76 protein-coding genes and 2 pseudogenes (1 of these 78 running past the window's edge) are annotated in these 51353 nt (G+C 68.5%); 17 read left to right on the top strand and 61 right to left on the bottom strand.

Translation table 11 applies throughout. The features are described 5' to 3' along the window. The 3 genes from AB0435_RS05635 to AB0435_RS05645 all read right to left on the bottom strand — a co-directional run. On the bottom strand, nt 1–197 hold a 197-nt coding region (locus AB0435_RS05635), incomplete at its 3' end, for a DNA-binding protein (RefSeq protein WP_366426248.1). 111 nt (nt 198–308) lie between these two features. Continuing rightward, nucleotides 309–1013 (bottom strand): hypothetical protein, encoded by a 705-nt coding sequence (locus tag AB0435_RS05640; RefSeq protein WP_366426249.1) that lies wholly within the window; start codon nt 1011–1013, stop codon nt 309–311. 167 nt (nt 1014–1180) lie between these two features. Next, complete coding sequence (locus AB0435_RS05645) at nt 1181–1801, bottom strand: restriction endonuclease (protein ID WP_366426250.1); 621 nt, start codon at nt 1799–1801, stop codon at nt 1181–1183. Between the two features lie 302 nt (nt 1802–2103). Here AB0435_RS05645 and AB0435_RS05650 point away from each other — a divergent pair, with 302 nt between their 5' ends. After that, complete coding sequence (locus AB0435_RS05650) at nt 2104–2778, top strand: hypothetical protein (protein ID WP_366426251.1); 675 nt, start codon at nt 2104–2106, stop codon at nt 2776–2778. A gap of 113 nt (nt 2779–2891) precedes the next feature. On the opposite strand, the gene AB0435_RS05655 is transcribed toward AB0435_RS05650, so the two are convergent. From AB0435_RS05655 to AB0435_RS05705, 11 genes are all read right to left on the bottom strand, one after another. Further along, the gene (locus tag AB0435_RS05655; RefSeq protein ID WP_366426252.1) at nt 2892–3359 is read right to left on the bottom strand and encodes a hypothetical protein; all 468 of its coding nucleotides are present in this window, start codon (nt 3357–3359) and stop codon (nt 2892–2894) included. 344 nt (nt 3360–3703) lie between these two features. Next, a complete protein-coding gene (locus tag AB0435_RS05660; RefSeq protein WP_366426253.1) occupies nt 3704–5686 on the bottom strand; it encodes a hypothetical protein in 1983 nt (660 codons plus the stop codon). A 4-nt stretch (nt 5687–5690) separates the two neighbouring features. After that, nucleotides 5691–6293 carry a plasmid transfer protein TraA gene (gene traA / locus AB0435_RS05665; protein ID WP_366426254.1) on the bottom strand — a complete coding sequence of 201 codons (603 nt, stop codon included), beginning with the start codon at nt 6291–6293 and terminating at the stop codon, nt 5691–5693. A 12-nt stretch (nt 6294–6305) separates the two neighbouring features. Continuing rightward, nucleotides 6306–7838: a hypothetical protein gene (locus tag AB0435_RS05670; RefSeq protein ID WP_366426255.1), complete on the bottom strand. Its 1533-nt coding sequence runs from the start codon at nt 7836–7838 to the stop codon at nt 6306–6308. A gap of 49 nt (nt 7839–7887) precedes the next feature. Further along, nucleotides 7888–8664, bottom strand: a complete 777-nt coding sequence (locus tag AB0435_RS05675; protein ID WP_366426256.1) for a DUF4097 family beta strand repeat-containing protein — start codon at nt 8662–8664, stop codon at nt 7888–7890. 176 nt (nt 8665–8840) lie between these two features. Next, nucleotides 8841–9008, bottom strand: coding sequence for a hypothetical protein (locus AB0435_RS05680; RefSeq protein ID WP_366426257.1), 168 nt, complete (start codon nt 9006–9008; stop codon nt 8841–8843). 22 nt (nt 9009–9030) lie between these two features. Beyond that, nucleotides 9031–9339 carry a hypothetical protein gene (locus AB0435_RS05685; protein ID WP_366426258.1) on the bottom strand — a complete coding sequence of 103 codons (309 nt, stop codon included), beginning with the start codon at nt 9337–9339 and terminating at the stop codon, nt 9031–9033. A gap of 227 nt (nt 9340–9566) precedes the next feature. Continuing rightward, nucleotides 9567–9860 (bottom strand): hypothetical protein, encoded by a 294-nt coding sequence (locus AB0435_RS05690; protein ID WP_366426259.1) that lies wholly within the window; start codon nt 9858–9860, stop codon nt 9567–9569. A gap of 75 nt (nt 9861–9935) precedes the next feature. Then, nucleotides 9936–10130: a hypothetical protein gene (locus tag AB0435_RS05695; protein ID WP_366426260.1), complete on the bottom strand. Its 195-nt coding sequence runs from the start codon at nt 10128–10130 to the stop codon at nt 9936–9938. A 133-nt stretch (nt 10131–10263) separates the two neighbouring features. Beyond that, the gene (locus tag AB0435_RS05700; protein ID WP_366426261.1) at nt 10264–10500 is read right to left on the bottom strand and encodes a hypothetical protein; all 237 of its coding nucleotides are present in this window, start codon (nt 10498–10500) and stop codon (nt 10264–10266) included. A 369-nt stretch (nt 10501–10869) separates the two neighbouring features. Further along, nucleotides 10870–11073, bottom strand: a complete 204-nt coding sequence (locus AB0435_RS05705) for a helix-turn-helix domain-containing protein (protein ID WP_366426262.1) — start codon at nt 11071–11073, stop codon at nt 10870–10872. 267 nt (nt 11074–11340) lie between these two features. On the opposite strand from AB0435_RS05705, the gene AB0435_RS05710 reads away from it, so the two are divergent. From AB0435_RS05710 to AB0435_RS05720, 3 genes are all read left to right on the top strand, one after another. Then, a complete protein-coding gene (locus AB0435_RS05710; protein WP_366426263.1) occupies nt 11341–12075 on the top strand; it encodes a GntR family transcriptional regulator in 735 nt (244 codons plus the stop codon). A 131-nt stretch (nt 12076–12206) separates the two neighbouring features. Then, nucleotides 12207–12896, top strand: coding sequence for a GntR family transcriptional regulator (locus AB0435_RS05715; RefSeq protein ID WP_366426264.1), 690 nt, complete (start codon nt 12207–12209; stop codon nt 12894–12896). 359 nt (nt 12897–13255) lie between these two features. Next, nucleotides 13256–13528: a hypothetical protein gene (locus tag AB0435_RS05720; RefSeq protein WP_366426265.1), complete on the top strand. Its 273-nt coding sequence runs from the start codon at nt 13256–13258 to the stop codon at nt 13526–13528. Nucleotides 13529–13571: 43 nt separating this feature from the next. On the opposite strand, the gene AB0435_RS05725 is transcribed toward AB0435_RS05720, so the two are convergent. Next, entirely contained in the window at nt 13572–13913 is a 342-nt protein-coding gene (locus tag AB0435_RS05725) for a DUF6083 domain-containing protein (protein ID WP_366426266.1), read from the bottom strand. A gap of 243 nt (nt 13914–14156) precedes the next feature. Between AB0435_RS05725 and AB0435_RS05730 the strand changes: the two genes are divergently transcribed. Next, on the top strand, nt 14157–15257 hold the full coding sequence (locus AB0435_RS05730) for an NAD-dependent epimerase/dehydratase family protein (RefSeq protein ID WP_366426267.1): 1101 nt from the start codon (nt 14157–14159) through the stop codon (nt 15255–15257). Here the strand turns inward: AB0435_RS05730 and AB0435_RS05735 are convergent. Beyond that, a complete protein-coding gene (locus AB0435_RS05735) occupies nt 15254–16129 on the bottom strand; it encodes a glycosyltransferase (protein ID WP_366426268.1) in 876 nt (291 codons plus the stop codon). The two genes, AB0435_RS05730 and AB0435_RS05735, sit on opposite strands and share 4 nt — an antisense overlap. Nucleotides 16130–16224: 95 nt before the next feature. On the opposite strand from AB0435_RS05735, the gene AB0435_RS05740 reads away from it, so the two are divergent. After that, a complete protein-coding gene (locus AB0435_RS05740) occupies nt 16225–16911 on the top strand; it encodes a transferase (protein WP_366426269.1) in 687 nt (228 codons plus the stop codon). Nucleotides 16912–16947: 36 nt separating this feature from the next. Here AB0435_RS05740 and AB0435_RS05745 read toward each other — a convergent pair whose 3' ends face one another. After that, nucleotides 16948–17544, bottom strand: a complete 597-nt coding sequence (locus AB0435_RS05745; protein ID WP_366426270.1) for an HD domain-containing protein — start codon at nt 17542–17544, stop codon at nt 16948–16950. Between the two features lie 248 nt (nt 17545–17792). Here AB0435_RS05745 and AB0435_RS05750 point away from each other — a divergent pair, with 248 nt between their 5' ends. Both AB0435_RS05750 and AB0435_RS05755 read left to right on the top strand, forming a co-directional pair. Next, the gene (locus tag AB0435_RS05750) at nt 17793–18590 is read left to right on the top strand and encodes a phosphotransferase (RefSeq protein ID WP_366426271.1); all 798 of its coding nucleotides are present in this window, start codon (nt 17793–17795) and stop codon (nt 18588–18590) included. Between the two features lie 255 nt (nt 18591–18845). Then, nucleotides 18846–19250, top strand: a complete 405-nt coding sequence (locus AB0435_RS05755; protein WP_366426272.1) for a hypothetical protein — start codon at nt 18846–18848, stop codon at nt 19248–19250. A gap of 186 nt (nt 19251–19436) precedes the next feature. Here the strand turns inward: AB0435_RS05755 and AB0435_RS05760 are convergent, their stop codons facing one another. The 5 genes from AB0435_RS05760 to AB0435_RS05780 form a co-directional block, all read right to left on the bottom strand. Continuing rightward, nucleotides 19437–19832 carry a hypothetical protein gene (locus AB0435_RS05760; protein WP_366426273.1) on the bottom strand — a complete coding sequence of 132 codons (396 nt, stop codon included), beginning with the start codon at nt 19830–19832 and terminating at the stop codon, nt 19437–19439. Then, entirely contained in the window at nt 19832–19972 is a 141-nt protein-coding gene (locus AB0435_RS05765) for a hypothetical protein (RefSeq protein WP_366426274.1), read from the bottom strand. Before AB0435_RS05765 ends, AB0435_RS05760 begins: the two co-directional genes overlap by 1 nt. Nucleotides 19973–20123: 151 nt before the next feature. Beyond that, on the bottom strand, nt 20124–20705 hold the full coding sequence (locus AB0435_RS05770; protein ID WP_366426275.1) for a hypothetical protein: 582 nt from the start codon (nt 20703–20705) through the stop codon (nt 20124–20126). Nucleotides 20706–20775: 70 nt separating this feature from the next. Further along, nucleotides 20776–21039 carry a hypothetical protein gene (locus AB0435_RS05775; RefSeq protein WP_366426276.1) on the bottom strand — a complete coding sequence of 88 codons (264 nt, stop codon included), beginning with the start codon at nt 21037–21039 and terminating at the stop codon, nt 20776–20778. Nucleotides 21040–21087: 48 nt separating this feature from the next. Next, nucleotides 21088–21465, bottom strand: coding sequence for a hypothetical protein (locus tag AB0435_RS05780; protein WP_366426277.1), 378 nt, complete (start codon nt 21463–21465; stop codon nt 21088–21090). A gap of 140 nt (nt 21466–21605) precedes the next feature. On the opposite strand from AB0435_RS05780, the gene AB0435_RS05785 reads away from it, so the two are divergent. After that, complete coding sequence (locus AB0435_RS05785) at nt 21606–21827, top strand: hypothetical protein (RefSeq protein WP_366426278.1); 222 nt, start codon at nt 21606–21608, stop codon at nt 21825–21827. 124 nt (nt 21828–21951) lie between these two features. Here the strand turns inward: AB0435_RS05785 and AB0435_RS05790 are convergent, their stop codons facing one another. From AB0435_RS05790 to AB0435_RS05950, 33 genes are all read right to left on the bottom strand, one after another. Continuing rightward, on the bottom strand, nt 21952–22104 hold the full coding sequence (locus AB0435_RS05790; protein WP_366426279.1) for a hypothetical protein: 153 nt from the start codon (nt 22102–22104) through the stop codon (nt 21952–21954). Continuing rightward, entirely contained in the window at nt 22097–22534 is a 438-nt protein-coding gene (locus AB0435_RS05795; RefSeq protein WP_366426280.1) for a hypothetical protein, read from the bottom strand. Before AB0435_RS05795 ends, AB0435_RS05790 begins: the two co-directional genes overlap by 8 nt. Further along, nucleotides 22531–22869 carry a hypothetical protein gene (locus AB0435_RS05800; protein ID WP_366426281.1) on the bottom strand — a complete coding sequence of 113 codons (339 nt, stop codon included), beginning with the start codon at nt 22867–22869 and terminating at the stop codon, nt 22531–22533. Before AB0435_RS05800 ends, AB0435_RS05795 begins: the two co-directional genes overlap by 4 nt. Further along, entirely contained in the window at nt 22866–23189 is a 324-nt protein-coding gene (locus AB0435_RS05805; protein ID WP_366426282.1) for a hypothetical protein, read from the bottom strand. Before AB0435_RS05805 ends, AB0435_RS05800 begins: the two co-directional genes overlap by 4 nt. Then, a complete protein-coding gene (locus AB0435_RS05810) occupies nt 23186–23419 on the bottom strand; it encodes a hypothetical protein (protein WP_366426283.1) in 234 nt (77 codons plus the stop codon). The genes AB0435_RS05805 and AB0435_RS05810 overlap by 4 nt, the downstream gene beginning before the upstream one ends. 253 nt (nt 23420–23672) lie before the next feature. Beyond that, complete coding sequence (locus AB0435_RS05815; protein WP_366426284.1) at nt 23673–24113, bottom strand: helix-turn-helix transcriptional regulator; 441 nt, start codon at nt 24111–24113, stop codon at nt 23673–23675. Between the two features lie 50 nt (nt 24114–24163). Continuing rightward, the gene (locus tag AB0435_RS05820; RefSeq protein WP_366426285.1) at nt 24164–24370 is read right to left on the bottom strand and encodes a DUF6011 domain-containing protein; all 207 of its coding nucleotides are present in this window, start codon (nt 24368–24370) and stop codon (nt 24164–24166) included. A gap of 168 nt (nt 24371–24538) precedes the next feature. Continuing rightward, nucleotides 24539–25909 (bottom strand): DnaB-like helicase C-terminal domain-containing protein, encoded by a 1371-nt coding sequence (locus tag AB0435_RS05825; RefSeq protein ID WP_366426286.1) that lies wholly within the window; start codon nt 25907–25909, stop codon nt 24539–24541. Continuing rightward, complete coding sequence (locus AB0435_RS05830) at nt 25906–26616, bottom strand: ATP-binding protein (protein ID WP_366426287.1); 711 nt, start codon at nt 26614–26616, stop codon at nt 25906–25908. Before AB0435_RS05830 ends, AB0435_RS05825 begins: the two co-directional genes overlap by 4 nt. Continuing rightward, nucleotides 26616–27530 carry a hypothetical protein gene (locus tag AB0435_RS05835; RefSeq protein ID WP_366426288.1) on the bottom strand — a complete coding sequence of 305 codons (915 nt, stop codon included), beginning with the start codon at nt 27528–27530 and terminating at the stop codon, nt 26616–26618. Before AB0435_RS05835 ends, AB0435_RS05830 begins: the two co-directional genes overlap by 1 nt. Nucleotides 27531–27587: 57 nt before the next feature. Continuing rightward, on the bottom strand, nt 27588–30281 hold the full coding sequence (locus tag AB0435_RS05840; protein ID WP_366426360.1) for a DNA cytosine methyltransferase: 2694 nt from the start codon (nt 30279–30281) through the stop codon (nt 27588–27590). Beyond that, nucleotides 30281–30544 (bottom strand): WhiB family transcriptional regulator, encoded by a 264-nt coding sequence (locus AB0435_RS05845; protein ID WP_366426289.1) that lies wholly within the window; start codon nt 30542–30544, stop codon nt 30281–30283. Before AB0435_RS05845 ends, AB0435_RS05840 begins: the two co-directional genes overlap by 1 nt. Then, on the bottom strand, nt 30541–31248 hold the full coding sequence (locus tag AB0435_RS05850; protein ID WP_366426290.1) for a hypothetical protein: 708 nt from the start codon (nt 31246–31248) through the stop codon (nt 30541–30543). Before AB0435_RS05850 ends, AB0435_RS05845 begins: the two co-directional genes overlap by 4 nt. 119 nt (nt 31249–31367) lie before the next feature. Then, nucleotides 31368–31637 carry a hypothetical protein gene (locus AB0435_RS05855; protein ID WP_366426291.1) on the bottom strand — a complete coding sequence of 90 codons (270 nt, stop codon included), beginning with the start codon at nt 31635–31637 and terminating at the stop codon, nt 31368–31370. A 55-nt stretch (nt 31638–31692) separates the two neighbouring features. Next, nucleotides 31693–32061 (bottom strand): hypothetical protein, encoded by a 369-nt coding sequence (locus AB0435_RS05860; protein WP_366426292.1) that lies wholly within the window; start codon nt 32059–32061, stop codon nt 31693–31695. Further along, nucleotides 32058–32321, bottom strand: a complete 264-nt coding sequence (locus tag AB0435_RS05865) for a hypothetical protein (RefSeq protein WP_366426293.1) — start codon at nt 32319–32321, stop codon at nt 32058–32060. Before AB0435_RS05865 ends, AB0435_RS05860 begins: the two co-directional genes overlap by 4 nt. Then, a complete protein-coding gene (locus AB0435_RS05870) occupies nt 32318–32563 on the bottom strand; it encodes a hypothetical protein (protein WP_366426294.1) in 246 nt (81 codons plus the stop codon). Before AB0435_RS05870 ends, AB0435_RS05865 begins: the two co-directional genes overlap by 4 nt. 71 nt (nt 32564–32634) lie before the next feature. Continuing rightward, on the bottom strand, nt 32635–33615 hold the full coding sequence (locus AB0435_RS05875) for an ATP-binding protein (protein ID WP_366426295.1): 981 nt from the start codon (nt 33613–33615) through the stop codon (nt 32635–32637). Then, nucleotides 33612–34436, bottom strand: a complete 825-nt coding sequence (locus tag AB0435_RS05880; protein WP_366426296.1) for a PD-(D/E)XK nuclease-like domain-containing protein — start codon at nt 34434–34436, stop codon at nt 33612–33614. Before AB0435_RS05880 ends, AB0435_RS05875 begins: the two co-directional genes overlap by 4 nt. Nucleotides 34437–34465: 29 nt before the next feature. Further along, a complete protein-coding gene (locus AB0435_RS05885; RefSeq protein ID WP_366426297.1) occupies nt 34466–34798 on the bottom strand; it encodes a hypothetical protein in 333 nt (110 codons plus the stop codon). A 122-nt stretch (nt 34799–34920) separates the two neighbouring features. Continuing rightward, complete coding sequence (locus tag AB0435_RS05890) at nt 34921–35415, bottom strand: hypothetical protein (protein ID WP_366426298.1); 495 nt, start codon at nt 35413–35415, stop codon at nt 34921–34923. Then, nucleotides 35412–35555, bottom strand: coding sequence for a hypothetical protein (locus AB0435_RS05895; RefSeq protein WP_366426299.1), 144 nt, complete (start codon nt 35553–35555; stop codon nt 35412–35414). The genes AB0435_RS05890 and AB0435_RS05895 overlap by 4 nt, the downstream gene beginning before the upstream one ends. Next, nucleotides 35552–35818 carry a hypothetical protein gene (locus AB0435_RS05900; protein ID WP_366426300.1) on the bottom strand — a complete coding sequence of 89 codons (267 nt, stop codon included), beginning with the start codon at nt 35816–35818 and terminating at the stop codon, nt 35552–35554. The genes AB0435_RS05895 and AB0435_RS05900 overlap by 4 nt, the downstream gene beginning before the upstream one ends. Next, on the bottom strand, nt 35815–36438 hold the full coding sequence (locus AB0435_RS05905) for a hypothetical protein (protein WP_366426301.1): 624 nt from the start codon (nt 36436–36438) through the stop codon (nt 35815–35817). The genes AB0435_RS05900 and AB0435_RS05905 overlap by 4 nt, the downstream gene beginning before the upstream one ends. Beyond that, entirely contained in the window at nt 36435–36785 is a 351-nt protein-coding gene (locus tag AB0435_RS05910) for a hypothetical protein (RefSeq protein ID WP_366426302.1), read from the bottom strand. Before AB0435_RS05910 ends, AB0435_RS05905 begins: the two co-directional genes overlap by 4 nt. Next, nucleotides 36782–36943: a hypothetical protein gene (locus tag AB0435_RS05915; protein WP_366426303.1), complete on the bottom strand. Its 162-nt coding sequence runs from the start codon at nt 36941–36943 to the stop codon at nt 36782–36784. The genes AB0435_RS05910 and AB0435_RS05915 overlap by 4 nt, the downstream gene beginning before the upstream one ends. Next, nucleotides 36940–37167: a hypothetical protein gene (locus AB0435_RS05920; protein WP_366426304.1), complete on the bottom strand. Its 228-nt coding sequence runs from the start codon at nt 37165–37167 to the stop codon at nt 36940–36942. Before AB0435_RS05920 ends, AB0435_RS05915 begins: the two co-directional genes overlap by 4 nt. Further along, complete coding sequence (locus AB0435_RS05925; protein WP_366426305.1) at nt 37164–37550, bottom strand: phiSA1p31-related protein; 387 nt, start codon at nt 37548–37550, stop codon at nt 37164–37166. The genes AB0435_RS05920 and AB0435_RS05925 overlap by 4 nt, the downstream gene beginning before the upstream one ends. Further along, complete coding sequence (locus AB0435_RS05930; RefSeq protein ID WP_366426306.1) at nt 37547–37897, bottom strand: hypothetical protein; 351 nt, start codon at nt 37895–37897, stop codon at nt 37547–37549. Before AB0435_RS05930 ends, AB0435_RS05925 begins: the two co-directional genes overlap by 4 nt. Further along, nucleotides 37894–38112: a hypothetical protein gene (locus AB0435_RS05935; RefSeq protein ID WP_366426307.1), complete on the bottom strand. Its 219-nt coding sequence runs from the start codon at nt 38110–38112 to the stop codon at nt 37894–37896. The genes AB0435_RS05930 and AB0435_RS05935 overlap by 4 nt, the downstream gene beginning before the upstream one ends. After that, the gene (locus AB0435_RS05940; protein WP_366426308.1) at nt 38112–38630 is read right to left on the bottom strand and encodes a hypothetical protein; all 519 of its coding nucleotides are present in this window, start codon (nt 38628–38630) and stop codon (nt 38112–38114) included. The genes AB0435_RS05935 and AB0435_RS05940 overlap by 1 nt, the downstream gene beginning before the upstream one ends. Nucleotides 38631–38721: 91 nt before the next feature. After that, on the bottom strand, nt 38722–39021 hold the full coding sequence (locus AB0435_RS05945; RefSeq protein WP_366426309.1) for a hypothetical protein: 300 nt from the start codon (nt 39019–39021) through the stop codon (nt 38722–38724). Between the two features lies 1 nt (nt 39022). Next, nucleotides 39023–39262 (bottom strand): helix-turn-helix transcriptional regulator, encoded by a 240-nt coding sequence (locus AB0435_RS05950; RefSeq protein WP_366426310.1) that lies wholly within the window; start codon nt 39260–39262, stop codon nt 39023–39025. A 175-nt stretch (nt 39263–39437) separates the two neighbouring features. Here AB0435_RS05950 and AB0435_RS05955 point away from each other — a divergent pair, with 175 nt between their 5' ends. From AB0435_RS05955 to AB0435_RS05975, 5 genes and pseudogenes are all read left to right on the top strand, one after another. Then, nucleotides 39438–39893 carry a hypothetical protein gene (locus AB0435_RS05955; protein ID WP_366426311.1) on the top strand — a complete coding sequence of 152 codons (456 nt, stop codon included), beginning with the start codon at nt 39438–39440 and terminating at the stop codon, nt 39891–39893. A gap of 605 nt (nt 39894–40498) precedes the next feature. Further along, nucleotides 40499–40642 (top strand): annotated as a pseudogene (locus tag AB0435_RS05960) (hypothetical protein); the annotation flags it as partial. Nucleotides 40643–41523: 881 nt separating this feature from the next. Further along, nucleotides 41524–41763 (top strand): annotated as a pseudogene (locus tag AB0435_RS05965) (alpha/beta hydrolase); the annotation flags it as partial. A gap of 117 nt (nt 41764–41880) precedes the next feature. Beyond that, nucleotides 41881–42543 (top strand): peptidylprolyl isomerase, encoded by a 663-nt coding sequence (locus tag AB0435_RS05970; protein ID WP_366002587.1) that lies wholly within the window; start codon nt 41881–41883, stop codon nt 42541–42543. 179 nt (nt 42544–42722) lie between these two features. Further along, entirely contained in the window at nt 42723–43112 is a 390-nt protein-coding gene (locus tag AB0435_RS05975; protein ID WP_366002586.1) for an SSI family serine proteinase inhibitor, read from the top strand. Between the two features lie 16 nt (nt 43113–43128). On the opposite strand, the gene AB0435_RS05980 is transcribed toward AB0435_RS05975, so the two are convergent. The 5 genes from AB0435_RS05980 to AB0435_RS06000 all read right to left on the bottom strand — a co-directional run bounded on the left by AB0435_RS05980 (nt 43129) and on the right by AB0435_RS06000 (nt 47710). Next, on the bottom strand, nt 43129–43287 hold the full coding sequence (locus tag AB0435_RS05980) for a hypothetical protein (protein ID WP_366002585.1): 159 nt from the start codon (nt 43285–43287) through the stop codon (nt 43129–43131). Nucleotides 43288–43389: 102 nt separating this feature from the next. Continuing rightward, nucleotides 43390–44340, bottom strand: coding sequence for a cytochrome c oxidase assembly protein (locus AB0435_RS05985; protein WP_366426312.1), 951 nt, complete (start codon nt 44338–44340; stop codon nt 43390–43392). A 218-nt stretch (nt 44341–44558) separates the two neighbouring features. After that, nucleotides 44559–45584 carry a 6-phosphofructokinase gene (locus tag AB0435_RS05990; RefSeq protein ID WP_366002583.1) on the bottom strand — a complete coding sequence of 342 codons (1026 nt, stop codon included), beginning with the start codon at nt 45582–45584 and terminating at the stop codon, nt 44559–44561. A gap of 129 nt (nt 45585–45713) precedes the next feature. Further along, a complete protein-coding gene (locus AB0435_RS05995) occupies nt 45714–46442 on the bottom strand; it encodes a glutamine amidotransferase (protein WP_366002582.1) in 729 nt (242 codons plus the stop codon). Between the two features lie 29 nt (nt 46443–46471). Continuing rightward, complete coding sequence (locus AB0435_RS06000) at nt 46472–47710, bottom strand: MurT ligase domain-containing protein (protein WP_301889506.1); 1239 nt, start codon at nt 47708–47710, stop codon at nt 46472–46474. Nucleotides 47711–47875: 165 nt separating this feature from the next. Here AB0435_RS06000 and def point away from each other — a divergent pair, with 165 nt between their 5' ends. After that, a complete protein-coding gene (gene def, locus AB0435_RS06005) occupies nt 47876–48415 on the top strand; it encodes a peptide deformylase (protein ID WP_366002581.1) in 540 nt (179 codons plus the stop codon). Between the two features lie 57 nt (nt 48416–48472). On the opposite strand, the gene AB0435_RS06010 is transcribed toward def, so the two are convergent. Further along, entirely contained in the window at nt 48473–49129 is a 657-nt protein-coding gene (locus AB0435_RS06010) for a TetR family transcriptional regulator (protein ID WP_366002580.1), read from the bottom strand. A gap of 150 nt (nt 49130–49279) precedes the next feature. Here AB0435_RS06010 and AB0435_RS06015 point away from each other — a divergent pair, with 150 nt between their 5' ends. Both AB0435_RS06015 and AB0435_RS06020 read left to right on the top strand, forming a co-directional pair. Beyond that, a complete protein-coding gene (locus AB0435_RS06015) occupies nt 49280–50509 on the top strand; it encodes an acyl-CoA dehydrogenase family protein (RefSeq protein ID WP_366002579.1) in 1230 nt (409 codons plus the stop codon). A 379-nt stretch (nt 50510–50888) separates the two neighbouring features. Next, a protein-coding gene (locus AB0435_RS06020) for an AAA family ATPase (protein ID WP_366426313.1) crosses the window boundary here: on the top strand, nt 50889–51353 show its 5' end (the start). Its footprint extends 2373 nt past the window's final position; the window shows 465 of its 2838 coding nt (coding positions 1–465); it begins with the start codon at nt 50889–50891; its stop codon lies off the right edge, out of view.

Here is a 51353-nt window from a genome sequence, read left to right on the forward strand (position 1 = left end):
GGGGCGGGAGTCGGCGTGACGACGTTGCCGTCCTCGTCGCGAACAGCGGGGTTGATGTCCATGACGTTGTAGCGGGCGTTCTTGCCCTGGCCATATACGGTGATGCGGCCCTCGGACGCCCAGCGCCAGATGGTGCCGACCGGGCGGCCGGTCCAGTAGGCGACGTCGGCTGCTGTGGCGAGCGCCGTGGAGGGCATAGTCACCTCCGGAACGACGAAAGGCCGCCCATAGGGTGGCCTTTGCGCGACATGACGGCTATCGCATCAGATCATCACTTCGGTCCGTTGAATTGTCAAGCAGGCGCTGCTTCAAGCTGCCTCGCCAGCCTGCGCTGCCTCCTGCTGCCGCCGGAGAACACGCCACGCGGCCATGTCGGCCCACTCCGTGCCGCAGTTCCCGCACCGGATCCGGTGACTGGCGGCCGACGCTAACAGCGGCGCTGCGCACAGCCTGTTGTCCAGGACGACCGGGCAGAGACCGACACCGACCCGGCCGGGTCTCCGGTCATCGGACAGGGCGGCGGTGCACTCGGCGTGGAGATGGCGGACATCCTCGACGTCCTGGCCGATCGACTCGTAACAGCCAGCAGCCCAGGGCAGATTGTTGACCAGGAACCGGACGTGCTCGGGTACGGCCTCGGCGGGGCTGCCGCGCCAAGGGGCCACGGTCCAGGACGGGGCTGTCCGGCGGAGCTCAGCGCGCCAGGCGTCCTCGATGTCCCGCAGTCGGGTCGCGATCCCGCCGGAAGCGGTGAGCGAGAGGACGTCGAGCCGTGGCGGGATCGGCGGGACTCTCGATCCGGACGTCGCCGCGTCCGGTGGGCGGGCTCCGCGTATCAGGGCTGCGGTGGTGTTGAGCTGGGCAAAGAGGGCCAGCAGTTCGGTAAGCCGGGCTGCGGTTTTCTCCTCGCAGATCCGGCAGGTTTGCCGGCCGAGTTCGGTGTGCCACAAGTCGCGATTACAGGCAGTGCATGCTGGCCAGTCGTACTCGGCTTCGGCGGCGGGGTCGTGCACGGTGGGCTCCTCGGCAGCGCGTGGGACCGTGGGGCTGTACTGCTCCCATTGTGCCTACGCACCGTGACAACTCAGGGGAAGACTCCGCAAGCGTCAGCGTTCGCGGCAATCCGTCTGCAACCCGGCGGGGAGTCGACCGGCACACGCCACAGGGGAGGGAGCAACTGCTACGCCCATGGCGCAGGGCCGGTCCGGGATGCCCATGCGGCCAGCGTGTTCTGGTCGTAGCAGCGGATGCCGCTCTGACGGGCGTAAGTTGCGGCTGGCTTGGTGAACTGGGTCGTGGTGACGAGAGCTGCTACCTGGGCCTGGTGGACGACGAAGCATGTGCCGCCGAAACGTTGAAGATCTTGCGAGCCGACCTTATGTGTAAGGCTGTAGCGCTTGCACTGGATGACGATGCGACGGCCGTCGGGAGTGGTAGCGATGACGTCGGCTCCGAGATCGCCAGCCCCGCCGGTGACCCGGACGTCGTAGCAGCCGTCGCGTTCACAGAGATAGGCGATGGCCTGTTCGAACTCGCGGGAGTTCATCGCGTGATAGCGGCTGATCTCCATGGACTGCGCGAGGTGGATCTCGCGGAGCTGAGCTTCCTGCGCAGCGGTACGTCGGGCCTGTGAGATCCAGGCCGTCACGAGTCCTGCTATGAGGAGTACGAGTAGCACCACGGCCCCGGCATCGTTGCCGTCGCCGCTCATGCGCAGACAGGTCGCAAGGATGAAGAAGGTGACGGCAGCGGCGCCACAGCTCCTTACCGACGTGCAACTTCTCTGAGCCGAAGTGGACATGATTCCCCCTTGTCGGTTCGCGCCGTCCAGCCGTCGGCCGCGGCCTTCACGGCGGCGCCGCCTCAACGGAGCAGCCTCACCGGACGTCGTCCACTACGTCGCAGACCTGACCAGTCCAGTTCCCGGACACTCGGAAGAAAAGATGATCGGGTGACTTGTGTCGTGTTGTAGTGACGTTCAGAGCCCCCAAGCCGTTGCCAAGGCTCGATCAAGTCCAGGTACAGCACCGGGGTCCCAGCAGGCGGAAGCCGTACTGCGCGGGTAGTTTCGCCACGCCACTACCGCACCATCACGGGGGTCACGTGAACGTCCGCCATGCCCAGATCGCTGCCGCCGCGCTCCTGGTTCTGTCCCTGGCCGGCTGCTCCGGCTCGTCGTCGACCGACGCGAGGAGCCCGTCCGCGGCGTCGCCGGAGGAGCTGAACGCGCAGCCCGCCGCCCAGAAGGCAGCCAGCTCCCTCCCCACCGGGCCCGGCCCGCAGGCGAAGTACAGGGTCCAGGATCAGCCCGCCGCAGGTTCCTGCCACTACCGCTACACGGCGGTCAAGGAGCCGCTCACGGATGCGAAGTGCACCCCCGGAGCTCTCAATCCGAAGGTCACGCAGGCGACGCTCAAGCAGACGATCTGCAGCCCGTCCGGGTACACCAAGGGCATCCGACCGCCCGTATCCGTCACCGGCCCGGAGAAGGCAGCGAACGCCAAGTCCTACAGCTACACAGGCCCGTTGCACGACGCCGAGTACGACCACCTGATCAGCCTCGAGCTCGGCGGCGACCCCAACGACCCGCGCAACCTCTGGGTCGAACCCCCGTCCCCCGGCCACAAGCCCGGCGCCGGACCCAACAACCCCAAGGACGTGGTGGAGTCGAAGCTCCACACCGCGATCTGTTCCGGCAAGACTCAGCTCGCCCCGGCGCAGCAGGCCATCGCCACCGACTGGACCACCGCACTCACCAAACTCCGAATCAGCAAGTAGGGCGTCGGCCCGAAGACCGGTCGATCAGCCAGAGCGTCCTGCTCCTCAGTCCGGGATCTTTGCGCGGCCAGCGAATGAGCATCCGGCGCGGGCAAGTTCCACGCAGCGGTTGATCATTGGTTCATGCTCGACTTGCCCCACCAGCTGGTGTGGTTGGTGATGTTCTTGGTGACGTTGTGCGTAACCGTCGTACCGCCGCGGAACTGTGCGGCGAGCAGCAGCAGGGCAAGGAACGCGAGCCCCGCGCCGCCGGCCGCAGCCGCGTTGATGACCTCCGACAGGCCCCAACCCACCCCTGCCGCGCAGGCACCCGCCCCGACGAGGCGCTGCGCGAGCGGGTCGATCACCGGACGCGGAGTGAGATCACGAGACCGGTACACCACAGGCTCAGCATGGGCTTCGAACACGGGGATCATCAGCCCCCCGTGCTGGGTGTAGCCGACGACCCGCCGGTCCTCCATGGGTACGGGCAGCGGTGCCGGCTGGTACGGGGCGAGTTGCCGCCTGACCGCGGGAAGGGCGGCCTGCTGGTAGTCGACGCTGGTCGGCCAGCCGGGCAGCGGCTCAGGCAGGGAGTTCACGAGGGGTGGTCCTTTCAGGCGGGCTGGGCGGTCAGAGGCGGAAGCGTCCGGGGCGGCGGGTTTCTCCGAGCTGGCCGGTGTCGATCAGTTCGTAGTGTCCATTGCTCGGCTCCTTCTGATCTTGAGGCTGCTGACTGTTCGGTGGGCTGTTCCGTCGCTGTTCGGTGGGGTGTTCCTCGCGCGCGCGTTAGGGAAATCGGCGGGGGCTGTTCGGTGGGGCCGAACAGCCTGTTCCGTTGTTCGTGCTGGTCAGTGCGCTGTGCAGAGCTGTTCGGTGGCTGTTCCGTCGCCGCACGACCTGTTCGGCCTGCTGTGCGGCGCCTGTTCGGTGCTGTTCGTGCAGGTCAGACGGTTGTGAGGGTCTTGATGCGGTACACGCCGGGCTCGTCGGTGTCGTCGAGGACGCCGTCCTCGACGAGGCGCCGTAGCTCCCTGCGGACCCATGACGAGGTCTTCCCGATGCGCCCGAGTTCGGGGGTGATGTGCTTCGGCCCGAAGTCGAGCTGCCCGCGGTCGGCGAACTCCTGGAGCACCGTCTCTAGGGCTGCCAGGGACTGCTCGCGGGTCATCTTCGACTCGGCGGGCGGGCGGGCGATCTGCCAGTCCATGCCGGGCGGCAGAGGCGGCAGCTCCCGATCCACGTCGACAGTGATGTCCGCGTACTCCGGATCGGTCTCGTACAGGGCCGCGGTATCCGAGTCGATGTCCGGGTCGCCGGCCGCCACCGTCTCGGGCTGTGCGTCGGCGGCCTGCTGGACCGAGCTGTACCGCTTGCGGTTGGCGTAGGCATCGCCGGCGGCGCGTTCGGTGACCGGCCCCAGGCCCTGGTAGCGGACACTGCTGAACGCGGCGATCGTCTGGGCTGCCTGCTGTTTGTCGAGCAGGTAGGTGCGGATGGGGGTGGCGAAGCGGTCCTCGTCGATGCCGGGGCCTTCGATGTAGCAGTAGCCGGGCTTGAGGTTCTTCCACTGCTCCGGCCGGGCACCGGCGTCGATGGTGTCGTCGGAGAGGACGAACCCGGCGTCCTCACTGCGGTTGACGCCAAACGACGCGCCACCGGCGATGTTGGCCCGGACGTCCGTGGGCATGATCGTGTGAGAGCTGCGCTGGAGCGAGAACACGACCGTGATACCAGCCGACCTGGCCTCCTGGACGATCGGCAGAATGTCCTCGCCCTCGCGGAACAGCTTGGCGACCTCCTCGAACCAAGCCAGGATGTAGGGCATGTTGAGCTTCGCGCCGGCCTCGGGGGTCCACTGGTCGTAGCCGTGCTTGCCCAGCTCGTTGGCCCGCGCGGTAATCATCTCGGGCAGTGCGGAGATCACCGCCCGGCACTCGGCCATCGTGAACGCCGGCCACTCGATGCCCTGGAGGATCGGCCCGAACGTCTGAACGCCCTTCGACGGGTCACAAGCGACGATGACGACATCCCGCCGGGTCATCAGGTCGGTAAGCACGACCCGCCCGCCCTGGCTCTTTCCAGCGCCGGTCATGCCCATGAACTGCCAGTGCGCAGCGTTACGGCCAGCAGCTTCGTCGCCGGAAAACCACAGTTCGGCGGCCGGGCCGTCCTCGTAGATGCCGGGCAGCACCGGCTCGTCGCCGATGCTGGCGCCGGGCGCGGACGGCCCGGGCCACGGGGTGGGCTCCTTGAGCATGTCCTCGGGGACGACAACGTACTGGCCACGGGAGGCGTTCTCCGGGTCATCCTTCCAGCGGACCGCGTTGGTCGGTACACCGATGGCGCTGGCCAGGTTCTTCGATGCCTTGGCCGCGTCGTCGTGGGTCTGGACACCTGGATCGAGCTGCACCGGAATGGTGACCTTGTTGGGCCCGACCTTGATCTCCTTGGCGCGCGCCCGTGCCAGGCCGATCTTCTCCCAGATTGTCTTCTCTGTCCCATCCGCGCTGCTCACAGCCTTGTCAGGGTTGACGCGCATGGTCATACGGATCGACCAGAGACCAGCGAGCGTCGGGCCGCCCATCAGCCAGGCGTTCAGCAGCCCGGTACTGGCGGGGCCCGCGATCGTCGCGGCGGCCAGCCAGCCGGTCGCGGCTCCGGCTGTGATGGTCGCCTGGACCTGCCGCTGCTTGGTCGCATTCATGCCCGACCACCACGTCACCCCGGTCAAGGCGACGGACGAGAGCGTGATGAACGCGGACGCCGTCGGCGAACCGCCCCACTGGAAGTGGGCTGCCCAGGCCGCAGGCCATTCGGCCAGCCACACCGCGAACGGCGGGCTGTGCGGAATCGCCTTACGAGCAAGGAAAGACCCGAGGTTGCCGCTGCTGTGCGACGCCTCGATGGCGTGCTGGTCCCTGGTCACGGTGTCACATCCCGAAGTTCATGTTCCGGCGGGCCTGCGGCCGGGGGCCGCCATAGGTGTTGAGCTCCGGCGCGTACTCACGCATGAACGCCGGCCACGTCCGGGCGCAGTGCGCCGACGCAGCCTGAGCAGCGGACGCGGCCCGCTTCAGCTGCCGCGCCACCCGGTTCGCCCGCATATACGCCGTCGACCGGCCCTGGCCCTGCGGCGGGGGAACCTCCCGCAGTACCTGCTTCAGGGCCTCCGCCGCATAGGCCAGGTCCATGGACGCCTCCCGCATCGACCTGCGGCCCTTCTCCGAGAACTCCCGGATGTGCCCAGCCGACAGGAAATCCGCATCCCCGATCGGAGACTTCCGCCCCCACTCTCCCGACGCACCACCCGACCCGCCGCCGTTCGTACCGCCTTTGTTGATGTGGATGTGGTACTCGCGCTTGCTCTCCTTGTTCCGGAAAGTCGTCTGCTGACGGACCTTCTGCTGACGGGCCTGCTGCCGCTGCCGCAGCGTCGACTGCTTCACCGTCGGCCGAGGACCCGTCTGCTTCTCAAAACTCGGGCGCGCCCCGTTGTACGGGCTCCCGTTTCGTGCGGCGCCGTTGACGGCCATGGGTAGGTCTCCTCAGCTTCCGGTGATGGCGCGGACGTTGGGCTGGCCGAGTGCGGCGAGCGCCGGTTCGTCGGCTTCGATGGCGTCCCGGACGCGCTGGCACGACGACCGCGAGATGGCCTTGGGGGCGAGCTTGTCGGCGACGAGCTCGCCCCGGATGTCGGTCCATTCGGGGCGCTTACCGAGCTCGTCGTACAGGCGGCGGACACGCTCACGGCGGCGTTCGGTGAGCGTCTTGGCGGCGCTCGCTTTCGGCTTCTTCTGAGCGCGCTCACGGCGCTCACGGCGACGCCCCACCGGGCGCCCGCTGTGAGCGTCCTGACGCTCACTTCCGGCGCTCACTGCGCGCTCACCGTGAGCGCGGTCGGGGCGCTCACTCACGCGCTCATCCGGGCGCTCACTCACGCGCTCATCCGGGCGCTCACTCACGCGCTCATCCGGGCGCTCACTCACGCGCTCATCCGGGCGCGCGGTGAGCGCCTTCTGCTCCTGGTCGGGACGCTCATCGACGCGTTCAAAGTCAACGTTCGTGAGCGCCTCAGCGGGCGCCTCCGGACGCTCGCCTTGGGTCTTCGTCCGGCGCTCGCGGCGGGGCCGGACGATCTGGTGGAGCCGCCACATGACGAACGGTGCGATGGCCGCGACGCCGACGATGAGCCACCACTCCGGGCGGCCGCCTCGGACTCCGAACAGACCGGCCGCGGCGAGGTGGTAGATGGCGTTCGCGGCGACCATGAGGATCAGGGCGGCGCTCACATCACGGTGCCGCCGGAGCGCCTGGACGACGTACACGTCGATGCCGAGCGGCAGCAGCCACGCGATCACCGGAGGCCATCCGGCAAGCTGCGCGAGCTCGAACTCCCCGGACGCAGTCAATCCGACGACGGCGGTGAGGGCGACCCGCGGCGACCATTCGTCGATCCGCTTGTCCCGTCGGGCCTTCTTGTCCTCCTGCTCCCGCAGTTCTTCGCGGTACTGCTCGGCCTTGCGGCGGAACCGCGCTGCTTCATCACGGGCGCCGTCGACGACGACCTCGGCGTTGGTGTTGGCCCGCGCGATGATGTTGTCGGCTTCCTTGCGCGCCGCCACCAGTTGCCGGTCGGCTGCGGCCTGGCCGCGGGTCTCTGCAGCGGCCAGCAGCACCGCTGCGTCATCAGCTTCCTTCTGGGCCTTGACCAGGAGCCGGTTGGCTTCCTGGCGGGCGTTGGCCAGTACCTGGTCGACCTCTTCGGTGAGCTGGGCGGCGCGTTCCCGGCTCAGCCGCACCGCCTGGCGGCCGGCCTCGACCTCCTCGTCGAGCATGGCCGCGACACGGCTGTGCTCGTCGACCGTCTGCTGCTTGCGCCGCTCTGCCTCGTTGACCGCCGTCTCCACCTCGGCCCGCAGACTGGCGGACTCGGTACGCAGCTTGGCGGCCTCGGCCTCCGCCGCGGCCAGGATCTCCTCAGCGGCGGTGCGGGCCCGCTTGAGTACGAGGGCGGGTGACGGCGGCGGCCACTCGACCGGCCGGGGCTCTGGCAAAGTGACGGCGGGGAGCTCGTTCACGATTCCTCTCCGAACAACGTGGTCAGCGGGGAACAGAGGCCGGGGACGACTACTTGCTCACGCGGCCGTTGCGGGTACTGGTGGCGACATCGAGGTGACGGGTGCCGACCAGGCGGATGTTGCCGTTGTAGGCGCTGGCCTCCAGGCGGCCGCTGGCCGTAGGTGTTGCCGAGAGCCGGATGTTGCCGTTGCGGGTGCGCATCCGGGCAGCACCACCGCTGTAACTGCCGATCTCGGTGTCACCGTTGTGGGTCTCGATATCGACCCATTCCTGTACGGCCTCGACGTCGTTGGTGCCGTTGTGGCCGCGCACCTTCACCCGGCCGACAACACCAGCGCGCAGGCTGCCGTTATGCGTCTTGAAGTCGAGCGCGGCCAGGACACCGGTGACCGTCAGATCAGCATTGTGGGACTCCATCTGCACGCCAGACCCAGCAGGGAGCCCGACCACGACCTCGACCGGGCTGGAGAGCGAGCCGCCCATGATGACCTGCCCGTTGCGGATGGTCATTCCGGTGACCGACTGATCCGCGCCGATGGTGCCGAAGTTCTGGATGATCGTCGCGCCGCCGTTACGAATCGTCGTGCTGCCGATGACTGTGGTGCCCTCGACTTCAGGGACCGTGATCGACAGCCGGTCTCCGTTCTGGATGATGCGGGTACGGCGGACCGCGTCGGCAGTCGGCCCGGAGCCGTCCTTCGTCCGGACGGTGACCTGCGCAACAGTGAGGGACGAGATGACAGCAACGCGGACAGCGCCTTGCGGGCAGCGAATGCTGGCCAGGAGGGCTCCGGGGATGCTGGCGTTGAAAGTCTGCTCAGTCATGAGGCGGGTCCTTCCAGGATCAGAGTGCGAGGGCGAGGACGGCGGCCGTGTTGAGGAGGACGATCGCTGTCTTGAGGAGACGGCCGGCCCGGCCGAGGGCCCGGGTCGACCCACTCCTGCGGGCCGCGCATAGTGCTGTTCAAGGGGATCTCCTTTCAAGCGAATGGAGCGACAGATCAGCGGGTGAGGTGCTCGATAACATCGACATCTGTCGACGACCAACCGGAAGGGTCTGGGTGAGCGGCCAGGAACTCGGCGGCAGACGGTGCGGGCTGGTGCCAGGTGTCGCCGAGGCCCGTGTCGGTGAGCCACTGCTCAACGTCAGACTGCTGCTGCGGATTCACGACAGGCACGTCCTCTCTGTCACTAGTTGGGATTGCACTTCTGAATGTCGACTGGTACAGCCCGCATGAAGGCTGCCGCCGGGTCTTTCTTTGCCTGGCACTCATCGATGAATTCGACGAGCCATTCGGTGAACATGGCCGTCAGGCGCCGGGCTGCCGCCTCCGAGAGGTAGACCCACGCATTCGACCCCCGCGTGTCCATCGAGAACCTGAAGGTCTCGGCTGCACCGTCGGCCTTCTCCGCTTCTCCGGTCTCCACCGCGTCCATCAGCTGCCGCAATCTGATCAGCAAGCCGATCGTCGGGCTCATGTCGGGCCACGGGTCTGTCATGACACTCCTTCCTCTTCGCGATGATCAATGTGGTCAGTGGCAGATACGGCGGTCCGGCTTGCCGCAGCGCATCGCGTGTGACCGGGCGGCGAGTGCTGCCTCCTGGCTATCGGCGTAGTCCTCACCGTTGGCACCGCACTCACAGGCCCAGCCGTACCGGCCACCCGGCCGCAGGCCAGACGACAGCCGGTACCCGCGGCGGGAGCGACCCGCGTAGTCCCGCGACATCACGCCGCCTCGGCGGAGTGCTCATGGATCGCGATCAGCTCGTTGAGGACCGGCGGGTGGCCGGGATTCGCCAGGTCGTAAGTGCGGGCCTCCGCCAGCGCCCCGTCGACCGCGACCTGATCGAAAGCAGCCGACGCGGCAAGGAAGCTGGCGATCAGCCGGGCACGCACCCCAGCCTCCGCATCGACGACTTCCGCTTCCGACGGCCACAGTGCGTTCCGGGCGTCGACGATCCGGGACCGGCGCAGAGCCTCCTCCAGCGGCGTCGGGAACGAACGATTGTGCTCGAACATGACGTACTCCTTCGTGAGGTGGAGCAGAGCAGAACGAGGCCTGGCCAGCGGCCAGGAACGGGTGAGTGAGGTGGATCAGCGGGTGGCGTCGTGCATCGTCTGCTCGTGGGCTTCATGGATCTGCGCCATGGCAGCCCCGTCGAATTCGGGGTGCTGCTGATCCCACTCGCAGCAGGCTTCGAGAACGCCCTGGATGACGGACTTGTCGTCGTCCATCAGTCCACAGATGTAGAGGTCGACAACCGCCTGGTCGACGGGCTTGGAAGGCATGACCGTTCTCCTCGGATAGTCGTACCGAGATGGAGCGGAGAGGTGCGGCTACAGGGATCCGCCGGGCATGCGCTGCGGCAGCGGTTCCAGCACGTCGGTACGGGACCCGGCACGACCGTGCTGCGGCTCGGGCTCAGTCGGCATGACCATCACCCCGGACCGACGCCCGCTGCGCCGCAGAAACAGCACAGTCGACTGCCAGCATGTGGCCCAGCTTCTTCACCTGCGCCTCGGAGACCTTGGCGAACAACGCCGCCCCCGAAACGGTCTCCACACTCAGCCGCGCCACCACCGGCACCCCGGGCGAAGCCGTCGACGACAGCCACCCGTTCAACGAATCCAGCAGATGACCAACCGGATCAGCCGGCACCCTCACCACCCCCGCCGACGCGGCTGCACCGCGAACCGGGCGGCGTTCGCCAGAGCGTCACGCAGAGACTCCTGGAACAGCGGCAGCGACGGACGATTCGGATGCCCCGGGTGCTCAGCGATCAGGTTGATACGGGCCAGAAGAGCATCCGCGCGACGCTGCTCCGCATCCGCCACACGCGGCCTCGGAACCAACGACACCGTCACCACCCCCGGCTGGCGAGCACGCGACGGCGAGCAGCAGACTCGGACGGCAGCGGAGCGGGACACCAGTCCGACGCGGTAGTGACAATGCGGGTCGTGCCGCGACCATCGCGGCGAATACTCCCCGTCACCACAAGACGACGAGACGGAACAGACTGAACGACCATCACGCCACCTGCTCAACATCACCCTGGAACGCGGTCAGAGCGGTTTCGGTTACCCGAATGGCACCGCCAGCCCCTTCTGCTTCGACACCGACGACCTGCGGCTTCCCGTAACGAACGGACCGCAGGCGACCCTCTTTGATCCATCGATAGACGGTCGCCGGGTGAACGTCGAGACGACTGGCGACCTCCTTCACGCGCAGCATTTGGGCTCCCATCGGTTGGCTTGACACCTGTCGCAACCTTAAAACTAGGATGCTTATTGTTGCAAGCTTTCTCGGCGCGAAAGTCCCTCGGTCACCCTGATCGAAAGAGCTTTAAGGGAATAAGCTGGAGGTCAGGGCGCTGCGACGAGAGGAAAGATCTTGTGACGAGGGTGCACCTCTGCAGGCACCTCACCCCGGGGCGCGGTGCCGAAGCTACGGAAGAGATGGGAGGTGGCCTGTGTGGCTAGACATGAGGATGGGCGCCCCTTGGCCGTTCGGATCGCGGCCGACATCCGCTCGCTGATCATGTCAGGTGAGTGGGAGCCCAATCGGAGGCTACCGAGCACCGGCGAACTCGAGGGGCGCTACAAGACGTCAAACGTCACAATCCAGAGGGCGCTCAAGATCCTCAAGGAGGAGAAGCTACTGGAAGGCAAAGCCGGTTCGGGTGTCTTCGTGCGCAACCGCTCACCGCACACGATCTTCCCGGCCGCCTTCACGGCGCCGTCCGAAGAGGGGCAGCCGTACCGGTGGCTAACCGAGGCAACGAAGCGAAACCAGCGAGCGAGCAATAGGATCATCAAGGTCGCCGAGGAGGTACCGCCCAAGCGGGTCCGCGAGGCTCTTCACCTGCAGGAGGGGCAACCCGCCGTCCTTCGTGTTCGAGTGGGACTGCTCGACGAGGAGCCGGCAGAGGTGACCTACTCGTACTACCCGGCCGACCTGGCGCGTGGAACGCGGCTGGCTGATCGTCGCAAGATCCCCGGGGGCACCCCAACCCTGCTCGCCAGCCTCGGATGCCCCCCACGGAGGCAGTTGGAGCTGATCAGATCCCGGGCTGCCACCCAGGAGGAATATGAGCTACTCGAGGTCCCTGGCGACACCTCACTGCTTGAGGTCTTTCGGACGGTGCTCAGCAACGACGATCGACCTGTCGAGGCCACCGTCTTTCTCGCGCCTGCCCATCTCTATCAGCTGGGGTATGAACTGAACATCCCCTGACGGACCCCCGCGGACCTCGGCGCGCCCCGAGGTCCGCACCTCGGCACGCGAGAGCTTGATACAATTTCATTTAAGGTCTATCGTCGAACCGGCAAGGTGGCGCACGCCACAACTCCCGGACGGAGGTGCCTATGGGTGCATCTGCGCCCAAACCCAAGTGCACTGCGCTCTACCGCCTCTACGACGTTGACGATCGCCTGCTGTACGTCGGCATCACGAACGACGTGACGAAGCGCTGGCTCGACCATCAGTGCACCAAGCAGTGGTGGGCCTTGGTTGTCCGCAAGACCGTCGAGTGGTTCGACGCGCGCGTCGACGCCGAATGCGCAGAGATTGAAGCAATCAAGGGCGAGCGTCCACGCTACAACCGAGCGCACAATCTGCGCGGCGAGGTCGCACAAGAGTTCCTGGAGGAGCTCCGTCAGAAGAAAGCGCTCTTCCCCCGCGGCCACTCGGACCACACGGCGTTGGCAGGCTTCATGCGACGCAAGATCGACGAAGGCGAATGGCTTCCTGGGCAAACGCTTCCGAGACACTCCTCAATGCAGGAGCAGTTCATGGTCAGCCAAGGGACTCTTCAGCGGGCGCTGGCAACTCTGCTGCATCGAGGTTGCATCACCAACCGGAACGGCTCTGGTCAGTATGTAGTCAACCTCCCACAAGACTGCACTGTCCGAGTCCCCATCGGCCGACCGGAAATGGCTGCGACGATCCTCCGAGATCACATGACACCCGAGGACCTGAACTCCCTGAGGGTCTTCCTGGGAGATCAGCTGGAGATCCCGCACAAGCAGTCGAATGACCACCTCCGATCAGACTAAGTGCCGATAGGAGCCAGCCAAGTCGTCACGCTTCCAACTGCGTTCGGGTTGGCAGAACGGCCGGACGGTCATCACCCGCCCGGCCGTGAGTACCAGCGAGCTACCAACTCGCTGATCAAGAAGTCCCATCCGCGAAGAAGGGATTCACCATGCCGATTGTACCGCTGCGTCCCGCCCGGGTCGCCGTGACCGCAGCCACGTCGTCAGTACCGTTCCAGTCATCTGCTCCTCGTAGCTGGGTGCGTCCGATCTGGAGTGGCGGTCAGGTGGTGGAGACCTGTCCATCGTGGTGCACGGACAGTCATGTAAGTGATGTGGAGGTCGGCGGGTTTCTGGGTGATCTGGCGCATGGGGCTTGGATGCCGGGTCTGAAGTTGTCGGTGTTCGATGCGGAGTATGGCCAGGTGGCGATGCCGGTACTGGCGGCGCGGATCAGCGTGGACCCGTACTCGGATGACCCGAGGCTGAATGTGCCGCATGCGGTGGTGGAGCCGTGGATGGACGCGGTGATGGATGGCCTGTCGCCGGAGGAGTTCGCTGCGGTGATCGGCCAGGTCGAGGCTCATCTGGTTCAGTTGCGGCGGGTGCACGCCGAGCTGGAAGCGGCGCTGGCAGAGTGCGGCCGGGGCTGACGCCGGGATGGCCGGGCGGTAGGCGCGCTGCCCGGTTGTCGGGTCAGCTGGTTTCGGACACCTGCGGGTCGAAGTGGGTGATCAGCCCGGAGTTGTGTTGCCAGAGGGCTTTGAGTACGGGTGGGCCTGAGGGTTCTTCGTTGCATGGGCAGACGAGGTTGTGCGGGATCCGGCAGAGGGTTCCTGCTGGGAGCTGAGTGTCTCCGGTGTTGGTGGCTGTGCGGTCTGGGTGTGTGACCCAGCGGTAGCCAGCGGGGACGGTGTGGGCCGGTGGCTCGTATCGGGGTTCTAGGAGGACATGCTGGCCGGGTCCGGTCTCGTACCGGTCTTGGATGAATGTGCATTCAGGGCATGCGGCGTCGGGTGTGCTCTGATTGACCCCCATTTGAGGGAGCTTGCCTGTTCGCGGCGGCGGAGGTCAGAGGTTCGCTGGCCGTTTTTGCTGGTGGTCAGGGGTATGGGTGGGCTGCGGGTCGGCCCGCGGGGTGTCGCTGGGCGCGGTCGTGTGCAGGGCTGCTGGCTGGTGGCGTGGTCTTGTCAAAGGTTTCTCGGCTCGTCGGGGGTCGGGGAAGTTCGGGCCGGCATGGCACTGGGTTGTGCCGGTGTTCTCCGCTCGTTTGGAGGCGTGGTGGAGTACGACCTGTTCGAGGAGTTGCAGGGCAAGAATGTTCTGGTGACCGGCGGTGGCGGCTTGATCGGCAGCCGGGTCGTGGCGCAGTTGCGCGGCCTGGGTGCTCGTCCGGTTGTGTTGTGCACCATGGACTCGTATCCGGAGCGCGTGTACCGGGACTTGTTCGGCATGGGGGCCGGCGGCGAGGACGTGGTGGTCGGCGACGTCGCGGACGAGGTGCTGGTGCGTGAGCTGGTCCGCGGGTGTGACTTCGTGGTTCATGCTGCTGCGGTGGCGGATGTGGCGGCCTGTACGCGGGACGCACGGTCGGCGATCCGGACGAACGTGACGGGTACACAGGTGGTGTTGGACGCGGTGGCAGGAGCGGATCGGGTCCGGCGGTTGTGTTTTGTGTCGTCGGCGAGTGTGTACGGCAACGGGAATCCGGAGGACTGGGCGTCGCCGGATCCGGGGAAGCGGGCGCTGCGCGGGGCGCTGGAGTTCGTGTACGGGCGGACGCCTCCGCGGTTCGTGGAAGATGCACCGTTGCGTCCGTTGTCGGTGTACGCGAACACGAAGGTGTTCGGGGAAACGCAGACTGCACTGGTTCTGAGGGCGGTCGGGACGTCGTACTCGGTGGTGCGGTACTTCTCGGTGTATGGAGATCCGCAGATCATCAAGGAGGGCAGTCACTCGTGGGTGGTGGCCTGGTTCACGGCCAGGGCGGCGCTGGGTCTGCCGTTGCAGTTGAACGGCGGGGGTGAGCAGGTCCGGGATTTCGTGCACGTTGATGATGTGGCGGCGGCGACGGTGAGGGCGCTGGTGGCTCCGGCGGCTCACAACGAGATCGTCAATGTCGGGACGGGGGTACCGACGCGTATCCGGGAGGTCGCGGATCTGGTCCGAGGGCATTTCCCGGGAGTGGCGGTGACGGAGACCCCAATGCCGCCTGGTGATCCGCTGGGCGGGTACGCGTCGGTGCGGCGGATGGAGCAACTGCTGGGCTGGACCCCTGAGATCACGATGCCGGAGGGTGTGGCCCGATACGTCGACTGGCTGAAGCGGATGCCGCAGGCGGTGCCGGGCTGGCTCCAGGCCGAGAGCGTGGCGCGGCCTTAGAGGATGGGTGGCCGGCCCATCCGGGTCATGCGCCAGACGGTGCGCCACCGGATGGGCTGCCGCTCGCCGCAGGGTGTCCGCACGCCTTCGAGGAAGCCGCCGAACCAGGCCCGCAGTCCCGCGATAGAGCGGGTGCGGGTGAGGGTCAGCAGGATCCACGCCCCGAGGTAGATCGGCATCAGCAGGGCGGGGAGGTGGCGGCGGGCGAGCCAGACCCGGTTGCGTGCGGTCATGCGGTGGTAGACGGCGTGCCGGGCGGGCGAGGTCCGGGGGTGTTGCAGGAGAAGTTCGGGGGCGTAGAGGACGGTCCAGTTGGCGTCGAGGGCCCGCCAGGCGAGGTCGGTCTCCTCATGGGTGAAGAAGAACTCTTCGGGCCAGTCGCCGGTCTGTTCCAGCATCCGGGTGGAGATGGCGTGTCCGCCGCCGAGGAAGGTGGTGACGGGGCCGCCGCGCATGGGGTCGCCGGTACGGAGTCGGGGGATGTGGCGGCGCTGGGTGTGTCCGGTTTCGTCGGCGATGCGGAAGCTGACGATGCCGAGGCGGGGGTCGTGTTCGAAGAGGTCTTGGACGCGGGCGAAGACGTCCTGGTCGATGAGGAGGCCGTCGTCGTCGAGGTCGATGACGACGTCGACGTCACCGAAGGACCGGAGTCGTTCGAGGGCGGCGTTGCGGCCGCCGGTGACGCCGAGATTCTCGTCGAGTTCGACGGTGGTCACGGTTTCCTCGAAGGGTGGGAGCGGGGTGCCGTTGCCGACGACCACGATGCGGGCCGGCTGGGTGTCCTGCTTGGCGACGGAGTCGAGGAGTTCGCGTAGTTCGGTGGGGCGGTTGCCCATGGTCAGGATGGCGACGCCCAGGAGGGGTCGGGGCATGAGGGTTCGCTCCTGTCCACGGGTGACGGTGGTCGAGATGGTAGCCGCGGGGCGGCTTGCTGCTGTCCTGCTTGACACATTCGGAGGAACAAGTGATGGCATCGGTTCGGCTCGGAGACTACGTCACCAGCCCGGTGCAGGGTGGGCTGGCGGAGACCGACTATGGGCGGCTGGCGAAGTTTGAGCTGCGGGACTTCCTTGCCACGTGGGATGAGCTTCATCAATCCGCCCTGGCGGGGCTGCCGGAGCGGGTTCATTCGTCGGCGTTCGTTCACCCGTCGGCGATCATCGGCGGTGACGTCATCATCGGGCCCGGGGTGAAGGTGCACGAGTTCTCGACGGTGCGGAAGGGCTCAGTGCTCTGCGCCGGCGTCTCGGTCGGGTTCAACTGCGAGGTGACGCGGGCGTTCCTGGGCGAGGGTGCCGTCCTCGGGCACCGTATCGGTGTCAACTCCTCGGTCATCGGGGCGCGGGCTCATCTGTCGGCGAACGTCACGATCGCCGCGATCAGCATGTGGAGCGCCGACATGCGAAAGCCGGATAAGGAGATCTTCTTTCGGGTTCCGGAGGGGCTCTACCGGTGTGGCACGCCCGTCTTCGGCGCTCTCGTTGGTGATGACGTGCAGACGGGCAATGGGATCAGCCTTGGGCCGGGTGTAGCTCTGGGCCGCGGGTGCCGGGTGACCGGTGGGGTGTTGCTTGCTGCCCGCGCTGTCCCACGGTCGAGTGTGGTCAGCGCGCCGGATGCCCACGAAGCGCGCGTTCGTCAACGGCGGCGGTGAGTGGACCGGGTCTGCGGTTCATGGTTCCAGCTGGCTCTATGCCTGGGTGTGGCCGTAGCGGGTGCTGAGGGGTTGCAGGTCGGGTTCGCCGAATCGGGTTCGCAGGGCGTGGAAGGCGCTGACTTTGTCTTCGCCGAATCTCTGGATGTAGGCGGAATAGGACGCGGCTGAAAGGAAATTGGGGGGCGTGGTCTTGCTGTGGAATTTGTCTGTGTACATGACCAGTTGCTCTTCGGGGGTTTCGGCGAGGTAGTCGGCTGCGGGGAGTGGGAGCTGCTGCCGGTGGATGTCGTGTCTGGTGAGGCCGACTCCGGTGTGGCAGGAGCAGAAGCGGCACAGGTGTTCGGGGAAGCCTTCGGCGCGGAGGATGTCGTGGCCGAGGACGCCGTGGCGGATGTACTGCCCGTGGTTGAGCTGGCCGGTGTGGTCGTAGAGGTGGTAGACGCCGATGTCGTGGAGGAGGGTGCCGGCTCGGACGAGGTCGGCGTCCAGGTCGTGGTCGGTGCGGGCGAGGAGCTGCTCGGCGATGTGCCAGACGATCTCGCAGTGGGTGTACACGAGGTCGAGCGCCTCGGGTGTGGGCGCGTACTTCTCGTGCAGCGCCCGTACATCTCGGGCCGTCGGCAGGATCACCGCGGCAGCGTAGCAACTCGGGTTCCTGGGGTCAGGTTTCCCAGCTCGTTGGGGGCTGGGGTGTGCGGATTCGAAGGGAGGGAGGTGAGCGGGATGGCTGAGTGCGATCACAACTGGCAGCAGTGGAGCGGTAAGAACCGGTGCACGAAGTGCGGGGAGACGCAGCAGTAGTCGATAGGGTGCTGCCCTGATGGGCAGCACGGTGGGGGCCGCTTTCAGCGGCCCCCATTCTCGTTTCGGGAGGCGTGATGCGGACCGGCTGGGCGGAGTTGCCGACGGTGGTTCGGGCTGCGGTCTCGGCGCGTACCGGGCCGGTGGGTCTGGTGGAGGACGTGCCGCATGGCTTCACGTGCCGGTTCGCGGCCATCCTGTCGACTGCGGGTGGCGGGGTGTTCGTGAAGGGTGTGCCGGTCGAGGACGAGCAGGGGGTGATGGCGCAGGGGTTCGAGGTGGCGGTGAACTCGGCGGTGGCGGCGGTGAGTCCGCGGTTGCTGTGGCGCGTGGAGGCGGGCGGGTGGGATGTGCTGGGGTTCGAGGTGGTGCCGGGCCGTCATGCGGATCTGTCGTCGGGTTCGTCGGATCTGCCGCTCGTCGCCGCGGTCCTCGAGGATGCTCAGGGTCTGCGGGTGCCGGAGGGCGTCGTCTTGCCGCAGCTCGCTGACCGGGACCTGGACGGCTTCCTCGCGCCGGCAGGTCGGGAACTGCTGCTGGGTGATGCGTTGTTGCACACGGATACCAATCCGCACAATCTTCTCGTCGGTGCCGGGCGGGCGTGGCTGGTGGACTGGGCGCTGCCCGTGGTGGGTCCGGCGTGGGTGGATGTGGCGTACATGGCCGTGTGGCTGATGTCTGAGGGCTGTACGCCGGTGGAAGCTCTGGGGTGGGCGGGTCAGTTCACGTGCTGGGCGGACGCGGACACGCGGGCGGTGAGGGTGTTCGTGGCGGCGACATGCCGCCGGATGGAGGCGGGGGTGGGAGTGCGGGGTGCGGCGGCGTCGAATGCGCGGTTCGAGGCGCTGCTGGGGCCGTCGGCGGCCGTGGCGTGAAGGGCTGCCCGGCAGTACCGCCGGTCTCTGGGCGCGTGTGGTACTGCCGGGCCCTTTACCTGTCCCATTATCCCCGTCCGTGATGGTACCGGCCTCGAGCGGCCGGGACTTGGGCTGTGCTGGGCTTCACCCTGTCGGGTGAGGTGTGACGTTTCGCTTGTCCGGTCCGGTTGTGTGGCTGGCAGTGTTCGCCCACTGAACGCGAGTGGTGGGGGTGCTGTGCCGAAGGTGAAGCGTAGCTGTGGTGGGTGTGCGATGGCCGCGGTCGTGGTGTTCGTGGGCTTGGCCGCGCTCGGTGCGATCGAGGACAGCGGCAAGGAGAACACGCCGAAGCCGACGAAGTCTTCGCCCTCCGCCGCGAGCCCGGCGGTGCCGGTGCCGCAGCAGTTGCGGGACTTGGACGTGGCCGCCGGCGTCCATGCCGACTCTGAGGGTGCCTACGAGGCGGCGTTCACGGCTTTGTCGTCCCGGTGCACGGAGCAGGGCGCACATCTGGGTGGCGAAGTCGATGCCATTCTCGGCCTGTTACAGAAGGGCGGTGTCCGTGACGAGAGCCGACTGACGGTGATGCAGCACCTGGCCGATTCAATTTCTGCGGGTACGAGAATCGGCTGCGCGGATGCGGGCAGCGTCTATGTGACGCTCCGCACGGGGCATTGAGGGTTTACCGCCGCCGCGGCAAGGGCTGTCAGACCATTTGCATGGTCTGCAAGCACAGAATCGCGTCGGCGCGCAGTCGCGGGTCTATCGGGTGTCGCTGGGGCCGTTGGCGATGATGCCCTTGTTATGGGCATGGTCCTGTCCGTGGTGGCGGGGCGGCCCGCCATGGATGGGCGGGCCGCGTGTTCAGTCCTCGTAGCCTTCCCAGTCCTCCGGGGCTTCGGGGTCGCGTGGGCTGCCGTCTGCGTAGATGTAGCCCTGGGCGAGGTCGTCTTTGTACTCCTGGTTCCAGTCCCGCTCGGGCTGCGGATCGGCCGGCGACGGCAGAGTCTTCACCGTGCCGTCCGTGAGCGTCACCACCACCGGGCAGCGGCAGGAGCCCACGCATGATGCGCCGCAGGCTCGGCAGCAGGCGCAGTACGGCGAGCCGCCGCACGCGCAGCAGTGCTCAGGGGTGGCCTCTCCGGTGCCGTCGCAGGTCCAGCACTCGCCGTACCCATCGAGCCCCGAGCCTTCACACGATGTGCATTCCTCGCGCTCATCGCACAGTCCCGACGGGCACGCTTCGTTGATCACGGTCATCAGTCCTCCTCGATGATTCGGCTGACCAGCTCGTCGGCGTCGCTGGCCATCAGGTCGTAGCGGCAGCAGGCGGCGGCCACGATGAAACGTGACGATCTGCCGGTTCCGGCGGCGGTCAGCTGATCTCCGGCGTTGTGCATGAGGCGTTCTCCTGTTCGTTGAGGTCGTCGTCGTTGCGGCACGCCCACGAGCAGTACCCGGACGGGGCGTTGGGAGGTATCGGCCGGCCGCAGCACGGATCCGCGCACACGCGGGGCTCGTTGGCTGCGGCCGCGTGCAGCTGATCCTGCATCAGCAGCTGGGCCAGTCGGGTTGGAACGGCACCGGAGCGGATACGGTGCTGGTTCCGTCCTCGTGGACGGTGATGGTGGTGATCTGCGGCCCGCACTCGACGCCTTCCCGGCGCTTCAGCTCCTTGGCCCACCCTTCATCCGTGGCCCGCTCCGCGACCTCCCTTTCGACGGCCGCTTTCAGGTCCGCTTCAGCCGCCTGATCGCGACGCTCCACCATCACGCCTGCCAGGCATACCAGCCGCTCCACCTGCTCGGAAGCAGCGTTGACGCTGCGGGCGATGCAGACGATGTGACTCAATCCGTAGGAGAGTTCACCGATGTCGGCCCAGTCCCGGGCCACGCTGCGGCCGTGTTCGTTGAGTCCGGCCCGCTCGTTGCCGCGTCCGGCACGGGTGAGCGCGGCACGTGTGGCCTTGACGACGGTGACGGCGAGAGCACGGACTTCGGCGAGTTCGTCCGCGGCCAGCCATGTGGCGGGATCCTCCGAGACGCGCTGCCAGGGGTAGCACTGGGTGCGGATGTACTGCTCGGCCTTGGCCTGCCATTCTTCGCGAGCCGGCCAGTTGATCGTGCGGGGCATGCCTACTCCTTCCAGGGTGGGAGAGACCAGCCCGGCGGTCGCGTGTCCGGCCGCCGGACCGGTCTGCGGGTCAGACGTGCGCGGGGCGGTGCTGTTCGACCAGGCTGCGGAGCCAGACGGGCCAGGTGTCCGGCGTCGCGAGCTCGGGGGCATGAGCGAACAGGGGCCCGGCGGAGGTGATCAGGCGGATCGCCGTGGCCTGGGCATTGACGTAGGTGATGCGGAGTCCGGTGATGTCGTATTCCTCGTTCCCGTCGGTGAGCGGGAGCACGTTGGTGAAGGTGAGTTCGACCTGGCCGGGGCCGGGTTCGGAGACCTGGTGGACGCTGATCAACTTTGGCTCCTCAGACGAAGGAGGCAGCAGCTCAGGGCTGGAGCTCCGTCAGGCGGCGAGCTGGACGTCGACGACGAGGCAACGGGTGGCCTTGTAGGCACGCAGTGCCGTGAACAGGGCGGGGTCGGCGGGGGTGTAGACGTACACGTGGATCCAGCGGCCCGAAGTGCGGTGCTGTGCCCAGACCTTGAGGGTGTCGGCGCCGAGGTGGGTGGCGCGGTAGGCCTTGGCGACGTGGCGGCCGTACCAGGACTTCTGGCCGTCCTTGAGGTCGCTGCCGCCGATGCGGTCGAGGATGTCGCCGGTGCGGACGAGGCGGCCGGTGTCGACGAGGTGGGCGACCTGGCCGGAGAGAGCGCGGTAGTTGAGGGGCTTGGTGGTGGTGAGGGCGGCGGCGATGGTGCGGCGGATGGCGGTGAGCTTCACGGGTTCCCCCTTGCGTCATCTTGTAGCTACAAGCGTAGGGGAGTTGTAGCTACAAGACAAGCCCCCGTCGAGAATTTTTGTAGCTACGAATAGCGCCAATCAATCTTGCATCCGTAGCTACAAATCGGTACGGTGCCCGCATGGGCAACGAGACTGAGACCGACTACGACAAGCCGAGGCAGTTCCGCGTGCCCGATAGCCAGTGGCTCCCCTTCGAGGCGGCCACCAAGACCATCCACCCGGAAGGCCGTGGCGCCCGGGCCCGCGTCCTGCGCCAGTTCATGGACTGGTACATGCGCCGCCCCGGCGCCAAACTCCCCGAGCGCCCGCCCGCCGGCCCGTGGTCCCAGACCGACGCCTAACCTGTCCCGTCGGCGCGGGCCGCACCCGCAGGCTTCCTGTTTGGCGGGGCGGTGGACGGGTTGCGCGTGGTGCCGACTGTGTTGGACGGGTTTGTCCCGGTCCGTGCCGCGCCGAGAAAGCGGCTCATCCGTCACTGTTCCCGTGAATGGCGAGGGCGATGACCAGCTCGAGGGCCTGGTTTTCGGTGAAGCCTGCGTGCTGGAAGGCGAGGAACATCTCGTGCAGTTGCGCGGCGTGTTCGGCGAGGCCGGTGATCGGGTCGGCTGGTTCAGGCATGGTCACCCTCCTGATGGCATTCGCAGGTGCAAAAAGTTCCGCAGAACTTACAGACAGCCGGGATCTTGGCCCCGTTGCTGCCGGTATTGGACTTGCAGTAACCGTGATCGCCGTGGAGACAGCCGGTCGACAGGTACACGTGGCGGCCGGCCGCCATCTCGCCGTCCTGGACGGCCAGGAGCACGTCCACAATGGCCGAAGCGGCCCCCTCGACGTGGGTCTCCTGGCCGACGGTGCCGGCCCAGGTGACCGGGTGGGCGTCGTAGCAGGCACGCTCGTCGAGGCCGCAGTCACCGTCGCACGGGAAGGCGGCGGCCTGGAGAGCGGCGATGTACCGCTGGCGGAGAGGGTCCGGGCCCGTCCGGCTGCCCGGACAGTGGGGTGCAGGAGTGTCCGGGCTGTCCGGGTCGGGTACGTCGCGGGTGGTCATGTGTCCTCCGGTGGTGTCGTGTTGAGGGCGGCGAGGATGCGGTCGGCGATCTGGGTCGCGCCGCACTGCCAGAGGCATCCGCCGCCTTGTTCGGCGAGTTCGGCGGTCAGGGCGCGGATATGGTCGAGGGTGTCGGTGGCGGCGCAGTGGGGCCCGTAGCAGCCGGTGCCGGCTGCTACGGGGTGATCGTCGGGCGTGTACAGGTGGCGCCAGGACCGTGCGTCGTCGACGGGGCAGGCCCGGCACTGGACCCCGCCGAGGGCTGTCGGGCTGTTGTGCTGGTCATGCCGGTGGCCACAGAGGCAAAGCGGTGCGCCGTCGCGTCTGGCGCTCAACTCGCGGCCCGCGGGTCGTAGATGGCGTTCTGGACAGCGCGAGCCCGGTCGGCCGGATTGTCGGGCAGGTGGTCGAGGACGTGCTGGGCCGCTGTTTCGTCGGCGGGTTCAACGGGGTGGCAGCTGCGGCCGTGGAGGCTGCCGGTGGCGAGGATGTCCGCGGCGTACATGGCGGCGAGATGGAAGCCGGCGGCGAACCCGCTGTGGACGATGCGGCCCTCGTCGATGCGGGAGAGTCCGGCGCAACGGGCGTGGTGGGCGCCGTCGGTGATCAGGCGGGCCAGCAGGGTGCGGAGGGCGGCGCTGTCGTGGTCGGTCACGGCTGGATCTCCTCGAGGGTGTGGGTGGTGGTGCGGCGGACGAGATCGAGTCGGGCGGCCTCCGCCGTGGGGCAGGGCCAGGGGGTGAGGAGTCCGCGGCAGCGGTGTCCGTCCCAGCCGGAGCACTCGGCGCAGGCCTCGGCCCCGCCGCGGATCACGGGCCGGTGGAGCCGCGCGAGCGCCCGCCGCAGCCGGACTGCATCAGATGCGGGGCGCCTTGCCGTCTTCAAAGGCCATGAGTGCCCCTCTGCGGGCCTCGCGGCCAGATTCCGGAGTCCGGCCCGCAGGCGGCCCGCTTCGGCCGCTGTGAGGCCGTGTGGAGCTTCTGCGCGGTCCGCGAGGTTCAACAGCTGATCCACCGTCGCTGGCCCGCCCCTCACAGCCACTCCCCGGTCGGCACGACCCCGACAGGCCGCCCGTGCTCCAGCTCCGGCTCGTCGTCCCACAGGCACGGCTCCGACCACGAGCACGGCGGGGCGGCCATCACGCGGTCCTCCGGTCCTGCCGCGGCTTGCGGCCCGACTTCCGGCGCGGCATCCCCTCCGGCAGACGGATGTCCGCAGGGTCCAGGAGTCCGCGGGCCATCGCCACCGCCACGGCCTGGGTCCGGTCCACCGCCCCCAGGCGCTGAAGGATCAGCCGCACCTGGGACTTGACCGTGTGCACGGTCCGGCCGGTGGCGGAGGCGATCTGCTCGGTGCACGATCCGTTCGCCGCCAGCTTCAGGACCTCGAGCTGGTCGGCGGTCAGGAAAGCGCCGGGCAGCACACGCCCATCAGCCCCGGCGCCGGGGCGGGGCTTCGACAGCTCGTCCGCGGTGGCTCCGGCGAGGACACGGATCTGTGCTGCGGTGAGCGGCATACGGTGCCGGGTCGCAGTCCGGGCAAGGGCACCGGTGATACGGACGACGGGTTTGCGGGGCATGGGGTTCTCCAGGACTGGACGATTCGACAGGAAGATCGGTAGATCGGTAGTCACGCGGGCCAGAGGCCGGGCTGCTCCGGCACCAGCGGGAGTTGCTCTTGTCCGGCCGTCTCCGGGACAGCCGCGAGGACCGGCAGCGGGGAGACCCGATGGCCTGTACGGCCGCGTGAGCGCCTGAAGCAGACCGGACCAAGCCCACGAGCCCGCGACGCCGGATCGGCCAGCAGGCGGCCGCACAGGCCGCACCGTGCGGCCATCAGGCGGCGCTCCTTCGGATCGGGGCGTAGGCGGGCAAGTGCCGGGCGGTGGCCCACTGGTGGCCGCAAGCGGGGCAGCGGTAGCCGTGGACGATCATCTGGCCGCGACGCCGTTCAGCGTCTGGCGGTATCCGACGGAGGAGGCAGGCCGGGCAGGAGTCGGTCATGTCACATCACCGCCATGTCGACCAGGCGCGCGTAGTGCCCCTGCCACCCGGCAGTGATCGTGGCCCGGGGCCCTCCCCGGTGCTTGTCGACGATCACGTCAGCTTCGCCGGCGCGGGGTGACTCCGGGTCGTGCATGTCCGGGCGGTGCAAAAGGATCACCATGTCGGCGTCCTGCTCGATCGCCCCCGACTCCCGCAGGTCGGCGATCGTGGGCCGCTTGTCGGAGCGCTGCTCGGATGCACGGTTGAGCTGGCACAGGACCACCACGACGATCCCGAACTCCTTCGCCATGAGCTTCAGCCCGCGGGAGAGGGCGGCAACGGCGACCTGCCGGTTCTCGGCCCGGGGTGCCTGCATGAGCTGGAGGTAGTCCACGACGAGCATGCGGAGCCCGGCGGTGCGGACGAGGTGGCGGACCTGGCCGCGAAGGCTGGCCAGGGACACGCTGGTGGCGTCGTCGATGAACAGCGGGGCGGGGCTGATGCCGATGCCGATCTGGGCGAGGCGGCCCAGTTGGGTGTCGTCGGCCTGGCCGTTGACGATGTGATGCAGAGGGATCTTGGCTTCGGCGGACAGGATCCCGTTGGTGATCTCGTCGCGGCTCATCTCCAGCGACGTGAACAGCACGGGAAGCCGGTTGGTGATGGCCGCGGCACGGGCGAAGCCGGTGCCGAGCGTGGTTTTGCCAACCCCGGGGCGTGCGCCGACGATGATGAGCCGACCGGGTGCGAAGCCGCCGCCGGTGAGCGCGTCCAGGTCGATGAGGCCGGTGGGAACGCGGTCGGTGGTGGTCGGAGGGGTCTGGGCGCGGTCGATGGCGTCGGGGATGAGGTTGCCGATGAGTCCGGGTGTGCTGGTGCTGGCACCGCGCAGGACGCTGTCAAGGTCGCTCTGGACGGCTGCGAGGTCGGCTTCGGGGTCGAAGGCCGGAGAGTTGCCAGCCTGCTGGGCGCGGTGGCCGAGGGCGACGAGCCGGGCTGCGGCCGCTGCGGTGGCGATCCTGTCGGCGAACCATCCGGCGGATCCGGGCACGGCGTCGTGGTACAGCAGGGCGAGCTCGGTCTGGGTGAGCGGCACGACCGGCAGGTAGCCCTCGGACCGCCACTTCCGCAGTTGCCGGTCGACGGCCACCCAGGGGATCTCTCCCGAGGTGAGGGTGATGCGGATCTCGACGACGGCGTGCCATACCCAGGCGTAGCGGGCCTCGGAGAAGTCCGCGGGGTCGAAGGCCTCGGCGAGTTCGTCGGTGAGCTCCGGGCGGGCCATGACGGAGGCGGCCAGGATGCGCTCGGCGTCGAGGTCGCTGGGCATCATCGGCAGGTGCCCCGCGGAGGAGGCGCCTTCGGCCGATGCCTCCCACAGGTCGGTCATGACTGGGTCTCCCTGCGCCGGTCGGATCCGGTGAGGACGACGCGGTCGCACATCTCCGCGAGCCGGGAGGCGACCCGGTCGCCGACGCGTGCAGAGAGCTCGGCGGGCAGGACGTTCGAGGTGAACAGGGTGGGGCGTTCGTGCTCGTAGCGGTGGTTGACCAGCCGGAAGTTGATCTCCTCGGTGAACTCGCTGGACTTGGCCGCGCCGAGGTCGTCGACGAGCAGAAGGCGGGCATCCCGGTAGTGGGCGAACTCGGCCTCCGCGTCGATACCGGCCCGGGGGCGGAGCGCCGCGTACAGGTCGGCGGCGGTCGTCACGGTCCAGGAGGCGCGGACACCGGAGGCGGCGAGGTGACGGATGGCACCGTAGGCCTCGTAGGTCTTGCCGACGCCGGTGATGCCGAGCAGCAGCAGCGACCGGCCGTGCTGCACTGAGGGCATGGCAGTACCGGCCTGAACGTGCTCGGTCCGGGCAGCCTCGGCGAGAGTGTCGGCCCAGGCGCCGACGAGCTGGTGCTCCGGTACGGCGGAACGGTAGTGGCGGGGCACGGCCCGGATGGCGTCACCGAGGGCGTGGCGGGTGATGTTGCGGGTGCCGTAGGGGTCGCCGTCGTCGGTGTTGAGCCAGCCGGCGGTGAGGCCGCGGCGGGTTAGGAGGTCGTGGAGTCCGTGGCGGTCGGGATCGATCGGCGGATGGATCTTCATCAGAGGTCTCCGAAGTAGCCGGACTGGTCGGTGGGGTTCATCCACGGCTGGTAGCCGTCGCCGGACACGGCGCGCAGCTGGGGCCGGGAGGGCTGCGGGTCGGGCTCGTCGTCGTAGCAGCCCTTGTTCAGCCATGTGGCGGGGTGTTTGGTGTACTTCGCGTCCTCGTCGGCCCGTTCGCGGGCGTAGGCGGTGGCGGCGTCGACGATGTGCTGGGGGTCAGCGCCTCGTTCGATGGCGGCGATCCATGCCTTCTTGGCCTCCTCGCGGGCCCGCTTCTTGGGGTAGACGATCCAGAAGGCGCCGAAGGCGTCGAGGTGGTGATCGTTCTGTTGGGCGCCATCTCCAGGCGTCTCAGTATTCGGACGCGAAGAAGAGTCTTTATCTCTTGAGGGGGTTGAGGGGTATGAGGAGTAGGGGTCCGGGAAACCCGGACCCTTTCCATGTGGTTCCCGGACCCTAACGGGGTCGTTCCCGGACCCTTTCTCGTCGTTAGGGTCCGGGAACGACGGACCCTTTGACTCGGATTGGGTCCGTAGTTCCCGGACGCTGTGTCCAGGTTCTCCGGACCCTTTCTCAGCCAATGGGTCCGTGGTTCCCGGACCCTTTGCGGGGCCCATGACGGGGAAGCGGTAGACCGCTCGGTGCCCCCTGCGGCCGGTAGTGACACTCTCGAGAGCCTTCTTCTCCCGCAGCGCCCTCACGACCTCGTACCGGCTCGAACGGCCAGGAAGGCGCATCCGGTGCGCGATGATCGGGTCGTCTTCGATGCCTGGCCAGCACTCTCGGGTGGCATCGTTGGCGTTCTCAGCGAGGACGCTCAGGGCATGCCGCTCGCGCCAGGTCAGCGTGTCTGGCGCATAGTCCAGAACCTCGACGAACAAGCGGATTCCCACGAGCGTCTTCTTTCCCACGGTGCGGATGGTTCGGGTGTGGTCAGTGCCGGAGTCCAGTTGGCGGGACGGGCCAGGTCAGGCGGCTGCTGCCAGCGTGGGGGTGGTGTGCCGTTCCAGCTCCTCGCCGGTGATGGCTTCGACGAGAGCGCAGAGGATGACCTCGGCCGCGTTCGGGGTGACGGCGTTGCCGTACTGGCGGACGCGTTCCCGCTTGGAACCGAGGACGATGTACTGGTCGGCGAAGCTCATGGCACGGCCGATCTCGTGGGGCTCGAGCATCCGGAACCGGACGTCGTTCAGGTCGACGTCGACGTCGCCGTGCACGAGCGCGTACCGGTCGCGAGTGGACAGGGTGCCCACCGGTTCGCGGACGGTGCGCGCGGTGCCGTTGCCGTAGTACGGCACCAGCAGGGACTCCCAGCTGACGAGGGACTGGTGGCCCACTGTGGTGAGGGTCCGCATCGGGTCGGCCGCGCTGGTGCAGTGCTCGCCGCCGTCACCTTTGCTGCCGTTGTTTCGCATCACGAAAGCCGGGAGGTCCGGGGTGACGAGTCCGTGGTGGTTACCGGAAGCGGTAACGGTGGCGAGGGATTCGGTGGCCGACCGGGCGACGCTGCCACCCCCACGGAGTTCGGCGATGAATGGCAGCCATGCCAGGCCGGTCTCATTGCGGGCGGTCTGGGTGCGCAACGGCAGGTTGGCGCTGTTCGGCTCCTTGCCGTTCCGCCCCTCAACGGGGATCAGCAGCGGCGGGATGGCGAGCCCGTCGTTCTCCCGCGTCGTCCTCGTCGGAATGGCCTCGGCGACCGGGGTGGCGTCGTTCCGCCAGGTTCCGCCGGCCGGGACTACGAGGGGCTGCGCGAACTTCTTCAGCCCTGCCTGGATCCGGGCGAGGGTCTTGTCGGCGAGCGGCTTGGTCCGGTCGCCGATGCGCTGCCCGGAGATGGTCCAGTCGATGGCGACGGCGGCCGGAAGCGTCTCCGGTTCGACGACCTGGTTGCGGCAGCTGGTGTTGGGGCAGCGGTAGACATACTGCTGCTTGTAGCGGCCCATGCCGCGGCCAGGCTGCTTGAACCGCTGGACGGCCTGCACCCACTGCTCGCAGCCGTGGCACCAGGCGCGCGGGCGGAGCCACTTGTCCCAGTCCGGGGTCCGGCCAAGGCTGCTGTGCCAATAGGCGACGTACAGGCGGTCCCGAGACTGGGGGGCCTTGTGCACGGTGCGCGGGTCGGCGTGCATGCTGTTGAGGGCGATGACGCGGGTCTTGTAGCCGAGCTTTTTGATCTCGCCGAGCCAGCGGTCCCACTGATCCCAGGCCCGGACGTCGACGACGTTCTCGACGACGCCCGCCTTGACGAGCCCTCCGCGGTCGATGACGCCTCGGAGGTACATGGGGACTTCCTCCATGAGGGCGCGGGACCGCTCGACCTCCTCGGACGGCACCACCTCGCCGAACAAGTCGGGCTGGAGGCTGGTGTCGAAGTCGCGTTTCTTGCCGCGGGCGTTGGACCACTGGGGGCATTCGGGACTGGCCCAGAAGATGTCAGTGACGGGCCACCGGTCGACGGGGGCTTCGCGGATGTCGCCGCGGTAGTGGTCCGTCTCGGGGAAGTTCGCGGCGTGGGACTCGATGGCGCGGGACCAGTGGTTCGCGGCCCTGGCCACCTGGACTCCGGGAACAGCGTGGGCGCCTTGAGAAGAGCCGCCCGCACCACAATTCCCGGTCCAGTGCACCAGGCCATTGCGACGGCATAGCCACGTGCCGTGCTCGACGGTGGGACACCACACGATGCCGGTGTAGGTGGTCCACTCGGCGACCGCCTGGCGCAGCGGCTTGGCGGTGACCCGCTCCAGGAGCGACACCCGCCACATCGGGTAAGCCGCGCCCTTGTGCTGCATCTCCCAGCGGTGGATCGAAGTCGCCCGCCCGGAGAGAATGGCAGCGAACTGGAACCCTTCGGCCCGATCCTGCCGGTTCTGTGAAAGGGACGAGTCCCGGGCGCCGTCGCGTACACGGGTCGTTCCGTCGGCGATCATTGACGTCTCCACCAGCAGGTCGAGCTGGTCGGCCGTGAGGGTGAGCAGCCAGGCCGGGTCCAGGACATGCTCCGGGGCACCAGCGAGGACGGGGGCCGCGGCGGCGACGTTGAGGCGCCAGTAGCGGGTCCCTGCGTATTCCGCGACGTTCCAGGCCGGTCGACCGGCCCGGCGGCCGGCACGGCCCATGGGCGGCCCGTACAGCACGGTCAGCAGCTGCTCGATCCGCTTGCACTTCCCGGGGTTCACCGACGGCGACTGCGATAGGTGGATCCCGCCGTTCGACCGGTAGCTCCCCTCGGTCCAGGCCCATCCGACCAGCTCGACGACAGCGTCGTCGTGGCTGCGGTGTTCCGGGTGCTCGAAGGGCGCGCTGCGGACGACCGACGAGTCCAGGGTGAGCTGGTCGGAGGTTCGGATCTGCCAGTCGAGTCGACGCCCGGTCGGCGTGTTGATGCGCTGCTGAACGGGCCAGCGATGGCCGACGGTCACCAGAGCCGAGAGGGCCTTGCCCTCGACCTTCAGCATCTTCTCGTCGGTCAGGTCGAAGACGTTCATCTTCTGGACCGGCACCCAGCGTGCCACCCCGTCGCCCGTGCCGAGACTGGCGACCAGGTCCCCTACCGCAACCTGGTTGTAGCGGCGCCATCCACTGGCGGTGAGGATCTCGGTCTCGGTGTCCGCGCAGAACCAGTCCATGAGGGTCAAACTGTCGTTGTCGTTGCGGTACATCACGCTGCTTCCTTCTGGCTGTTTTTGCGGTCGAGTTGGGTGCGTTCGCGGGGTGTGAGTCCGCCGCGGATGGTGGCGCGGAAGTGGTGGTCGAGGCCGCGTTCTTCGGCGAGTGCGGCGTTGAGGCACTGGGGTCGTACCGGGCAGGCGGTACAGATGGCTTTGGCGCGGGCGACGTGGTGTTTGGCGGCGAGGTCGGGGGTGAAGAGGGCTGGGTCTCGGTGTCGGCAGAGGGCTGTGGTCTCCCAGGCGGGGGCGCTCATGCCGCTAGCCCTTGCTGCTTGCGCAGTTTCCGGAGGAGGTCGTGGACGTAGGCGTGGCCCATGCCAAGCCGGTCGGCGATCTCGTGCTCAGGGACACCGAAGGAAGCCAGATGGGTGATCTCGGTACGGCGGTCCTCGGCGACCTGCCATTTGTTGCGTGGCTCCTCTTCTGCGCCGGGGTCGGGAGTGCATTCGGGGTCGTCGATGTCGGCCCAGGCGCCCGCTGGTGCCCATCCCCGTTTGAGCGCCTGGGCGCGGGCCTTGCTGTGGGTCCCGGCGGTGGGCAGCAGCACGCGGTACGCCGCTTCCACTGCCCGGGCTGTGCGTCCGCTTACGGTGGGGTGGTGGGCGTTGGCGAGACCGCTGATGGTGGACGCGTCGAGGCCTGCCATCGAGCCGATCAGTACCGGGCCGTGGCCAGCGCGGTAGAGGGCCTGGATACGGCGTCGGCATCCCAGGCTGGGCCGGTCTGCACGGTCGTCGTAGTCGCGTGGCCTGACCGAGAGGATGCGCTGCGCTTTCTCGCGCTGGCATCCCTTGGTGCGCCCCTTGGCGATGTACAGGATGGTGCTGGAGGAGACGTCGGCTTTACGGGCGATCAGGTCGAAGCTCATTCCGGTGGTGCGAAGGCCGTGAATGTGCTCGGCCAGGGGTGCGGTGCCGTAGAGCGGGGGTTTGCCTGCGAGATGGGCCAGCTTGCGCATCGTGCAGGCCCGAGTGTGGGCCCGAACGCAGAGTGGGCAGTGGCAGCCGGGCCATGAGCCGTCCTTGGCGCCCTTGTATCGGTACTGGGTGCCGTGCGCAGGCAGGCGCTTTGCAGTGGTCACTGTCCTGCCTCCTTGTGCAGGTATTCGGTGAGGTCGTGGATGCCGAGGGCGGCATGGTCGGCGATGGCGTGGTCGTCGAGAGGTTCGGCGCCGAGGAGGAAGTTCTTCTCAGGCCATTCCGGCCATTCCGGTGCGGTGGCCCGTGCGTTGAGGACGGTCTGGATGCGGCGGCGCCTGTGGTGGCGGCCGATAGCTTCGCCGGTGACGACGGCTGCCATGCCGCTGATGAAGAGCACGGACATCCAGACCGCAGCGCTGCTGTTCATCGGGTGGCCTCTCCGGTGAGGTCGATCGGTGTGCACTGGTCAGCGAGAAGCGCTTTCATGCGGCGCGCCCGGTGGTCTGTGCGCGGCGGGCCTGGGCGATGAGCAGGCCCTTGACGGACAGCCGCCAGACACTGATCCGATGGCCGTGGGTGGCGGGGCTGGTGGAGAAGGTCATCTGCCCGGTGTGCTCGATGACTCCGGAGGCGCGCAGGGCGTTGATGGCTGCGCCGAGGAAGCCGTGCCCCTGCTCGGGAAGTTGGTCGCGCAGGTCGTTGCAGGACCATTCGTCGCGGGCGAGTCCGAACTCGAAGACGGCGTGTTCGACGACGTGCTGGTCCCAGGTGGAGCGCGTCACGATCTGGGCGAGGGTTGTGTTTTTGCTGGTGGCGGCGAGTCGCTCGGCCGGCGTGAGTCGAGGGGTCACAGCTTGTTCTCCTTGATGAACTCGGCCTCGTCAGCGGCCTCGCGGTCATGGCAGGGGACGCAGAGCAAAGGGGGACGGGAGTAGAGCCGGGCTTCGCACCAGCGGTCGCCCGTTTCCGCGATCCACTCGATGTACCTCGCTGCTGCGACGAGGCTCACGGGGCCAACGAGGTCGGCGCAGTCGTGGAGGGGCTTGCAGGGGAAGAGCGGGCGTATCTGCCCACAGCGCTCGCAGCGCGCTCCCGTGGCAGGGGTCGTCATCGGGAACTGCTTTCCGCCTGTGCGGCCTGGCGTTCGGCGAGGCCCGGTTGGCGGCGCAGATCTTCACGTTCCTTGTGGGCGGACCAGCAAGAGGTGCACAGCAGGGGCTGCCCTTTGATCGAGCACCAGGGGCAGGTGAATGCCGCATCGCCCAGGTGCAGGCCGCAGTCGGGCTGATAGAGGAACAGGGTTCGAAGCTGCTTGCAGTGATCGCAACGGGCCTCAATGGGCTGGTCGGTCATCGCGGTCTCCCGTCTTGTGTGCTGTGCTGGTGGGGTGGGCCGCCCCGATTGCCGCGGGGCGGCCTGGCGGGCTACTGGACGGCGTTCTTCAGGGCGATGCCGCGTTCGCGGATGTAGGCGCCGAGGCTGGTCGGCTTGCCGGTGTCCGGGTGCATCAGCGGAGTGGCGAGCAGGCCGCGGGACTCGACCTCGCGGTACAGGGCGAGCAGCCCCTCAGCGGTCGCCTCGTCCGACTTGACGTCGTCGATGTAGGTCGCCGTGTCGACGGGCTCAGCGCCGTCGTCCAGCCAGTCCAGCAGCGGCTTGGCGATGTCGCGGGCCCCGTCGGGCTGCTCGAGGACCTGCTTGTGCAGGGCCGGGCAGCGGGACTTGAGGAACCGCATCCGGTTGTCGATGTCCATCTCGGCGACAACCCCGAACTCGTACTCGACGCCCTTTCGCTGCTCGGCGCGCATGCCGACGGCGACGGGTTCCTTCTTGCCGCGGCTGTTCTCCTGCAGAACCCACTCGGTGTGGGAGCGCATCGTGACGACGATGTGGCCGGGGTAGGAGAGGAGGGCGTCGATCATGTCGTTCTGCATCGGCGTGCCGTCCTTCCAGCCCGCGAAGGAGTTCCCGCCGTACTTCGACTTGGCCTTCTCGACCTGGTCGAGGGTGCCGTCGGTGCCCTTCCAGAAGTGGCTCAGGGAGTCGACGACGACGGTGCCGTACCCGGCGTGTGCCGCCGAGGCGAGCGCTTTGACGAGGTCGCGCGGGTCGTACCGGTGCATCGACAGGGAGTCGAAGACGATCCCGTTGACACCCAGGTACAGGGATGCCGACTCGCGTTCGGTGTCGATGACGGCGAACCGCTCGCCCCTGCTCAGGCCGTGGGCGACGGACAGGGCGGTCCATGTCTTGCCGGAGCCGGCGACTCCCTGGATGGAGATGCGGGCCTTGACGCGCTCCCGGGTGGCGGGCCTGAACGTGAACGGGCTGTCGTCGTATTCATCGGTCTGCTGCTGGTAGCCGACTCGGCTGGGGGAGGGAAGGCGTCGGGTGCTGTCGGTCATGAGATCTCCTCGAGGTACTGGCGCTCCGCCCACGACGGGAGGGAGATGGTGGTGGGGCGGTCGCTGTAGGCGGGCCAGTGGCCGGTGGCGCGGCAATAGGCGTAGATGTCGATGGCCTCCCGGTTGCGGTCGTGGCCGAAGCGGAGGGCGACCGGGTCGAGGGTTGCGACGGTGACCAGGTAGGGCTCGGTCTTCTCCTGGAAGATGAAGACGAACTCGCTGCCGGTCGGCACGAGCCCGAGCTCGCGGGCACCGTCGAGGTACCAGGCAGCCTGCATGTGGTAGCCGTAGGCGTGGACGGACTTCTGGATGGAGTCCAGGTCGGCGGCGGCCGTGGACTTGTAGTCGATGAGCTTGTCCCGGCGCAGCCAGTCGACCCGGGCCCGCCGCCAGATGCCGGTGGTCTGGTCCTGCCAGAACAGGGACTGCTCCGCCGCACCGCTGCCTGGGGCCAGCAGGTCCGCCGCCTCCGGGTGTTCGCGGAGGGCGTCAGCCATCGCGTGGACCTTCTCGAAGTCGGGCCGCTTGAGCGGGATGGCACCGATGGCCCTGGCCGCGGCCGCTTCTTCCTTGGCGGCATTGGTGCGCCAGTCCGGGTAGTCGACGAGGACCAGCTCGGGCCCGTCGCCGAGAACGAGCTGGTGTGCGGCGGTGCCGACCTCGAAGTGGGGTTTGGGGACGGACGGCTGGCTGAGCTCGTAGTGGAACAGTGCCGGGCATGAGGGCGGCAGCAGTTTGCGGGCGCCGGTGGAGGAGAGGCTCCCGCCGGGAACGGGGTCCTCGTGGTAGAGATCGGCCGGGATGTCGTAGATGCCCGGCACTACCTCTGGAGGCGCTTCAGGGGGCGCGGTCACTGCGCATCGCCGATGCAGCCCTCGCAGCGCAGGCTGGCGCCGGTGCCGTCGAAGGGGCCGTCGGTGTCGCCACAGCGGGTGCAGCGGAGTCCTGCGGCGATCTTCTGAAGGTGGGTGATGCCGTCGGGGTCGAGCTTGGCGGCGACGATGGCCGCCGTGTAGTCGGGGTAGGCGTCGGCGAGTTTGGCGGTGTTGACCACGTCGGCGGTGGCGATGGTGTGCATGAGGTGCTGGGTGAAGATGCCGGGCTGCGATCCGCCGTCCTGGCCGAAGTGCCAGAGCACGTGGCGGGCCGTTTCGACGGGGATGGTGGGGCTGTTGGTGCTCACGTTGTTCCCTTCAGGGTGTGCTGAGGGAGGCCGCCCGCGGTGCGGGGGTGTGCGGACGGCTGTGTGGTGGTGGGGCCCGCCGCCGGAGCCGGTGTCTCTGCGGTCGGCGGGCAGTCAGCGGGTCAGATGCGGGCGCGGACGGGCAGCTGGCCGAGAGGGATTTTCTGTGTGGTGTCCGCGTCCCCGGTGGCCTGCGGAGAGTGGGCGAGGGGCACGACGACGGTCGGGCCGGAGAGGGCCCTCCAGCGGGCGGGGTCAGCCCAGAAGGTCCCGGTGGGGACGGGCTGGGTGGCCTCGTCGCCTGCTTCGATGTCGCGTTCCCCGCAGCCCACGGTGACCTTGGTGGCGTTGGCGAGAGCGGCCCTGGTCACGAGGAGCTCGCTCTCCAGCGCGTCCAGCTTGCCGCTCAGGCAGCTCGCGACGATGCCGGCGTCGGATGCTTTGTGCTCGGCCAGCTGCCAGAGGCGATGGACTTCGTTGCGGTCGGCGGCCAGGAGCGCGAAGAAGTCGTCGGCTGCGGCCTGCCGGGTCAGGAGCGCGAGGTTCTCCTCACGTAGACGGTTCAGCTCGTCGACCGCCCGGTGCCTGCCACGGCCCGCGAACAGGTTGAGGTTCATTCCGGCCTCCTGGGCGACGGCAGGGTGTCAGGGCATTCGTCCTGCTCAGATGCGGCGGGGCGGGCCGGCCAGTTCACGGTGAGCGCGACGACGGTGGTGACGAGGCCGAGGATCAGCCACCCGTACCAGGCAGGGCTCATGACACACGCCCCTGCCGTGGGATGACGGGCCGGACCCCGCCGTAGGGCGGATGCTGCAGCTGGCGGGCCAGCGGGACACACTTGCCGCACGTGTCCGGGTCGTGATAGCTGCACCGGCAGTCCTCGAACGTCCGGCTGCAGACGGGGCACCGCCCCCGGTCACTCCGGCCGAAGAACTCACGGGCACCGTCCAGGAGATGCGGCCGGACCGTGACCAGCAGCGCGATCACCCACAGGACACCGACGATGACGTACCAGATCATCGGGCACCCCCAGCGGGAGCGGCCGTCACAGCGGCGTCCGCCTGCCCGACGTCGTACTGGCCGATGCCCCACACGATCGCGTGGCAGGACCACAGGAACGACCAGTTGTAGTCGTGGAAGTCCCAGTCCCAGGTGTCTGGGAAGACGTAGCCCTTGTACTCGAAGGCGTCGAGCTTGGCCCGTGCACCGTCTTCGTAGTGGATCTGCCCGCTGTCGAGGATTCCCTCGCGCACCGCCTTGCCCAGGCCCCGGGGCGCGTCACCGTCCCTGACCGATTCCACGAAGTGCTCGACGACGAGCTGCCTGAACAGGCTCTCGGAGTACGACGTGCAGGAGCTCCTGCCGCCCTCCGTCTTCTCCGACCAGTAGTGCGGGTTGGTCCCGTCGCCCCGGAAGAACTCGAACATGTCAGGCAGGCGGGTGAACATGTAGCCGTCCACGTCCCCGCGGATCGCGAGGCTGCCCGGCCAGGTGACCAGGTCGAACCAGTACGCCGAAGACTTCGGGGCCATGAACCGCAGGTGCCGGTAGAGGCCGTCGTTGTGGAGGACGGTCATCTGATGCCGGGATGTGTCGCTCCGGAACCGCTCGGCGGCGTCCAGCTCTGTGCGGCGGATCATCGGGCACCCCCGGCGTACTTGAGGGTGTAGAGCCGCCCGTTCTCCGGCCCGCTCTCGACCAGATGTCCGCGGCGGGCGAGGAACTGGAGATCCTTACGGGCCGTCGTGCGGCAGGACGCCCAGCCGCGTTCCCGGTACAGCTCCCACGCCCGGCCGGCGGTCCATTCCCCGCCCTCCGCACGGATCACACAGAGGAGCCGGTTGCGGCGGTCGTTGTCGAGGCGGGATTCCCTCAGGGCTTGGGAGTTCACTGTTCCCCCGGTGTGGTGTGGATCGAGCAGGGTTCGCGGATCGAGCGGGGCGAGGAGGCCGCGGACGAACGCGGCCCGGAACTCGGCGGGCGTCATCGCAGCTCCCGTTCGGGATGCTTGCGCCGGTACGCCTGATGGTCGTCCTGTTCTTGTTCGCAGGCGGCCCGTGCTGCGGCGACCTGGTCCTCCAGATCGGCGATCCGCCGCAGCAGGAGCGTCAGCACGACCGTGTCGACTGCGACCGGCGGGATCATGCGGCCGCCGCCAGGTTGCGGGCGTATTCGCGCCGGGCCCGGATCTCCGCGTCCAGACGGCGGCGCTTACAGTGCGGGCAACGGCAGTTCACCGCGTGCACCGGCATCGCCGCGGCCCGCAGAGCGGCCAGCTGCATCAGGAAGTTCGCGGCCGTCCGGAACTCCCCCCGGGACAGCAGACCGTTCAGGTAGTCCTCGGCGTCGAGATCGTCGATGCCGTTCATGCCGCACCCCCGAACACTTCCCGCGGTGTCGGCGCGGCAAGAAGAGCCCGCCGGTAGTCAGCGGCCGTCAGCTGGGCGCGTTCGGGCAACAGCGGACCGTGCCACCGCTGCACCTCGTCCAACGGCACTGGCTGGCGCTCCGCGGCGCTCATGCCCGGGTCGCTCGGGTGCTTCAGGAAGTCCATCAGCGGAACGCCCCGGCCATCACGGCACCCGGTCCACTGCCAGCGGCCGCCCGTCACATCCACGAACACACGGCCCAGATCGAAGACCGTGCCGTCAATCTCGTAGAATTCCCCGCACACTGCGGTGAGCTGAGCCCGATCCTCCTCCCGCAGATTCCGCACCTGGGACGCAGCGGTCAGGTCGTCGATGATGCTCACGACGCCACCCCGCTCTCCGGGGACTCGTCGGCGGGCCGAATGGTCATGCCGTTCACGTCCGCCCACCTGTGGGCACTGCGCTCGTCGTGAATGGCGCAGTGCTCCTCGAAGTCGACGTAGCCGTAGAAGCGGTACTCGATCGGACCGAACGGCAGATCGAAGGAAGCATTGCCCTCGGTGTCGTACACCTCGGCCACTCCCAACACACTGGCCGCTTCGCAGACCGCGGCATTGGTGTGCAGCGGAACGAGCAGCCGGTCGTAGCTCGGTACCGGCGCGTCCGGGTGGGCGTCGATCCAGTCGGCGAGATCACGCAGGCCCTGGACGTATGCGTCGCGGGCGGTCATCGGGTGCCCCCTGGCTTCCTGTCGTGGTCGTGGTTCACGTTCTTGGGGCGAGGGATTCCGGGGAGCGGCACCACCGTGTCGGGGTCCGCGTCAAGGAAATGCCGCTGCTCGGCGTGCGGGCCGTCGAGCGGCTGCGCCTGCTGGAGCTCGTCGAAGAGCAGCGCGGTACGGAGCTCGTCGACAGCAGCGGGCTGGTTCGGGGTCGCGGTCGCCATCACCGGTCACCCGCCTCATTGCTGTGCGGGCCTGCAGCGGTGTTGTGTGCGTGCTGGGCCTCGGCGATCAGACGCCACGTCATGCACGCCTTCTCGATCTCCTGCAGGATCCCGGCATCAGTAGCCACCGGCCGGAAGTACCTCATCGCCGCCTCGGCGAGGTCGCCGAGGAAGTCGTGCAGATCCTCGGGATCCATCAACTTGGCCCACGGCATGGCGGGCAGGTAACTGTCTTCTGCGCGTGGCCGCTTCGGCGCGCGGATTGCGGTTTCGCGGTCGGACCGCAGAGCAGCCCAGTACGTGTAGAAGAGGACGTCGAGCGCGCCGTCGCGCTCGTGCTCCGGCAGGCGGTCGAAGGCGACGCGGCCGATCTTCTCGACGTCGAAACCCTCAGGCCGGGTCGCGCGGAGCATCTCCTCCGCCTCGTCGAACGTCGTCTGCCAGGCGCTCGCCATGGGGACGTCGCGGGTGATGCGATCGAAGTCGAGCGGTTCGGGGTTCTGGGAGAATGTGGACACGGTCCACTCCGTTTCTTGAGGGTTTGGTGGTGGATCGAGGCCCCGGCTGCCGGTTTCTTCCAGGTCACCGGCGGTTGGGGCCGCATAGCCGCTAGGCGGCGGAGAGGTTCCTCATGGCCGCCGGGGCGGTCTTCTTGCCGCTGTTCCTGCGGCGGCGCGCCTTGCCGGGCTGGGCGGGGACGTGGCACATGTCGCGGATCTGGAGCCGGTCGTCCGGGCTGAACCACAAGGCCTTGCCCATGCGGGTGTGCGGGAAGCCGAAGTGGTTGGCACCGTCGCGGAGCCAGCGTTCCCCGCAGCCGATGTCGCGGGCTGCGTCGCGGGGGCGCATGAAGCCGTCGCGTTCCATGGTGGTCTCGCTCGGCTGTATCTGATCCTCCGGGGTGGGCATGTCACCTCTTCTCTGTGGGCTCTTCGTTGAGAAGCCGGTCGTCGTCGACGTTCAGGGCTGTGCGGAGTGCGGCGTAGGTGCCCGGTCTCATGCGTCGGCGTGTGCCGGTCTCGAGTCGCTGGAGGTAGCTGCGGCTGATGCCTGCTGAATCGGCGAGTTCGTGGATGCCGATGCCGTGGTGCATGCGGGTCCTGCGGAGTGCCGCCCCGTTCACCTCGAAGGTGGCTGGGGGTCTTTCCATGCACAGAACCTAGACTCTTCTGCTAGTAGTTTCTAGTAATACGTAGCAGTAACTTGTAGGACCTTCTGTGCCCCGGGCGTCGTCGGTGCGGAGGTTTGCGTCACGCGGCAGAGGAATCAGGTCACGCGCTAGCTGTTCCTGGCTGTTCCTGCGAGCTCCTGCCATGATGTGTTCCATGGCCACCCGACCAGACAAAGCCGCCCGCCTCCGACTCGCCGCCCTCATCACGGCGCGACGCGTCGAGCTGGGCATGCACAAGATCGGTGTAGCGCGGGCGGCGGAGCTGACTATCACTACCTACAGCAAGCTCGAAGACGGGGACTCCGTCCGCGACGTCACCTACGGCAAAATCGAACCCGTGCTCTCCTGGGCGCCGGGCACCTGCCGCTCCGTCCTCGAAGGGGCGGCACCGACCGTCGTCGAGCCGGCCCCGGCGGCAGGCGCCTACTACTCGCCGGTCAATCCAGGAGACCTCGAACGGGACGTCGAGCAGGCCGTGACGAATGCCGCGATCGCGGTGACCGAGATGGCCGCACCCGAGATCCGGAAGCTGAAGCAGCGTGTCGTCGAGGAGCTCCGCCGCAGCGGCCGACGCTCTGGCAGCGCTGCCACGGAGGGCAGGGAAGGCTAACCAGCCTGCGGCGTTTATCGATTCGTTACCTGAATCCGTGAGGTTCTTGAGGTCGGCCGGGTCTCACGAGTCGTTCAACGTGGCACCATCGACGGACACTTGGGAGGTTCCTCCAACCCTGGAAGGGGGAGCCATGTGCAATCTTGTCGTCATGGACCTCGGTCCCGGATTCCTCGGATTCCGCGGCGAAGTCGATGGCAGACTCGTATGCGTAGCGGCGCCCAGGGTGGAACACGACCCGTCAGCTCGACGAGTCATGCGAGACCTCATCAGGCGCCAGGGAGGCGACTGCAGCAGCTGCCGGGGGTGCCCCATAGGCGCCACGGACTGGGCGGTCAGCGCGGGGGATGAGCCTTAGGGCCCTCCAACACCGCACAAACTCGGACGAACCGGCCAGTCAAGGGGGTCGTATGCCGTTTGTCGAGTGGCGAGGCAACAAGTGCAGGGTCAAGTGGTGGGCCGGCGAATACCTGTCCAACGGCAGCAAGAAGTACGAGGCAAAGAGCGGCTTCACCGACGAGGAGGCCGCCATGAACCACGGCCTCGACCAGGAGTACGAGGTCCGCCACGGCATCAACATCAAGACCACGGACAGCAACACGCTCATGGAGGCCTACTGCTGGGACTGGTACAACGCCCAGGACCTGCGCCCGGCCTCCATGAAAAGCTATAAATCCATAATCAAATGTCACATTGCCCCATTCTGGGGCAGGCGTTCAGTTGGGGACATCACCTCTTTTGAGCACGCCGCCTGGAAGAAAGCCCTGAAAGGCCGCGTGGCTAAAGGCGAGCTCGCGGAAACCTACGTCAACACCATCCTCATGGTGTTCGGCATGCTCATGGACGACGCAGTCTCGGTGTACCACCTGCGCAAGACCTCGCCCGTGATCAGAGACAGCCCTCGGCGCGGCAAGTACAAGAAGACGCAGCGGGTGCGCAAGCGCCCACACGAGATGGCAACCGTCCACGCCCTCGCACGGAACGCCTACACAGTCTGGGGCTACACCGGCTGGACGTACCTGTGGTCCACGGCATTCACTGGCATGAGGCCGGGGGAGATGTACGGGCTGCAGAGAATTTTCGCCTCGCCGGAGTGGCCGGCATCCGATCCGGACGAAGAGCGGCGTGAATACGCTCTGGAGAGATACCGGTCGATGCCCGCGCTACGCGTGCAGTACCAGCATCAGCTAGTCGATGGAGTCCAGACCTTGGTGGATCCGAAGTACGACTCGCACCGTTCGCTCGTGCTCCCACCTTTCCTCCACGAGATGCACGTTGCGCTCCTCGCTTCACATCGCTCGCCTTGGGTGTTCCCGTCGATATCGGGAAAGTCGCTGCGCGGCACGGAATTCCTCCGTGACTATTGGTACCCGATCAGGGACGGTTCGCCGCCGCGTACCGGACGTAAAGACCAGCGCCGAGTGGAGATTCCCGCGGTGCTCGCCATGAGCGGCAAGCGGATCTATCTGGCCCGGCACTGGCACAAGGAGATGCTGGACGAAGACGGCCACTCGGAGATCGCAACCGAGACCAGGATGGGCCACGAGGTCGCCGGCGTCAGGGGACTGTACGCCAACCTGACGCCAGCCATGGAGCTGCGCATCGCGGAGATGTTGCAGATGCGCTGGGAGAGGTTCATGAAAGAGGAGGGAAGCGAATGGATGCCACCATTTCCCAGTCCTCTCCCAGTTGATCTATCGAAGACAGCATAATGGCAGGTCGCAAGGGTTCCCGGATAACGGGCCTCGTGAACCCCTGCATCAACTCCCGTGTCGACGCCTACCTCCTCGAAGGCAAGGTCGACAGCAAGGACGTCACGTGCGCCCCGCACGCCGTCCCGGAGCCCCCGAAGGCCACTGCAGCCAAGTAAGGCCAAGGCGCTGCCGGTCAGAGCCCGAGGACAAGAGATCGCGCCCCGGCCCGTCAGGGACCGGGGCGCGATCGTCGGCCCATGCCCGTCCGGAGTCGCTCCCGAAGGGAACTTCTCATGCTCCGCAAGCCGCACGCCCTGCTCACCGCCGCCGCGCTGCTCGCTCTCGGCGCCGCGGCGCCGGCCGCGGCGGACACCCCGCCCCCGCCCGCGCCGACGACCGCCTGCACTTATACGCCTGCCGTTCCCGCGGACAGGTTCAAGGGGATACCCGTCTTCGACCCGGCCGAGGCCGCCAGGCCCTACAGCGCCACGCTGCGCACCGGTCAGGGCGCCATCACCTTCCGGGCGCGGACCGACAAGGCCCCCTGCGCCACCTTCTCCTTCAAGTTCCTCGCGCAGCGCGCCTACTTCGACCGGACGCACTGCCATCGGCTCACCACGGCACGTATCTACGTGCTGCAGTGCGGCGATCCGACCGGCACCGGGAGCGGCGGCCCCGGCTACTCCTTCCCCGACGAGAACCTGACCGGGGCCACCTATCCGGCCGGGACGGTGGCGATGGCCAACGCCGGCCCCAGTACCAACGGCAGCCAGTTCTTCTTCGTCTGGAAGGACACCAAGCTCCCACCCGCCTACACGCCGTTCGGGAAGGTCACCGCCGGCCTCGACGTATTGCGGAAGATCGCGGCAGGCGGCGAGGACGACCAGAACGGTCCCGGCGACGGGTTCCCGACACTGCCGGTCGACATCAAACGCGTACACATCAGGGTCGGATAGCGCTACGCCGACGGGAGGCGGCCGGGGCCACCTCCGGCGGAGCCGGGGGCGCGCGGAGAGCCCGCCGGGCGGGTGATGGTGTGCCGCCGGCCGGGGGACCGGCCGGTGCGGGGGCTTGCGGCTCGCCTCACGCGCGCGATGAGCTTGCTCCGGGCACCCCCGCGCCCCAGGAGGAACCGATGTCCGTACGTACCGCCGCCGTGGCCGCCACGGCGAGCGCCACCGCTCTGCTCGCCCTGGCCGCGCCCCCCGCGGCCGGCGAATCCGACCACGGGCGGCTCTTCCTGACCGTGTCCGGCGCCCAGAACACCTGGACCCGCGGGCTACAGCTCACCTGTCCGGACGGGGACGGACACCACCCGCACGGGGCGGCGGCCTGCGCGGCCCTGCACCGGGCGCAGGGGGAGCCGGGGGACGTGGCCGTCGAGAGCCACCTCTGCACGCGGGAGTACGACCCGGTCACCGCGACCGCCGAGGGCGACTGGAACGGGCGGCCGATCGTCTGGCACAAGACCTACCCCAACGCGTGCGCGCTCGACGCGGCGACGGGCCCCGTCTTCCGCTTCTGACCGGCTCCGAAGGCCCTTACGTTCTCCTGGTCGCCGACGCCCCTATCGTCAGCAGCCCCAGCAGCACCCATGTGAACCACAGCCAGCCGTCGCTGCCGATCGTCACCGAGTACGCGGTCACGACGACGAGCGAGCCCACCGTCAGCACCGCCATCGCCTTCGTCGATCCGGGCATCCCCGCACCTCCTCACGGCGGCCCGGACGCGTGGCAAGCGAAAGGGCCGCGGCCAGGAGACCATCGTCTCCCGGCCGCGGCCCCTGCCGCTACGGCATCCGCCTACTGCCCCCGGCCCTGGAGCGACGCCAGGTAGGCGTTGTAGGCCGCCAGCTCCTTGTCACCGTCGCGGTCCGCGGCGCGGTCGAAGCGGCGGGCCTGCCGCTGCTCCGAGCGGTACCACTGGAGGACGAGGGCCAGCAGCACCACGACCGACGGGATCTCGCTGAACGCCCAGGCGATGCCGCCACCGGCCTGCTGGTCCTCCAGCGGGTCGATGCCCAGCGAGGCCGGCGGGTGCATATAGGTGCCGATCATCGGCTCCGAGGCCATCATCAGCGCGATGCCGAAGAAGGCGTGGAACGGCATGCCCGCGAAGAGCTCCAGCATCCGCATCACATAGCCGGGCCGGTGCGGTCCCGGGTCCACGCCCATGATCGGCCAGAAGAACACCAGGCCCACGGCCAGGAAGTGCACCATCATCGCGATGTGCCCGGTCTTCGTCTCCATGAGGAAGTCGAAGAGCGGGGTGAAGTACAGCGCGTACAGGCTCGCGATGAACAGCGGGATCGTGAAGGCCGGGTGCGTGATGATCCGCATGTAGCGGCTGTGCAGCAGCGACACCAGCCATTCGCGGGGACCCCTGCGGCCCCGCCCGGCCGCGGGCAGCGCCCGCAGCGTCAGCGTCACCGGCGCGCCCATCAGCAGCAGGATCGGCGAGAGCATGCTGATCACCATGTGCTGCACCATGTGCACGCTGAACATGACCATGCCGTAGTCGTTCAGCTTGGTGCACATCACCAGCGCCACGGTCAGCACGCCGGTCACGAACGCGACGATCCGGCCCACGGGCCAGGCGTCGCCGCGCCGCCGCAGCCGGACCACGCCCCAGCCGTACAGCCCCAGCGCCAGCAGGCAGCCGATCAAGAAGAAGGGTTCGCTGCTGTACTGCAACCCCCGTCCCAGCGTGAACGGCGGCATGTCCATCATCATGCCGTGCCCGCTGTGATCCATCCGCTCTCTCCTATTTCGCACCAATGCGCCTCGTCAAGACTAGAGGCGCCCTGGACCGGAGCGATGGCCGGGGGCCGCTCCCGGGTGCGGGTCCGTCGCCGCCTGCGGCGGGAGCTCCCTGCGGGAGCGTCCTCAAACGCCGGACGGGCTGGATGTGCGGACCGTGAGTTCGTTGTCCGCGGGCTGCAGCCGGAGCACACGCCCGGCCACGCCCGGTCTCAGAGAACGCACTCCACCTCGGAGTACCGCTCCTGCGGCACCGTCTTGAGGCTTTCGACCGCTTCCGCCAGCGGCACCAGCGTGATGTCCGTGCCGCGCAGTGCCGTCATCATCCCGAACGCCCGCTGGTGCGCGGCCTCCACCGCGTGCCAGCCGAAGCGCGTCGCCAGCACCCGGTCGTACGCCGTGGGCGTACCGCCGCGCTGCACGTGGCCGAGTATCACCGGGCGGGCCTCCTTGCCCAGGCGCCGCTCCAGCTCGCCGGCGAGCTGCCGGGCGACGCCCGCGAAGCGCTCGTGGCCGTAGACGTCCGTGGCGCCGATCTCGAAGGCCATCGAGCCCTCGCGCGGCTTGGCGCCCTCGGCGACCACCACGATCGCGAAGCGCTTGCCGTCCTCGAAGCGGCGGCCGACGACCTCGGTCAGCTCGTCGATGTCGAAGGGGCGCTCCGGCACGACGATGGCGTGCGCGCCCGCGGCCATGCCCGAGTGCAGGGCGATCCAGCCGGTGTGCCGGCCCATGACCTCGACGATCAGCACGCGCTGGTGCGACTCGGCGGTCGTCTTCAGCCGGTCCAGGGCTTCGGTGGCGACCCCCACGGCCGTGTCGAAGCCGAAGGTCACGTCGGTCGACGCGATGTCGTTGTCGATGGTCTTCGGGACGCCCACGATGGGCAGGCCCGCGTCGGACAGCAGCCGGGCCGCCTTGAGCGTGCCCTCGCCGCCGATCGGGATGACGGCGTCGAGACCGAGGTCGGCGACGTGGCCCTTGGCCCGCTCGACACCGTCCCGCAGCTGTGCGGGCTGCACCCGCGAGGAACCCAGGACCGTGCCACCGGTGGCGAGGATGCCCGCCACCGCGTCCAGGTCGAGCTTGCGGTAGTCGGCCTCCAGCAGCCCTCGCCAGCCGTCGTGGAAGCCGATGACCTCGTCGCCGTGGTCGACGACGGCGCGGTGGACGACGGACCTGATGACGGCGTTCAGGCCGGGGCAGTCGCCACCGGAGGTGAGTACACCAATGCGCATGACAGGGAACCTTCACAACAGGGCCGGAGACCGGACCCCGTCGTCCGGCTGGATCCCCGCCACCCTACAAGCGGTGGGTGGCGGGGGACACAACCGTCCGTCATCCGGGCCGCCGGCCCGTTCCGCGGCTCAGGCGGGCTGGGTCGCCGCCGCGATGCGCTCCTCGCGCAGCGCGTCGTACCAGCGGTCGTCGACCGGCGGGAGGGCGTTGACGTCCAGCGCCAGCTTGATCAGCATGTCCGCGATGTGCGGGTTGCGGGCCATGACCGGGCCGTGCATGTACGTACCGAAGACGGTGTCGTTGTACGCGCCCTCGGTGCCGTCGCCCGTGCCGTTGCCCCTGCCGACCCGCACCCGCGCGAAGGGACGCGCGTTGCGGCCGACATGGGTGACGCCCTGGTGGTTCTCGAAGCCGGTCAGCGGGGGCAGGCCCAGCCGTTCGTCGACGTCGGCCAGCACGTCACCGACGCACCGCTCGTCCTCACCGCGGGTGCTCACGACGTCCAGCAGCCCCAGTCCCTGCTCGCGCTGGCCCAGGTCGTTGATGAACTCGTGGCCCAGGATCTGGTAGCCGGCGCAGACCGAGAAGACGATCGCGCCGTTGGCGACGGCCCGGTTCAGACCGCCGTCACGGCGCAGCCGCTCGGCCGCCAGCCGCTGCGGACGGTCCTCACCGCCACCGATCAGGTAGATGTCACCGGAGGTCGGGATGGGCTGGTCGGAGCGGATGTCCACACGCTGGACATCCAGGCGGCGCTGGCGCGCGCGCCGCTCCAGGACCAGGGCGTTGCCCTGGTCGCCGTAGGTGCTGAGCAGGTCGGGGTAGACCCACACGACACGCAGACTGTTCTGGCTCATGCTCACAATCCTGTCAAGTGCTCGCGGGGTCAGTTGCCGACGCGGCGGCGCACGTCCTGGAACGCCGTGTAGTTCGCGATCAGCTCGATCCTGCCGGGCGGTGCGGACTGCACCGCCTCGTCGACGGTCTCGCAGACCCGGAAGTCCAGGCCCGCGACCTCCAGGCGCACCGCGAGGTCGAGCTTGCGGTCGCCGATCACGAAGATCGGGTGCCCGGCGAGGCGGGTGTAGTCGACGTCCCACAGCCACGAGGTGTCCGTGCCGTCCGCGCCGCGCGCGTTCACGCCCAGGATCACCGGGGCGGGCGGGCCGTCGATGAGGGAGAAGGTCTCCAGCCAGCCGGCCGGGTTCTTCGCCAGCAGCAGCCGGACGTCACGGCCCAGGAACGACACCACGTCGAACCGGCCCGCGACGGCCTGCACCTGGTACATCCGCTCCAGCGCGACCTGCGGCGGCACCCCGAAGGTGGCCGCGACGGCCGCCGACGTGGTGGCGTTCGCCTTGTTGGCCCGGCCGGGCAGCTGGAGGTGGATCGGCCACGCGCTGCCGTGCGGGTCGAGGACGTAGTCGCCCGACAGCGCCCAGCTCGGGGTCGGCCGGCGGAAGCCGCACTCGCCGCAGAACCAGTCGTCGCCGGGGCGCTGCATCACGCCACCGCACGACGGGCACGACCAGGCGTCGTCCTTCCACTCCTGGCCGGCCGCCACCCACACCACGTTCGGCGAGGAGGAGGCGGCCCATACGATCAGCGGGTCGTCCGCGTTGGCGATCACCACGGCCTTGGTGCCCGCCAGACCCTCGCGCCACTTCTCGGCGAGCATGCGCGTCTCCGCGGCCCGGTCGAGCTGGTCGCGCGAGAGGTTCAGCAGCGCTATGGCCTTGGGCGAGACGTCCCGGGCGACGCCCGCGAGGTACTTCTCGTCCACCTCGATCACGCCGTAGCGCGCGTCCGAGCCGCCCGCGAGGGCGGAGGTGATGCCTGCCGGCATGTTCGCGCCCAGCGCGTTGGAGACCACCGGGCCGCTGGCCCGCAGCGCCTCGGCGATCAGCCGGGTCGTGGTCGTCTTGCCGTTGGTCGCGGACACCAGGACCACGTCCAGGTGGGTCGCCAGCCGGGCCAGCAGATCGGGGTCGAGCTTGAGCGCGACCTTGCCGCCGATCACCGATCCGCTGCCGCGGCCCGCGGCTCGCGACACCGCCGCAGCAGCCTTGCCCGCCGTCACGGCCAGCTTGGCCCGCGGCGACAGCGGCCCCGTGTTGCCTGCCATCGTCCTAGATCCTCCTTGCATCCGGCGCCGCCGCCTGTTCCTGGACCGCGGGTGGAACGCCCCCTTCGCGCCGAACGCCGGCCAGGAGGCTTCGGTCGGGGCTCAGCCTATCGAGATCCGGCCGGGGGCCCGAACCCAGAGCCCCTGGAACGTACGCTTGACCCCATGCGAACAAGCTCGATTCCCGGCAGCGCGGGACAGGTGCGGCCCATGCGGCTGCTCGGCGACCGGGGTCTTGGCACACCGTGCGAAGAGGTCACGGAATTCGGTCCTGACCTGGCGAAACTCGTCGAGGACATGTTCGCCACGATGTACGCGGCGCAGGGCGTGGGCCTGGCCGCCAACCAGATCGGCGTCCCGCTGCGGGTCTTCGTCCACGACTGCCCCGACGACGAGGACCGCCGTCACCTCGGGCACCTCGTCAACCCCCGCCTGGTGGAGGCCGACGGCGTCGTCGTCCGCGGGCCCGAGGGCTGTCTGTCGGTGCCGGGCATCGAGGCGGGCACCCCGCGCTTCGACCACGCCGTGGTGGAGGGCTTCACCGTGGACGGCGCCCCGGTGCGCGTGAGCGGCACCGGGTTCTTCGCCCGGTGCCTGCAGCACGAGTGCGACCACCTCGACGGCGGTCTGTACCTCGACCATCTGACGGGCTTTCGGCGGCGCCGCGCGCTGCGGGCCGTCCGTAAGGCGCCCTGGGCGGCCTGACCCGTGCCACGGGCCGGGACCCGTGCCCACGGGCCAGGCCCGGAGCCTGAGCCCCGCTCAGAAGGCCGGGCCGCCCTCCAGGTCGCCCGCGGCCGCGAGCCGGCCCCACAGCAGATCCGCGAGGTGCCGCACGAGGTTCTCCCGCGGGAACGGCCGCTCGCGCAGCCACCAGTCGCCCGCCGCGTGCATCATGCCGACGATGCCGTGCCCCCACGCGCGGGCCAGCTCGTCGCTGCCCGGCCCGAGGTCGACGCGCTCGGCTATCACCTGCGCCAGCTCCTCGCCGAGCCGGCGCAGCAGCGGCGCGGAGTGCCGGCCCACGTCGAAGCCCTGCTCGGCCTGGTCGGAGGAGTGGCCCTCGTCGGCGGGGTGCATCAGGAAGCGGTAGACCTGCGGCCGGGTCTCTATGGCCACCAGATAGGTGTCGAGCGTCGCCTCGACGCGGTCGCGCCGGGTGGCCGCCGGGGCGTCGAGCGCGGCGCGGAGGCCCGCGAGCAGCGCCTCCGTGTGCCGTGTGGCCAGGGCGCGGTAGAGCCCGCCCTTGTCGCCGAAGTGCCGGTAGAGGATGGGCTTGGTGATGCCCGCCTCCGCCGCGATGGCGTTCATGGACGCCCCCGGCCCGTCCCGCAGCACCACCCGGTCCGCGGCCTCCAGCAGCTCCTTGCGCCGCCGCTCCGCGGCCCGTTGCTGATCGTCCCGCTGACTGGTTTCCATAGGACCCGCCTCCCCGCCCCTGTTTCCGGTAACGCCTGCGCAACGTAACACCAAGCCCACTCAGCGAATCCGGGCGGCCGGGCTGTTGACTCCCCCTACTGACGGGTAACATACTCATGTTACCGCGAGTAATGACGAGTTGGAGGGGTCGTGACGCAGTTCATGATGGAGCTCGACGAGGATCAGCGGGGTATTCGTGACTGGATCCACGGCTTCGCGGCCGACGTGATGCGCCCGGCCGCCGCGGAGTGGGACGAGCGCGAGGAGTTCCCCTGGCCGGTTGTGCAGGAGGCCGCCAAGATCGGGCTCTACTCCCTCGACTTCTACGCGCAGCAGTTCTTCGACCCCACCGGCCTCGGCGTCCCGCTCACCCTGGAGGAGCTCTTCTGGGGCGACGCGGGCCTCGGGCTCGCCATCGCGGGCACGGGCCTCGCCGCGATCGGCGTGCTCACCAACGGCACCGAGGAGCAGATCGGCACCTGGGTGCCGCAGATGTACGGCGACGCGGCCGATGTGAAGGTGGCCGCCTTCTGCTCCTCCGAGCCCGACGCCGGTTCGGACGTCTCCGCCATGCGCACCCGCGCCGTCTACGACCAGGCGAAGGACGAGTGGGTGATCAACGGCACCAAGACCTGGGCGACCAACGGCGGCATCGCCAACGTCCACGTCGTCGTCGCCGTGGTCGACCCGGAGCTGGGCTCGCGCGGCCACGCCTCCTTCATCATCCCGCCCGGCACCCCGGGGCTCTCCCAGGGGCAGAAGTTCAAGAAGCACGGCATCCGCGCCTCGCACACCGCCGAGGTCGTCCTCGACGGCGTGCGCGTCCCCGGCCACTGCCTGCTCGGCGGCAAGGAGAAGCTGGACGAGCGGCTGGCCAGGGCGCGGGAGCGGGCGGCGGGGCAGCGCGGCGCGGGGTCGCCGAACGCCGCGATGGCCACCTTCGAGGCGTCCCGCCCCGCGGTCGGCGCCCAGGCGGTCGGCATCGCCCGCGCGGCGTACGAGGTGGCCCTCGACTACGCCAAGACGAGGGTCCAGTTCGGCCGCCCCATCATCGACAACCAGGGCATCGCCTTCCAGCTCGCCGACATGCGCACCCGCGTGGACGCCGCCCGCCTCCTGGTCTGGCGCGCCTCCTGGATGGCCACGGCGGGCAAGCCCTTCACCGCGGCGGAGGGTTCCATGTCGAAGCTCTTCGCGGGGGAGACGGCGAAGGCCGTGACGGCCCAGGCGATGCAGATCCTCGGCGGCAACGGCTACACCCGTGAGTACCCGGTGGAGCGCATGCACCGCGACGCCGCCATCTACACGATTTTCGAGGGTACGAGCGAGATCCAGCGCCTCGTCATCGCTCGCACACTGTCGGGGATGCCGATCCGGTAGGTCCGGCGGCGAGCTCCGCGGGCCCCGGGCCCGGCGGCCGCTGAACTCGCGGCGAAATCGGGGGATTTTACAGCAGATAAATGACGTGGATGTGTCGGGTTTTCGCGGGCGGACAGTTGCGGACAGTTTTCGGCTCGATCGAAAAGGGGCCGCTGACGGGTGGCAAGCTGTAGGCACCAAGGGGCCCGACACGTATCTTTGGCCATACCTGCACTGCCGGTTATGGCTCAAACGTCATGGGTGCTCATCGGCCGTGCTGATACCGTCGTTTCCGATCTTGTTCGTGCAAGTCCGGTCTTGGCGGTCACTCTTGGGAACCGCCCTCCGGTGCGCGTCGATCACCGGAGCTCAAGCGTGGCTTCATGGGGGAGGAAGCGCCGTGGCGGTCAGCAGCGATCGGGGCCGGGACGCCTCCTGGCGGCACCTGCCCGGCCGCTCCCACGCGCTGGACGGCCTCCTGCGGACGGCGGCGGCCGCGCGCGCCGGATCCGCGCGGGCCGTCGTCGTCCGTGGCCCGGCCGGAATCGGCAGGACCGCGCTCCTGGCGGCCCTCGCCGAACGCCTGACCTCCACCGGCATGACCGTACGCCACCGCACGGCACGGCCCGGCGCCCGCGAACACCAGGCCGTGCGCGACCTCTTCGAGCCCTTCGACGCCGGCCTCCCGGCGGCCACCGGCGCCCCCGCCGCGTACGCCGTCCACCGCGCGCTCCACCGCCGTGCCACCGGCCTCCTGGCGGACGGGCCGCTCGCTCTCATCCTCGACGACGCCCAGGCCTGCGACGAAGCCTCCCTGAACGGCCTGGGCTTCGTGCTCCGCCGCGCAGCCTCCTTACCCCTCCTG

This window comes from Streptomyces sp. NPDC051173 (assembly GCF_040689515.1).
In the GTDB taxonomy this organism is placed as follows: Bacteria; Actinomycetota; Actinomycetes; order Streptomycetales; family Streptomycetaceae; genus Streptomyces.

Excerpts from the sequence above, each read along its gene's own strand:
- AB0435_RS05645 (WP_366426250.1), bottom strand. The coding sequence starts at position 1,801 with ATGTCCACTTCGGCTCAGAGAAGTTGCACGTCGGTAAGGAGCTGTGGC.
- traA (WP_366426254.1), bottom strand. The coding sequence starts at position 6,293 with ATGGCCGTCAACGGCGCCGCACGAAACGGGAGCCCGTACAACGGGGCG.
- AB0435_RS05675 (WP_366426256.1), bottom strand. The coding sequence starts at position 8,664 with ATGACTGAGCAGACTTTCAACGCCAGCATCCCCGGAGCCCTCCTGGCC.
- AB0435_RS05685 (WP_366426258.1), bottom strand. The coding sequence starts at position 9,339 with ATGACAGACCCGTGGCCCGACATGAGCCCGACGATCGGCTTGCTGATC.
- AB0435_RS05690 (WP_366426259.1), bottom strand. The coding sequence starts at position 9,860 with ATGTTCGAGCACAATCGTTCGTTCCCGACGCCGCTGGAGGAGGCTCTG.
- AB0435_RS05695 (WP_366426260.1), bottom strand. The coding sequence starts at position 10,130 with ATGCCTTCCAAGCCCGTCGACCAGGCGGTTGTCGACCTCTACATCTGT.
- AB0435_RS05705 (WP_366426262.1), bottom strand. The coding sequence starts at position 11,073 with ATGCTGCGCGTGAAGGAGGTCGCCAGTCGTCTCGACGTTCACCCGGCG.
- AB0435_RS05715 (WP_366426264.1), top strand. The coding sequence starts at position 12,207 with ATGGGTGCATCTGCGCCCAAACCCAAGTGCACTGCGCTCTACCGCCTC.
- AB0435_RS05720 (WP_366426265.1), top strand. The coding sequence starts at position 13,256 with ATGCCGGGTCTGAAGTTGTCGGTGTTCGATGCGGAGTATGGCCAGGTG.
- AB0435_RS05725 (WP_366426266.1), bottom strand. The coding sequence starts at position 13,913 with ATGGGGGTCAATCAGAGCACACCCGACGCCGCATGCCCTGAATGCACA.
- AB0435_RS05735 (WP_366426268.1), bottom strand. The coding sequence starts at position 16,129 with ATGCCCCGACCCCTCCTGGGCGTCGCCATCCTGACCATGGGCAACCGC.
- AB0435_RS05740 (WP_366426269.1), top strand. The coding sequence starts at position 16,225 with ATGGCATCGGTTCGGCTCGGAGACTACGTCACCAGCCCGGTGCAGGGT.
- AB0435_RS05750 (WP_366426271.1), top strand. The coding sequence starts at position 17,793 with ATGCGGACCGGCTGGGCGGAGTTGCCGACGGTGGTTCGGGCTGCGGTC.
- AB0435_RS05755 (WP_366426272.1), top strand. The coding sequence starts at position 18,846 with ATGGCCGCGGTCGTGGTGTTCGTGGGCTTGGCCGCGCTCGGTGCGATC.
- AB0435_RS05760 (WP_366426273.1), bottom strand. The coding sequence starts at position 19,832 with ATGACCGTGATCAACGAAGCGTGCCCGTCGGGACTGTGCGATGAGCGC.
- AB0435_RS05765 (WP_366426274.1), bottom strand. The coding sequence starts at position 19,972 with ATGCACAACGCCGGAGATCAGCTGACCGCCGCCGGAACCGGCAGATCG.
- AB0435_RS05770 (WP_366426275.1), bottom strand. The coding sequence starts at position 20,705 with ATGCCCCGCACGATCAACTGGCCGGCTCGCGAAGAATGGCAGGCCAAG.
- AB0435_RS05785 (WP_366426278.1), top strand. The coding sequence starts at position 21,606 with ATGGGCAACGAGACTGAGACCGACTACGACAAGCCGAGGCAGTTCCGC.
- AB0435_RS05790 (WP_366426279.1), bottom strand. The coding sequence starts at position 22,104 with ATGCCTGAACCAGCCGACCCGATCACCGGCCTCGCCGAACACGCCGCG.
- AB0435_RS05795 (WP_366426280.1), bottom strand. The coding sequence starts at position 22,534 with ATGACCACCCGCGACGTACCCGACCCGGACAGCCCGGACACTCCTGCA.
- AB0435_RS05815 (WP_366426284.1), bottom strand. The coding sequence starts at position 24,113 with ATGCCCCGCAAACCCGTCGTCCGTATCACCGGTGCCCTTGCCCGGACT.
- AB0435_RS05820 (WP_366426285.1), bottom strand. The coding sequence starts at position 24,370 with ATGGCCGCACGGTGCGGCCTGTGCGGCCGCCTGCTGGCCGATCCGGCG.
- AB0435_RS05825 (WP_366426286.1), bottom strand. The coding sequence starts at position 25,909 with ATGACCGACCTGTGGGAGGCATCGGCCGAAGGCGCCTCCTCCGCGGGG.
- AB0435_RS05830 (WP_366426287.1), bottom strand. The coding sequence starts at position 26,616 with ATGAAGATCCATCCGCCGATCGATCCCGACCGCCACGGACTCCACGAC.
- AB0435_RS05840 (WP_366426360.1), bottom strand. The coding sequence starts at position 30,281 with ATGTACCGCAACGACAACGACAGTTTGACCCTCATGGACTGGTTCTGC.
- AB0435_RS05845 (WP_366426289.1), bottom strand. The coding sequence starts at position 30,544 with ATGAGCGCCCCCGCCTGGGAGACCACAGCCCTCTGCCGACACCGAGAC.
- AB0435_RS05850 (WP_366426290.1), bottom strand. The coding sequence starts at position 31,248 with ATGCGCAAGCTGGCCCATCTCGCAGGCAAACCCCCGCTCTACGGCACC.
- AB0435_RS05855 (WP_366426291.1), bottom strand. The coding sequence starts at position 31,637 with ATGAACAGCAGCGCTGCGGTCTGGATGTCCGTGCTCTTCATCAGCGGC.
- AB0435_RS05865 (WP_366426293.1), bottom strand. The coding sequence starts at position 32,321 with ATGACGACCCCTGCCACGGGAGCGCGCTGCGAGCGCTGTGGGCAGATA.
- AB0435_RS05870 (WP_366426294.1), bottom strand. The coding sequence starts at position 32,563 with ATGACCGACCAGCCCATTGAGGCCCGTTGCGATCACTGCAAGCAGCTT.
- AB0435_RS05875 (WP_366426295.1), bottom strand. The coding sequence starts at position 33,615 with ATGACCGACAGCACCCGACGCCTTCCCTCCCCCAGCCGAGTCGGCTAC.
- AB0435_RS05890 (WP_366426298.1), bottom strand. The coding sequence starts at position 35,415 with ATGAACCTCAACCTGTTCGCGGGCCGTGGCAGGCACCGGGCGGTCGAC.
- AB0435_RS05895 (WP_366426299.1), bottom strand. The coding sequence starts at position 35,555 with ATGAGCCCTGCCTGGTACGGGTGGCTGATCCTCGGCCTCGTCACCACC.
- AB0435_RS05900 (WP_366426300.1), bottom strand. The coding sequence starts at position 35,818 with ATGATCTGGTACGTCATCGTCGGTGTCCTGTGGGTGATCGCGCTGCTG.
- AB0435_RS05905 (WP_366426301.1), bottom strand. The coding sequence starts at position 36,438 with ATGATCCGCCGCACAGAGCTGGACGCCGCCGAGCGGTTCCGGAGCGAC.
- AB0435_RS05910 (WP_366426302.1), bottom strand. The coding sequence starts at position 36,785 with ATGACGCCCGCCGAGTTCCGGGCCGCGTTCGTCCGCGGCCTCCTCGCC.
- AB0435_RS05915 (WP_366426303.1), bottom strand. The coding sequence starts at position 36,943 with ATGATCCCGCCGGTCGCAGTCGACACGGTCGTGCTGACGCTCCTGCTG.
- AB0435_RS05920 (WP_366426304.1), bottom strand. The coding sequence starts at position 37,167 with ATGAACGGCATCGACGATCTCGACGCCGAGGACTACCTGAACGGTCTG.
- AB0435_RS05930 (WP_366426306.1), bottom strand. The coding sequence starts at position 37,897 with ATGACCGCCCGCGACGCATACGTCCAGGGCCTGCGTGATCTCGCCGAC.
- AB0435_RS05935 (WP_366426307.1), bottom strand. The coding sequence starts at position 38,112 with ATGGCGACCGCGACCCCGAACCAGCCCGCTGCTGTCGACGAGCTCCGT.
- AB0435_RS05945 (WP_366426309.1), bottom strand. The coding sequence starts at position 39,021 with ATGCCCACCCCGGAGGATCAGATACAGCCGAGCGAGACCACCATGGAA.
- AB0435_RS05950 (WP_366426310.1), bottom strand. The coding sequence starts at position 39,262 with ATGGAAAGACCCCCAGCCACCTTCGAGGTGAACGGGGCGGCACTCCGC.
- AB0435_RS05955 (WP_366426311.1), top strand. The coding sequence starts at position 39,438 with ATGGCCACCCGACCAGACAAAGCCGCCCGCCTCCGACTCGCCGCCCTC.
- AB0435_RS05970 (WP_366002587.1), top strand. The coding sequence starts at position 41,881 with ATGCTCCGCAAGCCGCACGCCCTGCTCACCGCCGCCGCGCTGCTCGCT.
- AB0435_RS05975 (WP_366002586.1), top strand. The coding sequence starts at position 42,723 with ATGTCCGTACGTACCGCCGCCGTGGCCGCCACGGCGAGCGCCACCGCT.
- AB0435_RS05980 (WP_366002585.1), bottom strand. The coding sequence starts at position 43,287 with ATGCCCGGATCGACGAAGGCGATGGCGGTGCTGACGGTGGGCTCGCTC.
- AB0435_RS05985 (WP_366426312.1), bottom strand. The coding sequence starts at position 44,340 with ATGGATCACAGCGGGCACGGCATGATGATGGACATGCCGCCGTTCACG.
- AB0435_RS05990 (WP_366002583.1), bottom strand. The coding sequence starts at position 45,584 with ATGCGCATTGGTGTACTCACCTCCGGTGGCGACTGCCCCGGCCTGAAC.
- AB0435_RS05995 (WP_366002582.1), bottom strand. The coding sequence starts at position 46,442 with ATGAGCCAGAACAGTCTGCGTGTCGTGTGGGTCTACCCCGACCTGCTC.
- AB0435_RS06000 (WP_301889506.1), bottom strand. The coding sequence starts at position 47,710 with ATGGCAGGCAACACGGGGCCGCTGTCGCCGCGGGCCAAGCTGGCCGTG.
- def (WP_366002581.1), top strand. The coding sequence starts at position 47,876 with ATGCGAACAAGCTCGATTCCCGGCAGCGCGGGACAGGTGCGGCCCATG.
- AB0435_RS06010 (WP_366002580.1), bottom strand. The coding sequence starts at position 49,129 with ATGGAAACCAGTCAGCGGGACGATCAGCAACGGGCCGCGGAGCGGCGG.